This is a genomic window from Streptomyces sp. NPDC047028 (genome assembly GCF_040644095.1).
Taxonomy (GTDB): domain Bacteria; phylum Actinomycetota; class Actinomycetes; order Streptomycetales; family Streptomycetaceae; genus Streptomyces.
In genome coordinates, this window is record NZ_JBEYVS010000008.1 from 167,802 (window position 1) to 217,322 (window position 49,521).

At 72.5% G+C, this 49,521-nt stretch carries 53 protein-coding genes (1 of these 53 cut by a window edge); 28 read left to right on the forward strand and 25 right to left on the reverse strand.

Annotation, left to right across the window (positions count from 1 at the left end; genetic code table 11):
- The 5 genes from ABZ854_RS10360 to amaP form a co-directional block, all read left to right on the forward strand.
- Positions 1-465 carry the 3' portion of an Asp23/Gls24 family envelope stress response protein gene (locus tag ABZ854_RS10360; protein WP_361207241.1) on the forward strand. 9 nt of this gene lie to the left of the window's left edge, so only the last 465 of its 474 coding nucleotides appear in the window; the start codon falls outside the window, past its left edge; its stop codon occupies positions 463-465.
- Positions 466-528: 63 nt separating this feature from the next.
- Positions 529-723 carry a hypothetical protein gene (locus ABZ854_RS10365; protein WP_361207243.1) on the forward strand — a complete coding sequence of 65 codons (195 nt, stop codon included), beginning with the start codon at positions 529-531 and terminating at the stop codon, positions 721-723.
- Positions 720-1,103 (forward strand): hypothetical protein, encoded by a 384-nt coding sequence (locus ABZ854_RS10370; RefSeq protein ID WP_361207246.1) that lies wholly within the window; start codon positions 720-722, stop codon positions 1,101-1,103. Before ABZ854_RS10365 ends, ABZ854_RS10370 begins: the two co-directional genes overlap by 4 nt.
- Complete coding sequence (locus tag ABZ854_RS10375; RefSeq protein WP_361207249.1) at positions 1,100-1,729, forward strand: DUF6286 domain-containing protein; 630 nt, start codon at positions 1,100-1,102, stop codon at positions 1,727-1,729. The genes ABZ854_RS10370 and ABZ854_RS10375 overlap by 4 nt, the downstream gene beginning before the upstream one ends.
- Positions 1,730-1,733: 4 nt before the next feature.
- Positions 1,734-2,318, forward strand: a complete 585-nt coding sequence (gene amaP / locus ABZ854_RS10380; RefSeq protein WP_361207252.1) for an alkaline shock response membrane anchor protein AmaP — start codon at positions 1,734-1,736, stop codon at positions 2,316-2,318.
- Between the two features lie 40 nt (positions 2,319-2,358).
- Here amaP and ABZ854_RS10385 read toward each other — a convergent pair whose 3' ends face one another.
- From ABZ854_RS10385 to ABZ854_RS10425, 9 genes are all read right to left on the reverse strand, one after another.
- A complete protein-coding gene (locus tag ABZ854_RS10385; protein ID WP_361207255.1) occupies positions 2,359-3,114 on the reverse strand; it encodes an SDR family oxidoreductase in 756 nt (251 codons plus the stop codon).
- A 5-nt stretch (positions 3,115-3,119) separates the two neighbouring features.
- Positions 3,120-4,916, reverse strand: coding sequence for a glycoside hydrolase family 15 protein (locus tag ABZ854_RS10390; RefSeq protein ID WP_361207258.1), 1,797 nt, complete (start codon positions 4,914-4,916; stop codon positions 3,120-3,122).
- Positions 4,917-4,987: 71 nt separating this feature from the next.
- Entirely contained in the window at positions 4,988-5,275 is a 288-nt protein-coding gene (locus ABZ854_RS10395) for a hypothetical protein (RefSeq protein ID WP_361207261.1), read from the reverse strand.
- Positions 5,272-5,826, reverse strand: coding sequence for a SigE family RNA polymerase sigma factor (locus tag ABZ854_RS10400; RefSeq protein WP_361207396.1), 555 nt, complete (start codon positions 5,824-5,826; stop codon positions 5,272-5,274). The genes ABZ854_RS10395 and ABZ854_RS10400 overlap by 4 nt, the downstream gene beginning before the upstream one ends.
- 8 nt (positions 5,827-5,834) lie before the next feature.
- A complete protein-coding gene (locus tag ABZ854_RS10405) occupies positions 5,835-7,376 on the reverse strand; it encodes a sodium:solute symporter (protein ID WP_361207264.1) in 1,542 nt (513 codons plus the stop codon).
- A gap of 431 nt (positions 7,377-7,807) precedes the next feature.
- Positions 7,808-8,659 (reverse strand): SURF1 family protein, encoded by an 852-nt coding sequence (locus tag ABZ854_RS10410; protein ID WP_361207267.1) that lies wholly within the window; start codon positions 8,657-8,659, stop codon positions 7,808-7,810.
- Between the two features lie 16 nt (positions 8,660-8,675).
- The gene (locus tag ABZ854_RS10415; RefSeq protein ID WP_129309854.1) at positions 8,676-8,909 is read right to left on the reverse strand and encodes a hypothetical protein; all 234 of its coding nucleotides are present in this window, start codon (positions 8,907-8,909) and stop codon (positions 8,676-8,678) included.
- Between the two features lie 97 nt (positions 8,910-9,006).
- Positions 9,007-9,993 carry a DEDDh family exonuclease gene (locus ABZ854_RS10420; protein ID WP_361207270.1) on the reverse strand — a complete coding sequence of 329 codons (987 nt, stop codon included), beginning with the start codon at positions 9,991-9,993 and terminating at the stop codon, positions 9,007-9,009.
- A 152-nt stretch (positions 9,994-10,145) separates the two neighbouring features.
- The gene (locus ABZ854_RS10425) at positions 10,146-10,772 is read right to left on the reverse strand and encodes a TetR family transcriptional regulator (protein ID WP_361207273.1); all 627 of its coding nucleotides are present in this window, start codon (positions 10,770-10,772) and stop codon (positions 10,146-10,148) included.
- Between the two features lie 126 nt (positions 10,773-10,898).
- On the opposite strand from ABZ854_RS10425, the gene ABZ854_RS10430 reads away from it, so the two are divergent.
- The 6 genes from ABZ854_RS10430 (at position 10,899) to ABZ854_RS10455 (ending at position 17,157) form a co-directional block, all read left to right on the forward strand.
- Entirely contained in the window at positions 10,899-11,720 is an 822-nt protein-coding gene (locus ABZ854_RS10430) for an acetoacetate decarboxylase family protein (RefSeq protein WP_361207276.1), read from the forward strand.
- Positions 11,720-12,604, forward strand: a complete 885-nt coding sequence (locus tag ABZ854_RS10435) for an SDR family NAD(P)-dependent oxidoreductase (protein ID WP_361207279.1) — start codon at positions 11,720-11,722, stop codon at positions 12,602-12,604. The genes ABZ854_RS10430 and ABZ854_RS10435 overlap by 1 nt, the downstream gene beginning before the upstream one ends.
- Positions 12,605-12,644: 40 nt before the next feature.
- A complete protein-coding gene (locus ABZ854_RS10440; protein ID WP_361207282.1) occupies positions 12,645-13,943 on the forward strand; it encodes an amidohydrolase family protein in 1,299 nt (432 codons plus the stop codon).
- 83 nt (positions 13,944-14,026) lie between these two features.
- Positions 14,027-15,232 (forward strand): amidohydrolase family protein, encoded by a 1,206-nt coding sequence (locus ABZ854_RS10445; RefSeq protein ID WP_361207399.1) that lies wholly within the window; start codon positions 14,027-14,029, stop codon positions 15,230-15,232.
- Positions 15,233-15,256: 24 nt separating this feature from the next.
- The gene (locus tag ABZ854_RS10450; RefSeq protein ID WP_361207285.1) at positions 15,257-15,967 is read left to right on the forward strand and encodes a VIT family protein; all 711 of its coding nucleotides are present in this window, start codon (positions 15,257-15,259) and stop codon (positions 15,965-15,967) included.
- A gap of 125 nt (positions 15,968-16,092) precedes the next feature.
- Complete coding sequence (locus ABZ854_RS10455) at positions 16,093-17,157, forward strand: zinc-dependent alcohol dehydrogenase family protein (protein ID WP_361207288.1); 1,065 nt, start codon at positions 16,093-16,095, stop codon at positions 17,155-17,157.
- Between the two features lie 18 nt (positions 17,158-17,175).
- Here the strand turns inward: ABZ854_RS10455 and ABZ854_RS10460 are convergent, their stop codons facing one another.
- Positions 17,176-18,555 (reverse strand): CoA transferase, encoded by a 1,380-nt coding sequence (locus ABZ854_RS10460; RefSeq protein ID WP_361207291.1) that lies wholly within the window; start codon positions 18,553-18,555, stop codon positions 17,176-17,178.
- Between the two features lie 202 nt (positions 18,556-18,757).
- On the opposite strand from ABZ854_RS10460, the gene moaA reads away from it, so the two are divergent.
- The gene (gene moaA, locus ABZ854_RS10465; RefSeq protein ID WP_361207294.1) at positions 18,758-19,747 is read left to right on the forward strand and encodes a GTP 3',8-cyclase MoaA; all 990 of its coding nucleotides are present in this window, start codon (positions 18,758-18,760) and stop codon (positions 19,745-19,747) included.
- A gap of 56 nt (positions 19,748-19,803) precedes the next feature.
- Here the strand turns inward: moaA and ABZ854_RS10470 are convergent, their stop codons facing one another.
- The gene (locus ABZ854_RS10470) at positions 19,804-20,022 is read right to left on the reverse strand and encodes a hypothetical protein (RefSeq protein ID WP_361207297.1); all 219 of its coding nucleotides are present in this window, start codon (positions 20,020-20,022) and stop codon (positions 19,804-19,806) included.
- Between the two features lie 194 nt (positions 20,023-20,216).
- Complete coding sequence (locus tag ABZ854_RS10475; protein WP_361207300.1) at positions 20,217-20,588, reverse strand: DUF3099 domain-containing protein; 372 nt, start codon at positions 20,586-20,588, stop codon at positions 20,217-20,219.
- 244 nt (positions 20,589-20,832) lie between these two features.
- Between ABZ854_RS10475 and ABZ854_RS10480 the strand changes: the two genes are divergently transcribed.
- Positions 20,833-21,120 (forward strand): GlsB/YeaQ/YmgE family stress response membrane protein, encoded by a 288-nt coding sequence (locus ABZ854_RS10480; protein ID WP_361207303.1) that lies wholly within the window; start codon positions 20,833-20,835, stop codon positions 21,118-21,120.
- A 76-nt stretch (positions 21,121-21,196) separates the two neighbouring features.
- Here the strand turns inward: ABZ854_RS10480 and tyrS are convergent, their stop codons facing one another.
- The 3 genes from tyrS to ABZ854_RS10495 are packed head-to-tail and all read right to left on the reverse strand — an operon-like array spanning position 21,197 to position 25,436.
- Positions 21,197-22,465: a tyrosine--tRNA ligase gene (gene tyrS, locus ABZ854_RS10485; protein WP_361207306.1), complete on the reverse strand. Its 1,269-nt coding sequence runs from the start codon at positions 22,463-22,465 to the stop codon at positions 21,197-21,199.
- A gap of 56 nt (positions 22,466-22,521) precedes the next feature.
- Positions 22,522-23,916 (reverse strand): TldD/PmbA family protein, encoded by a 1,395-nt coding sequence (locus tag ABZ854_RS10490; RefSeq protein ID WP_361207309.1) that lies wholly within the window; start codon positions 23,914-23,916, stop codon positions 22,522-22,524.
- Positions 23,913-25,436 (reverse strand): TldD/PmbA family protein, encoded by a 1,524-nt coding sequence (locus tag ABZ854_RS10495; RefSeq protein WP_361207312.1) that lies wholly within the window; start codon positions 25,434-25,436, stop codon positions 23,913-23,915. Before ABZ854_RS10495 ends, ABZ854_RS10490 begins: the two co-directional genes overlap by 4 nt.
- Before the next feature lie 249 nt (positions 25,437-25,685).
- Here ABZ854_RS10495 and fabG point away from each other — a divergent pair, with 249 nt between their 5' ends.
- From fabG to ABZ854_RS10510, 3 genes are all read left to right on the forward strand, one after another.
- Positions 25,686-26,390 (forward strand): 3-oxoacyl-[acyl-carrier-protein] reductase, encoded by a 705-nt coding sequence (fabG, locus tag ABZ854_RS10500; RefSeq protein ID WP_361207315.1) that lies wholly within the window; start codon positions 25,686-25,688, stop codon positions 26,388-26,390.
- 5 nt (positions 26,391-26,395) lie between these two features.
- The gene (gene fabI / locus ABZ854_RS10505) at positions 26,396-27,163 is read left to right on the forward strand and encodes an enoyl-ACP reductase FabI (RefSeq protein ID WP_129309869.1); all 768 of its coding nucleotides are present in this window, start codon (positions 26,396-26,398) and stop codon (positions 27,161-27,163) included.
- A gap of 174 nt (positions 27,164-27,337) precedes the next feature.
- Entirely contained in the window at positions 27,338-27,688 is a 351-nt protein-coding gene (locus tag ABZ854_RS10510; protein ID WP_361207318.1) for a hypothetical protein, read from the forward strand.
- A 112-nt stretch (positions 27,689-27,800) separates the two neighbouring features.
- Here the strand turns inward: ABZ854_RS10510 and ABZ854_RS10515 are convergent, their stop codons facing one another.
- The gene (locus ABZ854_RS10515; RefSeq protein ID WP_361207321.1) at positions 27,801-28,511 is read right to left on the reverse strand and encodes a FadR/GntR family transcriptional regulator; all 711 of its coding nucleotides are present in this window, start codon (positions 28,509-28,511) and stop codon (positions 27,801-27,803) included.
- A gap of 70 nt (positions 28,512-28,581) precedes the next feature.
- Between ABZ854_RS10515 and ABZ854_RS10520 the strand changes: the two genes are divergently transcribed.
- The 4 genes from ABZ854_RS10520 to ABZ854_RS10535 all read left to right on the forward strand — a co-directional run bounded on the left by ABZ854_RS10520 (position 28,582) and on the right by ABZ854_RS10535 (position 31,150).
- Positions 28,582-29,973 (forward strand): MFS transporter, encoded by a 1,392-nt coding sequence (locus tag ABZ854_RS10520; RefSeq protein WP_361207324.1) that lies wholly within the window; start codon positions 28,582-28,584, stop codon positions 29,971-29,973.
- 75 nt (positions 29,974-30,048) lie between these two features.
- A complete protein-coding gene (locus tag ABZ854_RS10525; RefSeq protein WP_361207327.1) occupies positions 30,049-30,165 on the forward strand; it encodes an SGM_5486 family transporter-associated protein in 117 nt (38 codons plus the stop codon).
- A 181-nt stretch (positions 30,166-30,346) separates the two neighbouring features.
- Positions 30,347-30,553 carry a hypothetical protein gene (locus tag ABZ854_RS10530; RefSeq protein WP_361207402.1) on the forward strand — a complete coding sequence of 69 codons (207 nt, stop codon included), beginning with the start codon at positions 30,347-30,349 and terminating at the stop codon, positions 30,551-30,553.
- A gap of 78 nt (positions 30,554-30,631) precedes the next feature.
- Positions 30,632-31,150, forward strand: a complete 519-nt coding sequence (locus tag ABZ854_RS10535; protein WP_361207330.1) for a histidine phosphatase family protein — start codon at positions 30,632-30,634, stop codon at positions 31,148-31,150.
- A 78-nt stretch (positions 31,151-31,228) separates the two neighbouring features.
- On the opposite strand, the gene serB is transcribed toward ABZ854_RS10535, so the two are convergent.
- Both serB and ABZ854_RS10545 read right to left on the reverse strand, forming a co-directional pair.
- Positions 31,229-32,449: a phosphoserine phosphatase SerB gene (gene serB / locus ABZ854_RS10540; protein WP_361207333.1), complete on the reverse strand. Its 1,221-nt coding sequence runs from the start codon at positions 32,447-32,449 to the stop codon at positions 31,229-31,231.
- 222 nt (positions 32,450-32,671) lie between these two features.
- Positions 32,672-34,414 carry a streptophobe family protein gene (locus tag ABZ854_RS10545; RefSeq protein ID WP_361207404.1) on the reverse strand — a complete coding sequence of 581 codons (1,743 nt, stop codon included), beginning with the start codon at positions 34,412-34,414 and terminating at the stop codon, positions 32,672-32,674.
- Between the two features lie 406 nt (positions 34,415-34,820).
- Between ABZ854_RS10545 and ABZ854_RS10550 the strand changes: the two genes are divergently transcribed.
- Positions 34,821-37,376, forward strand: coding sequence for an FHA domain-containing protein (locus ABZ854_RS10550; protein WP_361207336.1), 2,556 nt, complete (start codon positions 34,821-34,823; stop codon positions 37,374-37,376).
- A gap of 94 nt (positions 37,377-37,470) precedes the next feature.
- Here the strand turns inward: ABZ854_RS10550 and ABZ854_RS10555 are convergent, their stop codons facing one another.
- The 3 genes from ABZ854_RS10555 to ABZ854_RS10565 form a co-directional block, all read right to left on the reverse strand.
- Complete coding sequence (locus tag ABZ854_RS10555; RefSeq protein WP_361207339.1) at positions 37,471-38,247, reverse strand: transglycosylase SLT domain-containing protein; 777 nt, start codon at positions 38,245-38,247, stop codon at positions 37,471-37,473.
- A gap of 299 nt (positions 38,248-38,546) precedes the next feature.
- The gene (locus ABZ854_RS10560) at positions 38,547-39,632 is read right to left on the reverse strand and encodes an S-adenosylmethionine:tRNA ribosyltransferase-isomerase (RefSeq protein ID WP_361207342.1); all 1,086 of its coding nucleotides are present in this window, start codon (positions 39,630-39,632) and stop codon (positions 38,547-38,549) included.
- A complete protein-coding gene (locus ABZ854_RS10565; protein WP_361207346.1) occupies positions 39,629-40,327 on the reverse strand; it encodes an SDR family oxidoreductase in 699 nt (232 codons plus the stop codon). The genes ABZ854_RS10560 and ABZ854_RS10565 overlap by 4 nt, the downstream gene beginning before the upstream one ends.
- Positions 40,328-40,556: 229 nt before the next feature.
- Between ABZ854_RS10565 and ABZ854_RS10570 the strand changes: the two genes are divergently transcribed.
- The 3 genes from ABZ854_RS10570 (at position 40,557) to ABZ854_RS10580 (ending at position 42,730) form a co-directional block, all read left to right on the forward strand.
- A complete protein-coding gene (locus ABZ854_RS10570; protein WP_361207349.1) occupies positions 40,557-41,735 on the forward strand; it encodes a GAF domain-containing sensor histidine kinase in 1,179 nt (392 codons plus the stop codon).
- Positions 41,728-42,369 (forward strand): response regulator transcription factor, encoded by a 642-nt coding sequence (locus ABZ854_RS10575; protein ID WP_361207352.1) that lies wholly within the window; start codon positions 41,728-41,730, stop codon positions 42,367-42,369. Before ABZ854_RS10570 ends, ABZ854_RS10575 begins: the two co-directional genes overlap by 8 nt.
- Before the next feature lie 115 nt (positions 42,370-42,484).
- Positions 42,485-42,730, forward strand: a complete 246-nt coding sequence (locus tag ABZ854_RS10580) for a chaplin (protein ID WP_361207355.1) — start codon at positions 42,485-42,487, stop codon at positions 42,728-42,730.
- Between the two features lie 167 nt (positions 42,731-42,897).
- Here the strand turns inward: ABZ854_RS10580 and ABZ854_RS10585 are convergent, their stop codons facing one another.
- Complete coding sequence (locus ABZ854_RS10585; RefSeq protein WP_361207357.1) at positions 42,898-43,689, reverse strand: hypothetical protein; 792 nt, start codon at positions 43,687-43,689, stop codon at positions 42,898-42,900.
- Positions 43,690-43,839: 150 nt separating this feature from the next.
- Here ABZ854_RS10585 and ABZ854_RS10590 point away from each other — a divergent pair, with 150 nt between their 5' ends.
- The 3 genes from ABZ854_RS10590 to ABZ854_RS10600 all read left to right on the forward strand — a co-directional run bounded on the left by ABZ854_RS10590 (position 43,840) and on the right by ABZ854_RS10600 (position 46,245).
- On the forward strand, positions 43,840-44,631 hold the full coding sequence (locus ABZ854_RS10590; RefSeq protein WP_129309883.1) for an ABC transporter ATP-binding protein: 792 nt from the start codon (positions 43,840-43,842) through the stop codon (positions 44,629-44,631).
- A 54-nt stretch (positions 44,632-44,685) separates the two neighbouring features.
- The gene (locus ABZ854_RS10595; RefSeq protein ID WP_361207361.1) at positions 44,686-45,117 is read left to right on the forward strand and encodes an NfeD family protein; all 432 of its coding nucleotides are present in this window, start codon (positions 44,686-44,688) and stop codon (positions 45,115-45,117) included.
- 150 nt (positions 45,118-45,267) lie between these two features.
- Positions 45,268-46,245 (forward strand): SPFH domain-containing protein, encoded by a 978-nt coding sequence (locus tag ABZ854_RS10600; RefSeq protein ID WP_361207364.1) that lies wholly within the window; start codon positions 45,268-45,270, stop codon positions 46,243-46,245.
- Between the two features lie 135 nt (positions 46,246-46,380).
- Here ABZ854_RS10600 and ABZ854_RS10605 read toward each other — a convergent pair whose 3' ends face one another.
- From ABZ854_RS10605 to ABZ854_RS10615, 3 genes are all read right to left on the reverse strand, one after another.
- The gene (locus ABZ854_RS10605) at positions 46,381-46,887 is read right to left on the reverse strand and encodes an HNH endonuclease (RefSeq protein ID WP_361207367.1); all 507 of its coding nucleotides are present in this window, start codon (positions 46,885-46,887) and stop codon (positions 46,381-46,383) included.
- Between the two features lie 171 nt (positions 46,888-47,058).
- A complete protein-coding gene (locus ABZ854_RS10610; protein ID WP_361207370.1) occupies positions 47,059-47,598 on the reverse strand; it encodes a YbhB/YbcL family Raf kinase inhibitor-like protein in 540 nt (179 codons plus the stop codon).
- Between the two features lie 40 nt (positions 47,599-47,638).
- On the reverse strand, positions 47,639-48,421 hold the full coding sequence (locus ABZ854_RS10615; protein WP_361207373.1) for a sporulation protein: 783 nt from the start codon (positions 48,419-48,421) through the stop codon (positions 47,639-47,641).
- 101 nt (positions 48,422-48,522) lie between these two features.
- Between ABZ854_RS10615 and ABZ854_RS10620 the strand changes: the two genes are divergently transcribed.
- The gene (locus ABZ854_RS10620) at positions 48,523-49,173 is read left to right on the forward strand and encodes a DNA-3-methyladenine glycosylase (protein WP_361207376.1); all 651 of its coding nucleotides are present in this window, start codon (positions 48,523-48,525) and stop codon (positions 49,171-49,173) included.
- The last annotated feature ends 348 nt before the right edge of the window (positions 49,174-49,521 follow it).

Here is a 49,521-nt window from a genome sequence, read left to right on the forward strand (position 1 = left end):
ATGACGACGAACCCGGACGGTGGCGGCGAAGCCGGGGTGTCCACCCGCAAGGCGCCACGGCGCGGCGGCGGCGACCCCGGCCTCAGGGGGCGTACCACCATCGCCGACGGAGTCGTGGAGAAGATCGCCGGCCTGGCCGCCCGCGATGTGGTCGGCGTCCACGCCCTGGGCAGCGGACTGGCGCGGACCTTCGGGGCCGTACGGGACCGGGTGCCGGGCGGGTCGAAGTCGGTGACCCGGGGCGTGAAGGCCGAGGTCGGCGAGGTGCAGACCGCGCTCGACCTGGAGATCGTCGTGGACTACGGCGTGTCGATCGCCGACGTCGCCCGCGCCGTCCGGGAGAACGTGATCGACGCGGTGGAGCGGATGACCGGACTCGAGGTCGTCGAGGTCAACATCGCGGTGAGCGACGTCAAACTGCCGGACGAAGAGGACGAGGAACCGGAGCCGCCCCGCATCCAGTGAGGCGGGTGTCCGCCCCCGGAAAGGCCCTGACCACGCACGCCTGACCCATTCGAGGAGCGCCGCATGAGTACCGCCGTGATCGGCATGTTCGCCGGGATGGCACTGGGCTTCGCCGGCTGGTTCGGGGGCTTCGGGGCCTTCCTGGTGGTGGCGGCGCTCGGCGCCGTCGGATTCGTGGCGGGCCGGTTCCTGGAGGGCGAGCTGGAACTCGGCGATTTCTTCCGCATGCGTGACGACCGGCGCGACCGGCGGCGATGACACCGGTGAGCGCCCAGGCCGGCGCGGCACGCAGCCCCGCGGACCGTGTGGCACCGGGCGAGCGTGGCGCGACCCGGATCGCCGACCGGGTCGTGGCCAAGATCGCCGGCCAGGCCGCCCGGGAGGCGCTGGCACCGCTCCCGGCGGACGCCACCGGGCCGTACGCCAACGTCGTCCTCCACCACGACACCGCGCGCGTCCGGGTCCACCTCGAACTCGGCTATCCCTGTGACATCGGTGCCTGCTGCGCCGCCGTGCGCCGCCGGGTCGTCGAACGGGTGCGGGAGCTGGTCCGGATGGACGTGCCTGAGGTGGCCGTCCAGGTGGAGCGGCTGCACCTGGTGCCCGCGCCGGACGCCGACCGGGGGAGGGCGCGATGAGCGAGCCCCCCGGGCCCGGGACGGACGCCGACCGGCCCACCGGCCTGGAGAAGGCGCCCGGCACCCCGGAACCCGCGCTCCGCGGCAGCGGCCGGTTCTGGTCGGCGCGGCGGTTGCCCGCCGGGATCGTCGCCCTGGCCGTCCTGGTCGTGGCCGGTGCCTTCCTGTACGACATCGCCGCCGTGCGCGCCCACCGGCCGGCGATGCGCTGGCGCCGCGCCCTCGCCCGGCAGCTCGCCGAGCGGCCCCTGGACGACACCTGGGTGCTGGTCGGCGCCGGTGTCGCCGCCGCGCTCGGCCTGTGGCTGGTCGTCCTCGCGGTCACCCCGGGACTGCGGGACCTGCTGCCGATGCGCCGCCCGCACCCCGACGTCCGGGCCGCGCTCCGGCGCGACGCGGCCGCCCTGGTGCTGCGCGACCGTGCCCTGGAGGTGCCCGGCGTCCGCGCCGTGCGCGTCCGGATGGGGCGCGGGAAGGCCGACGTGCGGGCCGTCTCGCACTTCCGCGACCTGGACGACGTACACGCCGATCTGGACACCTCGCTCGCCGACGCCGCACGGGCCCTCGGCCTGGACCGGCCCCCGGCGCTGTCCGTGCGCGTCGCACGGCCCGGACGGAAGGGGTGAGACCGTGCGCAGGGGCGTCGTCAACCGTGTGCTGACCGGGATCACGGGCCTGCTGCTGCTCGTGGTGGGCGGGACGGTGCTGGCCGTGGGCCTGGGCGCAACCGTGCCGTCCTGGTGGCCGTACACAAGCTCGCACGACGTGCTGCTGACCCGGGCCGAACGGACCCGCTGGCGGGACGCCGGCTGGTGGTGGCCGGCCGTCCTCGGAGCCCTGGCCGTCCTCGTCCTGCTGGCCCTGTGGTGGCTGACCGCGCTGCTGCGCCGGCGCCGGCCGGCCGAGATCACCGTCGACACCGCTGACGGCGACGTCGCCCGGCTGCGGACCAGGGCGCTGGAGTCGGCCCTGGCCGCGGAGGCCGGCCGGCAGGACGGCGTGGCCCACGCCGAGGTCCTGCTGACCCGCGGCCGCCGGGGCGCACCTGCGGCCCGGGCCGGGCTCCGGCTGGACCCCGACGCGGACCCGGCCACCGCGCTGACGGACTTCACGACCGGAGCCCTGGCGCACGCCCGCACGTCGACGGGGCTGCCCGCCCTCCCGGCGGAAGTGCGCCTGACCGGCGTCCGGCACCGCCCGGAGAGGGTCAGCTGAGGGAGCCGGGCCCCACGGGCGGTCGTGAACGGGCGGGCCCTCAGAACCCGTGCCGCATGCCGCCGTCCACGGGCAGCATGATCCCGGTCAGGTAGGAGGCCGCGGGGGAGAGCAGGAACGCCGCGGTACGACCGAACTCCTCCGGAGTGCCGTAGCGGCGCAGCGGGATGCGGGACTCGTTGGCGGCCCGGGTGGCCTCCGGGTCCGCGGACAGTCCGTCCAGCTCGCGCACGCGGTCGGTGTCGATGCGGGACGGCAGCAGCCCGACCACGCGGATGCCGCGCGGCCCCAGCTCGTCGGCGATCGACTTCGCGAACCCGGCGAGACCGGGCCGCAGTCCGTTGGACACGGTCAGCGCGGGGATCGGCTCGTGCACCGAGGCGGACAGCACGAACCCGATGACACCGCCCGCCTCCAACTCGTCCGCGGCCCTGCGGGCGAGCCGGACCGCGCCGAGGAACACGGACTCGAAGGCGTCGCGCCACTGCTCGTCGGTGTTGTCGGCGACGAAGCCGGGCGGCGGCCCGCCGACGCTGATGAGCACGCCGTGGAAGCCGCCGAAGTGCTCCCGCGCGGCCGCGACGAGCCGCTCGGGCGCCCCCGCGTCGGAGTTGTCGACGGCCACGCCCACCGCGTCCGGCCCGAGTTCGGCGGCGGCGTCGGCGACCCGCTTCTCGTCCCGGCCGGTGATCACGACCTTCGCCCCGTCGGCGACCAGCTCCCGCGCGGCGGCGTTGCCCAGCCCCCGGGTGGCACCCGTGACGACGTACACCCGGTCCTTCAGTCCAAGATCCATGGCCCCTATCCTGCCTCCCCGCCCCCGCCGCCGAACAGGGCGAGGGCGGTGTTCACCAGGGCGATGTGGCTGAACGCCTGCGGGAAGTTGCCCACCTGGCACCCGCCCACCGGGTCGTACTCCTCCGCCAGCAGCCCGACGTCGTTGACGAGCCCGGCGAGCCGGTCGAACAGCTCGCGCGCCTCCTCCGTACGGCCCGTCAGGTGCAGGGCGTCGGCGAGCCAGAACGAGCAGGCGAGGAAGGCGCCCTCGCCGCTCGGCAGGCCGTCCACGACCGGTCCGCCGGGGTCCGTGTCGTAGCGGCGCAGGAAGCCGCCGTGGCCGAGGTCGGCGCGGATCGCGTCGACCGTGCCGGCGACGCGGGGATCGTCGGGCGGCAGGAAGCCGACGCGGGGGATCAGCAACAGGGCGGCGTCCAGTCCGGCCGAGCCGTAGTACTGGGTGAAGGTGTTGCGTGCGGCGTCGTAGCCCTTCTCACACACCTCCCGGTGCACCTCGTCGCGCAGCGTGCGCCAGCCCTCCAGGTCACCCCGCAGCTCCGGGTAGCGCTCCAGGGTGCGAACGGCGCGGTCGGCGGCCACCCACACCATCACCTTGGAGTGCACGAAGTGACGCCGGCCGCCGCGTACCTCCCACAGCCCCTCGTCGGGCTGCCGCCACGCCTTCTCCAGGAACCCCAGGAGCGCGCGCTGCAGGGACCACATGTGCGCCTTGGTGGGCAGCCCGGAGGCGCGGGCCAGCCACAGGGAGTCCATCACCTCCCCGTACACGTCGAGCTGGAGCTGGTCGACGGCGCCGTTGCCGGTCCGTACCGGCGTCGAGCCGGCGAACCCGGTCAGCCAGGGCAACTCGGTCTCCGGGAGCCGCCGTTCGCCCGCCACGCCGTACATGATCTGCAGGTCGGCCGGGTCGCCCGCGACGGCGCGCAGCAGCCAGTCGCGCCACGCCTCGGCCTCGTCCTGGTAGCCGGCGGCCAACAGGGCGTTGAGGGTCAGGGTGGAGTCGCGCAGCCAGCAGTAGCGGTAGTCCCAGTTGCGCACGCCGCCCGGCTTCTCCGGCAGCGAGGTGGTGGGGGCGGCGACGATCCCGCCGGTCGGGGCGTAGGTGAGGGCCTTCAGGGTGATCAAGGAACGCACGACGGCGTCCCGGTAAGGGCCGTCGTAGCGGCAGCGCGCGGCCCAGCGCCGCCAGTCCGCGACGCTGGTGCGCACCGCCTCGTACGGGTCGATGAGCGGGGGCCGGGGTTCGTGCGAGGGGTGCCAGGTGAGCACGAACGCGACCTGTTCGCCCGCTTCGACGGTGAACTCCGCGTGCGTGCCGAAGTCCTCGCCCCAGGTGCGCACGGCCGGTTCGGACCGCAGCCACACGGAGTCCGGTCCGGCGACGGCGACCCGGTGGCCGTCGGAGCGGCGCATCCAGGGGACGACCGAGCCGTAGTCGAAGCGCAGCCGCAGCGTGCTGACGACGGTGACGCGCCCGCTGACCCCCTCCACGACGCGTACGACGTCGGGCGCGCGCTCCCGCTGGGGCATCAGGTCGGTGACGCGCACCGTGCCCTCGCCGGTCTCCCACTCGGTGTCGAGGACCAGCGTGTCGCTCCGGTAGGCGCGGCGGGTGCAGGTGTCCGCCCCCTTGGGGGCGATCCGCCAGTGGCCGTTGTCCTCGTCGCCCAGGATCCTGGCGAAGCACGCGGCGGAGTCGAACCGGGGCAGGCACAGCCAGTCGATCGAGCCGTCCCTGCCGACCAGGGCCGCGGTCTGTTCGTCACCGATGAGGGCGTAGTCCTCGATGCGCGCGTTCACGGGGTGCGGCTTCCCGGAGTGGGAGGGGGCCAATCAGGTGGTGGGCCGGGGGAGTGACCGGTGGCCGGCGGTCACCTCGGGGCGCCGAGTGCGGGTGCGGACACCGTCGCCCCCGGTCCGGAGAAGACCACACCCGGACCGGACGGTGCCCGGTTGAGCACCCACAGGCCGATCAGGACCGCCACGGCGAAGACGACCGCGACGAGGACGGCGAGGACGAGACGGCGGCGGCGTTCGCGGCGCAGCCACTCCCCGCGGGCCGTGCGGTAGGCGTCGGGGGCGGCGTGCACCCCGCCGGCCAGCGCGGCGAGCGCGTCCGCGAGGTCCCGCTCGGTGCGGTCAGGGCCGGTGTCGTTCATCGCCGGGCCTCCATCGCCTGGGTCAGGGCGGCGATGCCGCGTGAGGTGTGGGTCTTGACCGAGCCGCAGGAGATGCCCATCGCCGCGGCGATCTCGCTCTCCTTCAGGCCGAGCCAGTGCCGCAGCACCAGCGCCTCGCGCTGCCGGGCGGGCAGCTGCTGCAGCGCGCCGATCAGCACGCGCTGGTCGTCGTGGAGCAGCGCGGTGCTCTCGGCGGAGGCCACCGGCTCGTGCACCGGCTGCTCCTCGTGCCGGCGGGCCACCTGGAGGTGGCGTATCCGCATCCGGGTCAGGTTGCAGACGGTGGAGCGCAGGTAGGCCTCGGCGGCCTCGGTGTCCCTCAGGCGCCGCCACTTGCGGTAGATCTGGTAGTACGCCTCGGCGACCACGTTCTCCGGGTCGTCGGCGCCGAGCAGCACGGCGAGCCGCAGCATCGAGGTGTAGTGCCGCTCGAACAACCGGGCGACACCGGCCTCGCGCTCCACGTCGGCCGGGTCGGCGGCCGCGGGGGCCAGGGATGCCGGCGCGGGCGTGCCGGCGCCGGGTCTCAGGTGCTGTCTCACGGGTTGTTCGCTCCCGTCTCGGGGCGCCGCCGGACGGTCAGGCGCGCGGGCAGGTCGGTCAGATCGGCGCCGCGCGGGACGCCCAGCCGGGCCAGGACCGGGGTCGTGGCCATGGCGACGAGCAGGTTGAGCGCCAGGGCGAGGAGCCCCGCGTAGACGGCGGGCGCCCCGCTGCCCAGCGGCACGATCGGCGAGAAGCCCTGCCGGACCACCAGGAACGTGCCGACCAGCATGCCCGCTCCCCAGCCGGCCAGCAGCGCCCGCGGATGCAGCCACCGGGTGTAGAGGCCGACCGCCACCGCCGGGAAGATCTGCAGGATCCACACCCCGCCGAGCAGTTGCAGGTTGATCGCGTCCTGGTCGCGGAGCCCGAACACGAACGCCACCGCGCCCACCTTCGCGGTCAGCGACACCGTCTTGGCGATGCGCACCTGCCGTTTGGGCGTGGCCGTCGGGTGCACGTACTCGACGTAGACGTTGCGTACGAAGCTGGTGGCGGCCGCGATCGACATCACCGCGGCCGGCACCAGCGCGCCGACGGTGATCGCACCGAACACCAGTCCGGCCAGCGGCCCGGGCATCAGCCGGTCCACCAGCATCGGTACGGCCGCCTCCGCGTTGCCCTTCGGCGCCCGAACCCCGGCCGCGAGGGCCGCGATGCCGAGGAAGCCGAACATCGCGAGCAGCCCGATCCAGGCGGGCAGCGCCACGGTCGTCCGGCGCAGGGTCCGCGGGCCGTCCGCGGCGAAGCCGACGGTCAGCACGTGCGGGTACATCAGCAGGGCGAGCGCGGAGCCGAGCGCGAGCGTGGCGTACGCCGGCTGCTGCGCGGGGGTGAGCAGCAGCGCGGGCCCGCCCAGACGGCCCGCCGCCCCGTCGAACACGCCGCCCGGGCCGTGGAACCGCTCCAGGACCAGCCAGGTCACGGCCGTGAGGGAGACGAAGACGGCCACGGCCTTCAGCGCCGAGATGACGGTGGGCGCCCGCAGCCCGTGCCGGTACGTCGCCACCGCGAGCCCCGCGAACAGCGCCACCATCACCAGGTCCCCGGTCGCGCCCCGCGGGTACACGCCCCCGGCCGCCAGCACGGCCCGGATGCCGAGCAGTTGCAGCGCCAGGTACGGCATCGTCGCCAGGATCCCGGTCAGCGCGACGACCAGGGCGAGGGGCGGGGAGCCGTACCGGCCGCGCACGAAGTCGGCGACGGTGATGTAGCCGTGTCGGCGGGCCACCGTCCACAGCCGGCCCAGCAGCACGAAGGCGAGCGGGCACATGATCACCGTGTACGGCACGGCGAAGAAGGCGGGCGCGCCGTTGCCGTAGGCCAGGCCGGGGATGGCGGTGAAGGTGTAGGCGGTGAACATCGTGCCGCCCAGCAGCAGCCAGATCCAGCCCTTGCCCAGGCTGCGGTCGGCCAGCGCCCAGCCCTCCAGGGACGGCAGCCGGTCGCTCGGGCGCAGCCGGCGCGCGGTCACGGCGAGCAGCGACGCCCCGCCGATCACGGCGAGGAAGGTCGCCGCGGTGGCGCCGTCGGCCATGGGTCACCGTCCCTGGTTGTGCCCTCCCCGGAGAGTTGCGCGGGGGCCGCGTCCGGAGGACAGGAAGCCGGCGGGTGCTCGCGGCGTGCGCCGCGGCCCGGTCCCCGGCGGGGCGCAACTCTTCCACAGACCGGCGGCCGGGGGGAGGGGAGCGCAGGTCACGGCACAGTGGGGTCGCGGCCGGCTACGGTGCGTCGTGGGTGAGGGGACGGCTCTGGCGCGGTCGGCGAGCCCGTGCGGGGCGGGCTGAGGGGGGCCGGCCGGCGGTCAGGCCGCGGTCCCGCAGACCGTGGCTCGTCCGGCCGTGGCCCCTCCGGCCGTCGCCCGTTCGATCGGGGACGGTCGACCGTGGCTCGTCCGGCCGTGGCTCGCCCGACCATGGACGGTCTGACCCTGGCCCGTCCGAGCGCGGCCCCTCAGATTGTGGCCCCTCAGACCGTGGCCTTGTCCGTCTCCGTCGGCCCTGCCGCCGTGTCCTCGGGCGTCTTCTGGGCCGCCTTCTCCTCGCGGTCGCGGATCTCGCGACGGAGCAGGAACCACCAGCCGACCGGTACCGCCGCGGCGAACAGCCACCACTGGAGCATGTACGCGTAGTTCAGCGGGGCGTCCTCGCTGCCGGGGTCGGAGATCTGCTCCGGGGAGCCGCCCTTGGGCTCCGGCGCGATCTGCTCGACGTAGCCGCCCAGCACGCGTGCGTGCAGCCGCCGGGCTTCCTCCGCGCTGTTGATCAGCATGATCTGCCGGTCGGGGAGGCCCTGGACGTTCTTGATGCCGCTCGCCGCGGTTGTCTCGTCGGCCATCAGCCGGCCCTTGATCGTGGTCCGCCCGGCGGGCGGCGCCGGGATCTTCGGGAACGCGGTCTGCGCGCCGTTCGCGGGGATCCAGCCCCGGTTGACGAGCAGCACCTTGCCGTCGTCGAGGACGAACGGGGTCAGCACGTGGAAGCCGACCTGGTCGTCTGAGTTGGTGCGGCGCCGGACCACCTCTTCGTGGGCGGTGTCGAAGGTGCCCGTCGCGGTGACCGTCCGGTACTTGTCGGTGCGGGTCACGGCGTGGCCGGGGGAGGACAGCTCCTCGACCGGGGCCGGCTTGGCGTGCAGCGCCGAGGAGACCAGGTTGTTGCGTGCGGTGCGCTCGTCGTACCGGTGCCCCTGCCAGAAGCCGAGCCTGATCATCGTCGGGATCAGCGCGATCGCGACGAGGGTGAGGATCACCCACTGGCGGCTCAGCAGGAAGCGGTAACGGTGCACCCCACGACGGTACCTCCGGGCCGTGGGGCGCATGCGCGCGGGTACCGGGTCACACCCGGTCCACGACCCCCGTCTTCCCGTCGGCCCGGGCGCAGTGCGCGCCGCAGTACCAGGTGCCGTCCGCCTCCACTCCCTGGCCGATGATCTGCACCCGGCAGTGCTCGCAGATGGGGGCCATGCGGTGGATCGCACAGGAGAAGCAGTCGAAGACGTGCACCGCCCCCTGCGCGTGCACCTCGAACGTCATTCCGTAGTCGTTGCCGCAAACTTCGCATTTCGCCATGCGCCACAGGGTGAGCCGTCATCGGTGCCCGGGCGAGCGGGCGCCGGGCGAGTCGCGCGGCAATCACCCGTCCGTACGGTCGACCGCCTTCGTGCCGTCAGCCGTCGGCGGGCTCGACGTCCCTCAGGAGCTGCCCGAAGGCCGCCTCGTCCACGATCGGGGTGCCGTACTGCCGGGCCTTGACGGTTTTGGAGGTGCCCGCCCCGGGGTCGTTGGTGACGAGCAGGCTGGTCAGCCGGGACAGGCTCGTCGCCACGTGCAGCCCGGCCTCGACAGCGCGGTCCTCCAGCAGCTCCCGGTCGACGGAGGTGTCTCCGGAGAACGCCACCCGCATGCCCTGTTTGAGTCGTTTGCCCTCTTCGTAGCGGCCCGGGTTGGGGTGGGGGCAGGCCGGGCGCTTCCGGGACGGCCGCCAACTACCCGGTCGGTAGCCGCCGTAGCCCCCGCTCGCCTGGTGGCCGATCCGGGGCGTTTCCGACCACTCCGTCAGTGGCAGGCACTCCAGCAGCGGCAGCCGTACGCCGCTCGCCGCCGCGCTGCGCAGGCTGGGCCGGAACGCCTCCGCCAGCACCCGCGCGTCGTCCAGCGCGTGGTGTGCCCGCTGCTGGACGACCCCGAAGTGCGCCGCCAGCGACTCCAGCTTGTGGTTGGGCAGCGGCAGCCCCAGCTCCTTGGAGAGCGCGATGGTGCACAGCCGCTGCCGCACCGGCGCCTGGCTCTTCGCGCGCGCGTACTCCCGCGCGATCATCTGCCAGTCGAAGACCGCGTTGTGCGCGACGAGGACCCGGCCGTCGAGCCGGGCGGAGAACTCCTCGGCGATGTCCGGGAACAGCGGCGCGCCTTCGAGCGCCTCACTCGTCAGACCGTGTATCCACACGGGTCCCGGATCGCGCTCCGGGTTGACCAGCGTGTACCAGTGGTCCTCCACCTCGCCGCGCGCGTCCAGCCGGTAGACGGCCGCCGAGATGATCCTGTCGTCCCGGGCCAGGCCGGTGGTCTCCACGTCAACGACCGCGTATCCCTGGGGATACGCGGTCGGCCACTGGGTGGGGGAGGACACTGCGGTCGCACGGTCTTCGAGCATGGTCACTGAGGATACGGGCCACGACTGACAGCCCCGCCCCCCAGGTACCGGCCGGGCGTGAACTGTCGTACACCTGGACGCCTTTCAGGGGCGCACGCGCGCGTGTGTGCGGTCCACCCCCGGCTCCGCGCGCGTGGGCACGTACCCGCCGGTCATTGTCCGTCCCCTGCGAGCAGCCCCCGCACCAGGGCCCGTACCGACGTCACGAACAGCCGGTCCGCCGCCGGTGGCCGGGACAGCGCACGGGCCAGGGCCGGGTCGTCCCCGGCGGCCTCGGCGCGCCACAGCTCCTCGCCCCCGGGATGCTGCGCCGGGGCGCGCTCGCGGTTGCGCTCGACCAGCACATGGCCGACGACCTGGAACTGCACGGCCCGCACGAACTCGGCCGCCCGCCCGCCGCGCAGCCCCGCCGCGTGTGCCTCGCGCACCAGGGCCTGCTGGGCGGGCAGGAACATGCGGTCGGTCAGACCGCGTTCGTGCACCAGCGCCACCAGGTGCGGGTGGTCGCGCAACTGCCGGCGCAGCGCCCGTGCGACGGACACGACCCGCTGTTCCGGTGTCCGCCCGTGCGGGCGGATCTCGCCGAGGTCGGCCACCGTGCGCTCCACCAGGGCGTCGAGCAGCGCCTCGCGGCCCCCGACATGCCAGTAGATCGACGTGACGGCGGTGCCCAGCCCGGCGGCCAGCCTGCGCATGGTGAGGGCGTCCGGACCCTGCCGCTTCACCAGCTCCGCGGCGGCCGCCAGCACCTCCTCGCGGGACAGTGCGCCTCTCGCCATGTTCCCTCCCCCTCGCACCTTTTCGTGCGGCCGTATTTACCCGGCACGGACTCTGCTGTAACTGTGTTACAGGTGACGGCTCGTCAGGTGCGGCGGCGGGCCCTCGGGAGAAGGGCGGTACGGCGTATGGCACGCGTACGGTACGGCGCACGGACCGAGCAGGAGACAGCCACCACCCGCACCGCGAGCGCGCGGCTCCCCGACATCTGGTCCACCGGTGTCGTGGCCGTCTGGGAGACCGACCCGGACGCGGTCGCGGCGGTGCTCCCACCCCCGCTCAAGCCCACTGCGCGCCCCCTCGCGCGCGTGAACATCAGCAAGGTCGACCTGCCCGGATACCCGCTGGGCGCGGGCTCCTTCGCGGTCGCCGCCGCCCACGGCGCGGTCGACGGCTGGTACCCGCTGGTCATGCCGATGACCCACGAGCGCGCCCTCACCGGTGGCCGCGAGGTCTTCGGCGAGCCCAAGAAACTCGGCGAGGTGACGCTCGACCGCGACGGGTCCGGCCTGCGCGCAGCGCTGGGCCGCCACGGCATCGACTTCGTGGAGGTGCGGGGCACCGTCGACGGCGACCTGCCCCTGCCGGAGCCGTCCCGCAAGACCGACTTCTACTTCAAGTTCCTGCCCGCCGTCGACGGGTCCGGCTTCGACGGCGACCCCCTGCTGGTGCACTGCGTCCGCCACGAGAGGACACGCCGGCTGCAACGGGTCACCGGCGAGGTCGTACTGCGCGAGTCCCCGTACGACCCCGTGGCCGACCTCCCGGTGCTGCGCCTGCTGGACGTCACCCTCGGCGAGAAGACCAGCGACCAGAGCGGCCGGGTCGTCGAACGCGCCGACGCGCGTGCCCTGCTGCCGTACGTCCACCAGCGCTACGACGACCCCCTCCAGATCCTCGACGCGCCCCCGGAGCAGGCCTGTGAGGCGCCTTGGGAAGGGAGTCACTGATGGACCTCCACGCGGGACAGGTGGCCGTCGTCACCGGAGCGGCGAGCGGCATCGGCCTCGCCATGGCCCGGCGGTTCGCCGCCGAGGGACTGAAGGTCGTCCTCACCGACGTCGAGGAGACCGCCCTGGACAAGGCCGCCGCTGACCTGCGCGCGACGGGCGCCGACGTGCACGCGCGCGTGGTCGACGTCGGCGTGCGCGAAGAGGTCCTCGCTCTCGCCGAGTCGGCGTACGACACCTACGGCGCCGTGCACCTGCTGTGCAACAACGCCGGGGTCGGCTCCGGCGCCGAGGGCCGCATGTGGGAGCACGAGCCGAACGACTGGCAGTGGGCTTTCAACGTCAACGTGTGGGGCGTCTTCCACGGCGTCCAGGCGTTCGTGCCACGGATGATCAAGTCGGGTCAACCCGGTCATGTCGTCAACACGTCCTCCGGTGACGGCGGCATCGCCCCGCTGCCCACCGCCTCCGTGTACGCCGTCACCAAGGCGGCCGTCGTCACCCTGACCGAGTCGCTCTACGCCCACCTCAGGGCGGAGCACGCGCGCGTGGGCGCCTCCGTGCTCTTCCCTGGCCCGCACATGCTGCGCACCGGCCTGTGGGAGTCGCACCGCAACCGGCCCGCCCGCTACGCCAAGCAGCGGCCCCGCAGGACCCCGTACCGCAGCCTCGGCCAGTGGGAGGCCGCCATGCGCGAGGCCGGCCAGGAGGTCCGCTTCACGCCCGTCGAGGACGTCGCCGAACTGGTCGTGTCCGGCGTCCGCGCCGACCGCTTCTGGCTGCTGCCCGAGAGCGAGCACAGCGACGCCCAGATCCGCGCGCGGGCCCGGTCGATGCTGGACCGCGCGAACCCGTCGTACCTCGAAAGCTTCATTCTCGACTGACTCGACCGACCCGACCGACTCGACTGACCGGGAGGCTGCCATGGCCGGCCAGGACCCGTACCTGATCATCTCCTCCGACTGCCACGCCGGGCTGCCCACCGAGCGGTACCGGCCCTACCTGGAGTCCCGCTTCCACCGGGACTTCGACGAGTTCCTCGCCGGCCGCGACCTGCGCCGCGAGGAGATGACCCGGCTCGGCATCCGCAACGAGGCGTTCGCGGACCAGTGGTTCCAGGACAACGAGGAGGGCCTGCGCGGCGGCTGGGACAGCGCGCAGCGCCTGAAGGAGCTGGACGGCGACGGGGTGGCCGCCGAGGTCGTCTTCCCCGACGCCGACGCGGTGGACAGCCGGACGGCGGCTCCCTTCGGCGTGGGCCTCGGCCTGTCCGGCGACCACGACCCCGAGCTGGGCATGGCCGGCGCCCGCGCCCACAACCGCTGGCTCGCGGAGTTCGTCTCCGAACACCCCGAACGGCACTGCGGAGTCGCCCTGCTGCCCGTCACCGCCGAGACCGGCGCCGTCGTCGCCGAGATCCACCGGGCCCGGGAGTCCGGCCTAGGCGCGCTGATGATCCCGGCCATGTGGGCCGGCAAGGAGCCGTACCACGACCGCCGTTACGACCCCGTGTGGGCGGCGGCCGCCGAGTGCGGGATGCCCGTGCTCACCCACTCCGGCGCGGCCCCGAGGGACGAGTACGGCGACCACCTCGGCATCTACGTCAGCGAGGTGACCTGGTGGCCCGCCCGCCCCCTGTGGTTCCTCCTCTGGTCGGGCGTGTTCGAACGCCACCCCGGACTGCGGTTCGGGGTCGCCGAGTCGGGCTGCTGGTGGCTGCCGAACCTGCTGTGGTTCATGGACCGCCTCTACCTCGGCGCGCACGGCGGCAAGAAGCTCTCCCCGTTCCAGGAGCTGAAACGGGCACCGCACGAGTACCTCGACCGGCAGGTGTTCGTCTGCGCCACCAACACCAAGCGGCGCGAACTCGCCCAGCGCTACGAGATCGGCGTCGACAACATTTTGTGGGGCAGCGACTTCCCGCACCCGGAGGGCACCTGGCCCGACACGCGCGCGTGGCTGCGGCGCACCTTCCACGACATCCCGGTCGCCGAGACCCGCCGCATGCTGGGCCTGGCCGCGGCCGAGGCGTTCGGCTTCGACGTCGGCAGGCTGGCCCCGCTGGCCCACCGCATCGGCCCGACCCCCGCCGACCTCGGCCAGAGCGCCGACCAGACGGCCGTGGAAGCCTCCTGGGCCCGCTCCCGCGAGGCGGGCCGGCACTGGCTCACCGGCCACGACTTCCCCGTGCTGGGGCCCGGGCCCACGGAGGGGGACCGGTGAGCACCGACGACCGGAACGGCGACGACCGGTACACCCACGACCGACATGCCCACGGCCGACACACCGACGACCGGTACACCGTCATCTCCGCCGACTGCCACGCCGGCGCCGACCTGCTCGACTACCGGCCCTACCTGGAGCGCCGCTTCCACGACGACTTCGACGCCTGGGCGGCCACGTACGTCAACCCCTACGAGGACCTGCTCGCCGACTCCGCCGACCGGAACTGGGACTCCGGGCGGCGTCTCGCGGAGCTGGAGGCGGACGGGATCGTCGCCGAGGTCGTCTTCCCGAACACCATCCCGCCGTTCTTCCCGTCCGGCTCGCTCATGGCCCCCGCCCCCACCGCCGGGGAGTTCGAGCGGCGCTGGGCGGGCCTGCGCGCCCACAACCGCTGGCTCGCGGACTTCTGCGCCGCCGCGCCGGGCCGCCGGGCGGGCGTGTTCCAGATCCTCCTGAACGACGTCGAGGAGGCCGTCGCGGAGATCCGCCGGTGCGTGGCGGCCGGCCTGACGGGCGGTCTGCTGCTGCCCGGCACCCCACCCGGTTCCGGCCTTCCCGAGCTGCACGCGCGCGTGTACGACCCGATCTGGGCGGTCTGCGCCGAGCTGGGCGTCCCCGTCAACCACCACGCCGGGTCCGCCTCCCCGCCGCTCGGCGACGAACCGGCCGCCCGCGCGGTCTTCATGGTCGAGACGACCTGGTTCTCCCACCGCGCCCTGTGGCACCTCGTCTTCGGTGGTGCCTTCCGCCGCCACCCCAGCCTGCGGCTGGTCCTCACCGAGCAGGGCTCCGGCTGGATCCCCGGGGTGCTCGACATGCTGGACTACTACCACGGGCGGCTGGTCGCCTCCGCCTCCCGGGCGGACACCGCCGAGGCCAAGTTCGGCGTCGGGCTCGCCGAGGGCATGGGCGGCCCGCCCTCCCGGGTGTGGCGGGACAACTGCTTCGTCGGCGCCAGCTTCATGCGCCCGCACGAGGTCCCGCTGCGCCACCGCATCGGCATCGACAAGATCATGTGGGGCAGCGACTACCCGCACGACGAGGGCACCCACCCCCACACCCGCGAAGCCCTCCGCTTCTCCTGCGCAGGCGTCCCGCGCGCGGAGCTGGCGGCCATGCTCGGCGGCAACGCGGCCCGCGTCTACGGCTTCGACCTCGGCCTCCTCGACGCCGTCGCCGCCAAGGTCGGCCCCACGGCCGCCGAGATCGCCGAGCCGCTCGACGAACCGCCCCCCGGCGCGACCAGCCCGGTCTTCGCCCGAGGAGCGTCGGTACGCGTCTGGTGACACGCGGGGTGCCATCCTCCGTCTGTGACCGAACCGACCCACCAGGAGAACCACGGGGGCGCGCTCGCCGCCCGGCTGAACTGGCTGCGGGCCGCCGTGCTCGGCGCGAACGACGGCATCGTCTCCACCGCGGGCATCGTCGTCGGCGTGGCCGGCGCCACCGACGACCGCGCGGCCCTGCTCACCGCCGGCCTCGCCGGACTGCTCGCCGGGTCGATGTCCATGGCGGCCGGCGAATACGTCTCCGTGTCCACGCAGCGCGACTCCGAGCTGGCCGCGCTGGCCGTGGAACGCCGGGAGCTGAGGGAGCAGCCGGAGGCCGAACTGCGGGAACTCACCGAACTGCTCCGCGCGCGCGGACTGTCCCGGGAAGTGGCCCGCGAGGCCGCCGAGCAGCTCACCGCGCGGGACGCGCTGCGCGCCCACGCCAGTGTGGAGCTGGGCATCGACCCCGACGAGCTGACCAACCCCTGGCACGCGGCCTGGGCCAGCTTCCTGGCCTTCACGGTGGGCGCCCTGCTGCCCCTGCTGGCCATCGTCCTGCCGTCCGCCCACTGGCGGCTGCTCGTCACCGTGGTCTCCGTGCTCGCCGCGCTCGTCATCACCGGATGGACAAGCGCCCGGCTCGGCGCGGCGGCCCCGCGCCGTGCGGTCCTGCGCAACGCCCTGGGCGGCGCGCTCGCCATGGCCGTCACCTACGTCGCGGGCAGCCTGCTGGGAGCGGCCGGGGTGTAGCCCCGCAGGTCCGGGGGTGCCCCGTGCGTCGCGGCCCCGGACCGGGGCGGCGTACGGTGAGGTGCGCCCGACCACCCCCAGGGCGCACCGCACCACTTCGCACGAGCACGAGAAGGACCCTCGCCATGCGCGCCACCACCATCCACGCCCCGTACGACATGCGCGTGGAGGACGTCCCCGACCCGGTGGTGCAGCTGCCCACCGACGCCGTGGTGCGCGTGCTGCGCGCCTGCGTCTGCGGAAGCGACCTGTGGGCCTACCGCGGTGAGGCGGCCCGGCAGCCGGGTCAGCGCATCGGGCACGAGTTTCTCGGGATCGTCGAGGAGACCGGCTCGGAGGTGGGCACCGTCCGCGCCGGGGACCTGGTCGTGGCGCCCTTCATGTGGTCCGACGGCGTCTGCGACTACTGCCGCGAGGGCCTGACGACGTCGTGCGAGCACGGCGGTTTCTGGGGCTCCGTCGGATACGACGGCGGCCAGGGCGAGGCGGTGCGCGTGCCGTTCGCCGACGGAACCCTCGTCCGGCTGCCCAAGGAGGCCGCCTCCGACGACCACCTGCTGTCCGCGCTGCTGACCCTCTCCGACGTCCTCGGCACCGGCCACCACGCGGCGCTCGGCGCGGGCGTCCGCCCCGGTGCCACGGTCGCCGTCGTCGGGGACGGCGCCGTCGGCCTGTGCGCCGTGCTGGCCGCCAAGCGGCTCGGCGCCGAGCGGATCATCGCCCTGGGCCGGCACGCGGTCCGGACCGACATCGCGCGCCGCTTCGGCGCCACCGACGTGGTCGCCGAGCGCGGGGAGGCGGCCGTCGAGGCCGTCCGCGCCCTGACCCGGGGCCAGGGCGCGCACGCGGTCGTCGAGGCGGTCGGCACCGAGCAGTCGATGCGTACGGCCGTCGAGATCACCCGCGACGGCGGCGCCATCGGCTTCGTCGGCGTACCGCACGGCAGCGGCACCGGCCTGGACCTCGGCGTGATGTTCGACCGGAACATCGCCCTGCGCGGCGGCGTCGCCCCCGTCCGCGCCTACATCCCCGAGCTGCTGCCCGACGTCCTGTCCGGCACGATCGACCCCTCCCCGGTGTTCGACATGACTGTCGGCATCGAGGACGTGCCCGAGGGCTACAAGGCCATGGACGAGCGGACGGCGCTCAAGGTGCTGGTGACGAACGGCGCGCATCCCACCCGGGGCTGAGCCGACGGGCGTACTGAATCAACGTTGATTCCAGCGGGCCGGGTCCGAGCCCCACGGCACCGGCGGGCGCGCCCAGTCCGCAGGCCCGCCGGCGAAGGACACGGGTGGCAGGGCATGCCGCAGCTTGCCCAGGGCGCCGGCCGTCTCCGCCACCCAGGCGTCCGGACCCTCGTACGGGGTGCCCGGGACGGGATCCGGCCGGAGTCCGCCGGTCAGCCACTGCGCGGTGCGGGCGAGGGCCAGCCGGACCGTCCGGCCCCCGCCGTCGTACGACTGCTCGGTCAGCGCCCGCAGTACGGCCGCCGCCAGCAGATATCCGGTGCCGTGGTCCAGCGCCTGGGCGGGCAGGGCGCCGGGCCGGCCGTCCGCGCCCTCGGTCGCGGCGATGCCCGTCGCGACCTGCACGAGGCTGTCGAAGCCGCGCCGCCCGGCCCACGGCCCGTACGCGCCCCACGCCGACACCTGCGCGACGACCAGTCCCGGCCGCCGCTCGGCCAGCGCCTCCGGGGAGAGGCCGAACCGGTCCAGGGCGCCCGGCCGGTACCCGGTGACCACGACGTCCGCCGAGGCCAGCAGCTCCTCGAAGGTCGCCCGGTCGGTGCTCAGATCGAGGAGCGCCGAGCGCTTGCCGAAGCCGGTGTCGGCGTGCTGGTCGGCGAGTTCGGGCAGCGTCGGAGCGTCCAGGCGGAGCACGTCGGCGCCCAGCAGGGCCAGCGTGCGGGTGGCGACCGGGCCGGCGAGGACCCGGGTCAGGTCCAGGACCCGCAGCCCGGCGGCCGGCAGCAGCGGGGTCGTGGCCGGGAGCGGCGGGAGCGTACGCGCGCGTGCCGGGGCCGTCCGTTCCCGCTCGACCAGCGGCCGCGCGGCCACGGCAGTGGCCTGCGCGTGCCCGTCCCACTCCTCCGGGGTGCGCAGGGCCACGGCGAGCCCGCCGGCGCCGTACACCGCCTCCTCGACTTCCAGGGCGGGCCGTCCGCCGATCCGGTCGGCCACATCGTCCACCGAGGCGTCCTCCGCCAGGTCCAGCGCGCCGAGCAACCGGGCCCGGTGGTGGGGGTAGTTGGCGTGAGTGCGGACCCAGCCGTCGGCGGCCGGCCAGAACCGGGACAGCGGAGCGAAGGAGACCGGCGTCCGCCCGTCGATCCGCACCAGCCGTTCACTGTGGAAGGCGGCGGCGACCGCCCCGTCGTCGACGCGGACCTCCGGCACCTCGGCGAGCCCGGCCCGGCGCGCCCCCAGTTCGGCGGCGGCCAGCGCGCACGCCCCGACGCAGGAACGGGCCAGTTCCCGTGCGGGCAGGTGTGCGGCGAGGGCGCCCTCCCGCGGCACGGTGGTGACCCGCGCGAGTAGGGCCGGGTCACCACCGAGAGCGGACCATGCGCTCGTGATTCCAGTCATGACTTCACTATGCATGATTGATGCAATCAACATTGATTCAATCAATATAACGTGCCGGATCGTAGGGTCCTACGACGAGGCCGTCCCCCACCTCGTCGGATCGGGCCGCCCTCGATGTCACTGGTCTCACGTAGGCTCACAGGTGACGGAGACCACCTGCGTGGCGGAAAATGGAGTGATCCGGAAGAGGGAGGGGGCCGACGTGCTCATCGACACCTATGGCCGAGTGGCCACCGACCTGCGGGTCTCACTGACCGACCGGTGCAACCTGCGCTGCACGTACTGCATGCCCGAAGAGGGCCTGCAGTGGCTGGCCAAGCCCGACCTGCTCACGGACGACGAGATCGTCCGCCTCATCGACATCGCGGTCCGCCTGCTCGGCATCGAGGAGGTCCGCTTCACCGGCGGCGAGCCCCTGCTCCGCCCCGGCCTCGTCGGCATCGTCGAGCGCGTCGCGGCCCTCGCCCCGCGCCCCCAGATGTCCCTCACCACCAACGGCATCGGCCTGCGCCGCACCGCGACCGCCCTCAAGGCGGCGGGCCTGGACCGGGTCAACGTCTCCCTGGACACCCTCCGCCCGGACGTCTTCAAGGCCCTCACCCGCCGTGACCGTCACAAGGACGTCCTCGAAGGTCTCCAGGCCGCCCGCGAGGCCGGCCTCACCCCGGTCAAGGTCAACACCGTCCTGATGCCCGGCCTGAACGAGGACGAGGCCCCCGACCTGCTGGCCTGGGCCCTGGAGCACGACTACGAGCTGCGCTTCATCGAGCAGATGCCCCTGGACGCCCAGCACGGCTGGAAGCGCGAGGGCATGGTCACCGCCGGCGACATCCTCACCTCCCTGCGCACCCGCTTCGACCTCACCCCCGAGGGCGCGGACGAGCGCGGCTCGGCCCCGGCGGAGCGCTGGCTGGTCGACGGCGGACCCTACCGGGTGGGCGTGATCGCCTCGGTCACCCGCCCGTTCTGCGCGGCCTGCGACCGCACCCGCCTCACGGCCGACGGCCAGGTCCGCACCTGCCTGTTCGCGACCGAGGAGACCGACCTGCGCGCGGCCCTGCGCTCCGACGCCCCGGACGAGGAGATCGCCCGCATCTGGCGCCTGGCGATGTGGGGCAAGAAGGCCGGTGCCGGCCTCGACGACCCGTCCTTCGTCCAGCCGGACCGCCCGATGTCGGCGATCGGCGGCTAGCGGCCACGGTCTGATCCGCGGTCTGATCCGCGAAGGGGCCCACGAGCCGAAGAGACCTACGAGTCCTCGCGCTCCTGCCACTCCTCGAACCGGACCACGTCCTTCAGGAACCCCCGCACCCCCAGGAACTGCGAGAGGTGCTCGCGGTGTTCCTCGCAGGCGAGCCACGTCTTGCGCCGCTCCGGCGTATGGATCTTCGGGTTGTTCCACGCCAGCACCCACACGGCGGCGCTGCGGCAGCCCTTGGCGGAGCAGATGGGGGTCTCGTCACTCACTGGTGTACTGGCTTTCCGTCTCACCGAGCCCCGTACACAAGGCGACGCCGAGCAGCCACGGGGGGAGCTGCCCGGCGTCGGTCCGTCGCTCCGACGGGGGATGCGGAGCGCGTACGCAGTATGTCACGGGTGACCCGTCGCCCGGCACTGGAACTGCATGATTGATCTGAGCTTTTCTTGAGCTTGACGGGGGATCACGTTCCGCTTTCCCGGCCCGGAGCGTCCTCCTGCGCGGCCTGCGCCGGCTCCTCCTCCGCGCGCGGAGCCGTGATCATCGGCTTGAACGGCACGGTGACGAAGGTCGACGGCAGCGACGGCGGCCGCTCCCGCCCCGCGTTCGCGATGACCACCGCGATGTAGGGCAGAACCGCGCCGAGCACCAGGGCCACGATCGCGACGTACCGCTCCACGTTCCAGAGCGTCGCCGCGAGGATCACCGCGACGGTCCGGACCGACATCGAGATGACGTAACGCCGCTGCCGACCCCGTACGTCCTCGGCCAGCCCGGTCCGGGCACCGGTGATCCGGAACACCCCGGGACCGCCGTCGCGCTGCTTCCGCGTCACTGCTCCACCATCCGCCCGCATCGGACTCTCCCCCCAGGCCCGCACCGCCACCCGCTCCGGCGGGGACCCGGCTCGGACACCTTCCACGGTACGCCGCGGCCGGTCCGTCGACGAGACCGGGTCGCCCCCTGCCTGCGGCAACGCCGGGCCCGCTCCCGCATACGGGGGAACCCGACGTGCGCCGTCCGGGGGGCGCACCCAGACTGGCCGTAATGCTCACGTCGAGCCGTACGAGGAGGCAGCCATGGGCTGGTTGTGGGCGATCATCGTGGGATTCGTGCTGGGCATCATCGCCAAGGCGGTCATCCCCGGCAAGCAGCACAGCCCCCTCTGGCTGACCACCATCTGCGGCATCCTCGGCGCCATCGTCGGCAACGCCGTCGCCCGCGCCGCCGGCGTGGAGGCGACCCCGGGAATCGACTGGAGCCGGCACATCTTCCAGCTGGTCGCGGCCATCATCATCGTGGGCGTGGTCGACATGCTCTACATGGCCACACTGGGCAAGCACAAGCGGGAGCGGCAGCGGGCCTGAGGGACGGACGGACACGGCGAAGGGCGGCTCCCCGCGCGGGAAGCCGCCCTTCACTGTGTTTGTGTGTGCTTGTGGCTCAGGCGGAGCCGACCTCGACCGCCGCCAGGTTCTTCTTGCCGCGCCGCAGCACCAGCCACCGCCCGTGCAGGAGGTCCTCCTTCGCCGGGACGGCGTCCTCGGCGGCGACCTTCACGTTGTTCACGTAGGCACCGCCCTCCTTGACCGTCCGCCGCGCGGCGGACTTGCTGGCCACCAGGCCGACCTCGGCGAACAGGTCCACCACCGGGGCCGGCTCGGCGACCCGGATGTGCGGCACCTCGGCCAGCGCGGCGGCCAGCGTCCGCTCGTCCAGCTCCGCCAGCTCGCCCTGGCCGAAGAGGGCCCTGGACGCGGCCATCACGGAGGCCGTCTGGTCGGCGCCGTGCACCAGCGTGGTCAGCTCCTCGGCGAGGGCCCGCTGCGCGGCGCGCGCCTGCGGACGCTCCTGGGTCTGGCGCTCCAGGTCCTCCAGTTCCTCGCGGGACTTGAAGGACAGGATCCGCATGTAGGTGGAGATGTCCCGGTCGTCCGTGTTCAGCCAGAACTGGTAGAACGCGTACGGCGTCGTCATCTCCGGGTCGAGCCAGAGGGCGGTGCCCTCGGACTTGCTGAACTTGGCGCCGTCCGCGCGCGTCATCAGCGGTGTCGCCATCGCGTGCACGTTGGCGTGCGGCTCCAGCCTGTGGATCAGGTCCAGCCCGGCGGTGAGGTTCCCCCACTGGTCGCTGCCGCCCTGCTGGAGCGTGCAGCCGTGGCGCCGGTACAGCTGGAGGAAGTCCATGCCCTGCAGCAGCTGGTAGCTGAACTCGGTGTAGCTGATGCCCGCGTCGGAGTTGAGCCGCCGCGAGACCGAGTCTTTCGTCAGCATCTTGTTGACGCGGAAGTGCTTGCCGACGTCCCGCAGGAACTCGATCGCGGAGAGGTTCGCCGTCCAGTCGAGGTTGTTCACCATCACCGCGGCGTTCTCGCCCTCGAAGGACAGGAACGGCTCGATCTGGCGGCGCATCTTCTCGACCCAGCCGGCGACCGTCTCCGGGTCGTTCAGCGTGCGCTCGGCGGTGGGGCGGGGGTCGCCGATCAGACCCGTCGCGCCGCCCACCAGCGCCAGCGGCCGGTGCCCGGCGAGCTGGAGCCGGCGCACGGTCAGCACCTGGACCAGGTGACCGACGTGCAGGGACGGCGCGGTCGGATCGAACCCGCAATAGAACGTGACAGGGCCGTCCGTGAACGCCTTGCGCAATGCGTCCTCGTCCGTGGAGAGGGCCAGGAGCCCGCGCCACTTCAGCTCGTCGACGATGTCCGTCACGGTTCTCGTGTCTCCTCGGTGATCTTCGGGCAGTCGGGTGACAGCCGTCTACGAGGTTATACGCCCTGGCTGACAGAGCTCATGTTGAAATCGGGGATCCGCAGCGCGGGCATCGCGGCCCGCGTGAACCAGTCGCTCCACTCGCGCGGCAGCGTCTTCTCCGTCCGCCCCGCCTCCGTGGCCCGGCCCAGCAGGTCCACCGGCGACTCGTTGAACCGGAAGTTGTTCACCTGCCCGGTCACCTCGCCGTTCTCCACGAGGTAGACGCCGTCCCGGGTCAGCCCGGTCAGCAGCAGCGTCGCCGGGTCGACCTCGCGGATGTACCACAGGCAGGTCAGCAGCAGCCCGCGCTCGGTACCGGCGACCATCTCCTGGAGCGAGCGGTCCGTCCCGCCGTCCAGGATCAGGTTCCCCAGCGCCGGGGCGACCGGCAGCCCGGTCAGCGCGGCACTGTGCCGGCTGGTCGTCAGATGCCGGAGCACGCCCTCGTCGATCCACTTGGTGGCGCGTACGGGCAGCCCGTTGTCGAACACCGACTGGTCGCCGTCGGAGGAGTGGGCGACCGCGAACGACGGGCACTCCAGACCGGGCTCGGCCGGGTCGCTGCGCAGGGTCAGCGGCAGCTCGGAGAGCCGGTCGCCCACGCGCGTACCCCCACCGGGCTTGGAGAACACCGTGCGCCCCTCGGCCGCGTCCCGGCCCGACGCCGACCACAGCTGGTAGATCAGCAGGTCCGCCACCGCGGTCGGCGGCAGCAGCGTCTCGTAGCGGCCCGCGGGCAGCTCCAGGCGCCGCTCGGCCCACCCCAGGCGTACGGCCAGTTCGGCGTCCATCGCCCCCGGGTCGACGTCCTTGAAGTCCCGCGTGGAGCTGCCGGCCCACGCCGAGCGCGTCCGGTCCGGGGACTTGGCGTTCATCTCCAGCGTGCCGGTCGGCTGGTCGTGCCGCAGCCGCAATCCGGTGGACGTGCCCACGTACGTCGACACCAACTCGTGGTTGGCGAAGCCGTACAGCTCCCGGCCGCCCGCACGCGCGCGTGCGAACGCCTCGCCGAGGGCCGGGGCGAAGTCCGCGAACACGGCCGACGACGTCTCGGCGGGCACGTCCGCGAAGTCCGGCGACTCGGGCACGCCCGACACCAGCGGCCGTGCGTCCTCGGCCGCTCCGGCCCCGCGCGCGGCGGCCTCCGCGGCCCGCACCAGCGGCTCCAGCTCCTCCGCGGTCACCGCGGACCGGGACACCACACCGGAGGCGGTGCCCTCCTTCCCGTCCACCGTGGCGATCACCGTGAGCGTGCGGCCGCGGGTCACGCCGTTCGTCGTCAGCGCGTTGCCCGCCCAGCGCAGGTTGGCGGTCGACTCCTCGTCGGCGATGACGACGCAGCCGTCGGCGGTGGACAGCTCCAGGGCCCGCTCGACGATCTCGTGCGGCTTGTTGCTGCTGGCGCTCATCGACCGGCCTCCTGCGTGGTGTTCAAGATGTTGACGCCCTTGAAGAGGGCGGAGGGGCACCCGTGCGACACCGCCGCGACCTGCCCCGGTTGGGCCTTGCCGCAGTTGAAGGCGCCGCCCAGGACGTACGTCTGCGGACCGCCGACGGCGGCCATCGAGCCCCAGAAGTCGGTGGTCGTGGCCTGGTAGGCGACGTCCTTCAGCTGACCGGTGATCCGGCCGTTCTCGATCCGGAAGAAGCGCTGCCCGGTGAACTGGAAGTTGTACCGCTGCATGTCGATCGACCAGGACCGGTCCCCGACCACGTAGATGCCCCGGTCGACACCCCCGATGAGGTCCTCCGTGGACAGCCCCGCCGGATCGGGTGCCAGCGAGACGTTGGCCATGCGCTGCACCGGCACGTGCCCGGGGGAGTCGGCGTACGCGCACCCGTTGGACCGCTCGAAACCGGTCAGCTTCGCGATCCGGCGGTCCAGCTGGTAGCCCACCAGCGTGCCGTCCTTCACCAGGTCCCAGGACTGCGCCTCGACGCCCTCGTCGTCGTAGCCGACGGTCGCGAGGCCGTGCTCGGCGGTCCGGTCACCGGTCACGTTCATCAGCTCGGAGCCGTACTTGAGCCTGCCCAGCTGGTCGAAGGTGGCGAAGGACGTGCCGGCGTAGGCGGCCTCGTAGCCGAGGGCCCGGTCCAGCTCGGTGGCGTGCCCGATGGACTCGTGGATCGTCAGCCACAGGTTGGACGGGTCGACGACCAGGTCGTACAGCCCCGGCTCCACGCTCGGCGCCCGCATCTTCTCCGCCAGCAGCTCCGGGATCCGCTCCAGCTCGGCGTCCCAGTCCCAGCCGGTGCCGGTCAGGTACTCCCAGCCGCGGCCGACGGGCGGCGCGATCGTGCGCATCGAGTCGAACTCCCCGCTCGACTCGTCCACCGACACCGCCGTCAGCTGCGGATGCAGCCGCACCCGCTGCTGCGTCGTCACCGTCCCGGCCGTGTCGGCGTAGAACTTGTTCTCGTGCACGGTGAGCAGCGAGGCGTCCACGTGGTTCACGCCGTTCGCCGCGAGCAGCCGCGCGCTCCAGTCGGCCAGCAGCGCGGCCTTCTCCTCGTCCGGCACGGAGAACGGGTCGATCTCGTACGACGAGACCCACGTCCGTTCGGCGTGCACGGGCTCGCCGGCCAGCTCCACCCTCTCGTCCGACCCGGCCGCCCTGATCACCTGGGCGGAGAGCTTCGCCATCGCCACCGCCTGCGAGGCGACCTTCGCCGCGGCGGCCAGGCTCAGGTCCACACCGGACGCGAAACCCCACGTCCCGCCGTGCACGACCCGCACCGCGTACCCCAGATCGGTGGTGTCCGACGACCCGGCCGGCTTGGCGTCCCTGAGCCGCCAGGACGCGCTGCGCACCCGCTCGAACCGGAAGTCGGCGTGCTCCGCCCCGAGCGCACGCGCGCGTGCCAGCGCGGCGTCGGCCAGGGACCGTAGCGGAAGCGCCGTGAAGGCTTCGTCGATCGTATGAGGCACCGAGGTCTCCCTGCTGTCGTGTCCTGTCGGGTCCGATCATGTCGCGGGACCGGCCCGGCGGACCACAGGTTTGGGTGTGCCACCGGCTCTTTCTGTAGGGACCCGACAGTGACGCCCGCGAGCCACTGTCGGTGCCCGCTTGCCCTCCGCGGTGGCGCTACCGATAGGTTTTCGATGAAGCCGCCTGCCATCGAAGGTGTCCGGGCGGGTTGTGGGACCGCTTCAGACCGCTATCGAAAGGGTGATCCGTTGAGCCGCTCGGTTCTCGTCACCGGAGGAAACCGGGGCATCGGCCTCGCCATCGCCCGCGCGTTCGCCGACGCCGGCGACAAGGTCGCGATCACCTACCGCTCGGGCGAGCCGCCGGCCGGCTTCCTGGCGGTCAGGTGCGACATCACCGACCCGGAGCAGGTGGAGCAGGCCTACAAGGAGATCGAGGACCAGCACGGCCCGGTCGAGGTCCTCGTCGCCAACGCCGGCGTCACCAAGGACCAGCTGCTGATGCGCATGTCCGAGGAGGACTTCACCTCGGTCATCGACACCAACCTCACCGGAACCTTCCGGGTCGTCAAGCGCGCCAACCGCGGCATGCTGCGCGCCAAGAAGGGCCGGGTCGTCCTGATCTCCTCCGTGGTCGGCCTGCTGGGCTCGGCCGGGCAGGCGAACTACGCCGCCTCCAAGGCCGCCCTGGTCGGCTTCGCGCGCTCCCTCGCCCGTGAGCTGGGCTCGCGCAACATCACCTTCAACGTCGTCGCGCCCGGTTTCGTCGACACCGACATGACCAAAGCGCTCAGCGAGAAGCAGCGCGAGGGCATCGTGGCCCAGGTGCCGCTGGGCCGGTACGCGCAGCCGGAGGAGATCGCCGCCACGGTGCGGTTCCTCGCCTCGGACGACGCCTCGTACATCACTGGAGCCGTCATTCCCGTTGACGGCGGACTGGGAATGGGTCACTGATCACCATGAGCGGAATTCTCGAGGGCAAGCGCATCCTGGTCACGGGTGTGCTGATGGAGTCCTCCATCGCCTTCCACGTCGCCAAGCTGGCCCAGGAGCAGGGCGCCGAGATCATCCTGACCGCCTTCCCGCGGCCGACGCTGACCGAGCGCATCGCCAAGAAGCTGCCGAAGCCCGCCAAGGTCATCGAGCTGGACGTGACGAACGAGGAGCACCTCGGGCGCCTGGCCGACGTCGTCGGCGAGGAGCTGGGCGGCCTGGACGGCATCGTCCACTCCATCGGCTTCGCCCCGCAGGACGCGCTCGGCGGCAACTTCCTGAACACGCCGTTCGAGTCGGTCTCCACCGCCATGCACGTCTCGGCGTTCTCCCTGAAGTCGCTGACCACCGCGTGCCTCCCGCTGATGCAGAACGGCGGCTCGGTCGTCGGCCTCACCTTCGACGCCCAGTACGCCTGGCCGCAGTACGACTGGATGGGCCCGGCCAAGGCCGCCCTGGAGGCCACCAGCCGCTACATGGCCCGTGACCTCGGCAAGCAGAACATCCGCTGCAACCTCATCTCGGCCGGCCCGATCGGCTCCATGGCCGCCAAGTCCATCCCGGGCTTCAGCGACCTGGCCGCCGTGTGGGACACCCGCTCCCCGCTGGAGTGGGACCTGAAGGACCCCGAGCCGGCCGGCCGCGGTGTCGTCGCCCTGCTCAGCGACTGGTTCCCGAAGACCACCGGCGAGATCATCCACGTCGACGGCGGTCTGCACGCCATCGGCGCCTGAGCACCGCGCCCGACCCCACGGCTGAGGCCCGCACCCCCCGGGGTGCGGGCCTCAGCCCGTTCCGGGCGTCACCCGAACGGCTCACCGGCCAGGCGCGTCACGTCTCCGAGGCCGCACGCTGGAACCGCGTTCACCTCGCGCAATCCCTCGCAGCCCGGCCGAGGAGGTCCCCTTGTGCGCCTGTCCCGCAGCCTGGCCCCGGTGACCCTGGCCGCAGCCCTCCTGCTGTCCCCGCCGTACGGCGCGGCCTCCCACGCGCGCGCGAGCGACGGAAAGCCGCACGCGCCGGACCTCTTCGGTTCCGCCTGCCGTACGACCGTGCACGGCTCCCACGTGGTCGCCTACTGCCACAACCCCTATGTCGACACCGACCGCGTGAGTCTGCACATCGAGTGCGCCCGCTGGTGGGACATCGACACCGACGGCGCCGCCGTGGACGCCGGACCCGCCATGACCGTACGGCTGACCGGGCGCTGCTGGGCCGACGTCGGCTCGGCGTGGGTCAGCCACCAGAAGGTGAGCTGATCCGGCCGGACGGTCACCCGTAGGCCGGCTCGGACCGGCCGGACGGTCACCCGTAGGCCGGCTCGGACCGGCCGGACGGTCACCCGTAGGCCGGCTCGGACCGGCCGGACGGTCACCCGTAGGCCGGCTTGGACCGGCCGGACGGTCGGCCGAACCGGTCCGGACGGCACAGGAACGGGTAGCTCGCCGCCTCCGTGGCCGCCGACTGCGCGTCGCCCGCGCGGATCGCGTCCACCAGCCGGCCGTGGTCCATGTGCGCGTGCGGGCTCATGTCCGCGCCGACGTCCGCGCGCAGCCAGTCCCGCAGGACCTCGCCCAGGTCGGCGTACATCGCCATCATGACGTCGTTGTGGGACGCGGCCACCACGGCCAGGTGGAACGTCGCGTCGGCCGCCACGAAGACCTCCGCCTCGCCCGTCTCCCACGCCTCCTCACGCCGGACGAGCAGCGCGTCCAGCTGCTTGAGGTCCTTCTCGGTGCGCCGCTCGGCGGCCAGCTTCGCCGCCGCCGACTCCAGCGTGGAGCGCAGTTCGGCGATGTGCCGCGGGTCGGCGCCGGCGAACCGGCGGTGCATCACCCCGGCCAGTTCGCTCGTCGCCACGACATAGGTGCCGGAGCCCTGGCGGATGTCCAGCAAGCCGTTGTGCGCGAGGGCCCGGACGGCCTCTCTGACCGTGTTGCGGGCGACGCCCAGCTGCTCGACGAGCTCCGGCTCGGTCGGGATGCGCGAGCCGACCGGCCACTCGCCGGACGCGATCTGATTGCGCAGTTCGGCGATGACCTGCTCGGACAACGCTGAACGACGCGGGTGGCTCAGAGGCATGGCACACCTTCGCACGACGGGCCCGGGATCCGCCGCCCCGGGAATGGACAACCAATCATCCCATGATTCTATGATGGGTCGCATGGCTAGTGAGGAAACCCGGACCACGGACAGCAGGACGGCCACCGGGCCGGACACCCGGCCGGACGGCGGGACGGTCCGGCCGGGCGGCGGGACCGTCCGGCCTGAAAGGCCCGCGGGCCCGCGCGGCCCGGCCGCGGCACCGGGCCGCCCACGCGCGTGGGTGGCCCGCCTGATCGTCGTCGGCATCGTGCTGTCCGCGCTGAACCTCCGCCCCGCCATCACCAGCCTCGGCGCGCTCCTGGAGGAGGTCCGCGACGGGCTCGGCATGAGCGGCAGCGTGGCCGGCGTGCTCACCTCCGTGCCACCGCTGTGTTTCGCCGTCTTCGGCGTCATGGCCCCACGCCTCGCCCGACGCTTCGGTCTCGCCGCCGTGGTCTGCGCCGGCATGGCCGCCATCACCGCCGGCCTGCTGATACGGCCGTACACCGGGAACACGGCCGGATTCCTGGCCGGCAGCGCGCTCGCCCTGATGGGCATAGCCGTCAGCAACGTGCTGATGCCGGTCATCGTCAAGCGCTGGTTCCCCGACCGGGTCGGCTCCATGACCGGCCTGTACTCGATGGCCCTCGCCCTCGGCACCTCCCTCGCCGCCGCGGTCACCGTGCCGATGACGGACGCGCTGGGCGGCAGCTGGCAGTCCGGTCTCACCGTGTGGGCCGTGATCGCGGCCGTCGCCGTACTGCCGTGGCTCCCGCTGGTACGGGACCGGGGCGCCACCCCCGTCGGCCCGGCACCCCGGGTGGACGCCGAGCCGTACGCCGAAGCCGGTCCCGAGCGGACGCCCGCGCTGCGGATCACCCGCAGCCGCACCGCCTGGGCGCTCGCCGTGTTCTTCGGGCTCCAGGCCACCGCCGCCTACATCACGATGGGCTGGATGGCGCAGATCTTCCGGGACGCCGGTGTCCCCGCCGGTACGGCGGGCCTGCTGCTCGCGGTCACCATGGTCATGGGCGTGCCCCTCGCCTTCGTCATACCTAGGCTCGCCACCCGCCTGCCCCACCAGGGGCCGATCGTCCTGGCCCTCGGCGTCTGCGGCCTCGCCGGATACGCCGGCCTGTATCTGGCGCCGGCCGCCGGCGCCTGGGCCTGGGCCCTGCTCCTCGGCGTCTCCAACTGCGCCTTCCCGCTGGCGCTGACGATGGTCGGCATGCGGGCCCGGACCGGCGCGGGCGTCGCCCAGCTGTCCGCGTTCGCGCAGAGCACCGGCTACCTGATCTCCATCCCCGGCCCCCTCCTGGTGGGCGTCCTCTACCAGCAGAGCGGCGGCTGGGGCGTGCCGATCGCCCTGATGGCGGCGCTGATGCTGCCCCAGATGGCGGTGGGCTTCCTCGCGGGCCGCGACCGCACGGTCGAGGACGAGGCGGCGGCCGCGCGCTGACGGCCGCACCGGACCGGACGACACGCGGCGGACCCCGGCGGGCCGGGCCCGGGCGAGAGGTGGGAGACTGGCCGCATGCCAGTGCTCGATCCAAACCCGCAGAACAGCCAGAAGAAGCTGCTGCTCGTCTTCGGCACGTTCTTCGCGATCTTCGCCGTCATCGCCGTCATCGCGACCCTCGCCTCCCCCTGACCGGCTGCTGAGTGCCCTCCCGACCGGCCATGGTGGGGCTGGCCCCACCATCCCCTAGGGGGTGAGGGTCAGGGTCAAGTGGGTGGATCTCCGGATGGGTTGGCGACCCCGGATTCCGTAACTTCGAAGTGTGGCCGCGGCAGACGGCCACACGGACCACTCGAAGACCACGGAGGCGACCATGCCGGCCCGTACGCACACCCTGCCCCACCCGGCGACCACGGGCGGCGTCGACACCCGGCTGCGCTGGTGGGCACTCGCCCTGCCCGCGCTCGCCTTCATCGCGCTCCTCGCGCTGATACTGAACCCCGCGGACGCGCACGCGGCGAGCGGGGACCCGGCGATCGCCCATCTCTTCGAGCGCGTGCAGTTGCTGTTCACGCGCTGAGGCGACGCCTCCGGGCGCGGTGAATCCCCATGTCAACTCCCTGCGCCGCATGGCCTGTTTCATGCGAAGCTGGATTCCATGAGCGTCGCAGAACCCCGCAGGATCGTCCTTTTCCGGCATGCGAAAGCCGACTGGCCCGAGGTGTCCGACCATGAGCGCCCGCTCGCCGAGCGAGGCCGCATGGACGCCGCGGTCGCCGGACGAAAGCTGACCGACACCGGCATCACCTTCGACCTGGCCCTGTGCTCCACCGCGACCCGGACCCGCGAGACCTGGAAGCTCGCCGTCCATGAACTCACCCACCGGCCGAAGACCGTCTACGAGGAGCGGGTCTACGAGGCCTCGCCGGGCGAGCTGATCGCCGTGCTCAACGAGATCCCCGACGACGTGCGGACGGCAATCCTGATCGGCCACAACCCGGGCGTCCACGGCCTGGCCGAGATCCTCGCCGGCACGGCCGAGGACGACGCCCGCGAGCGCATGAACCGCCGCGGCTTCCCCGCCGCCGGCTTCGCGCTGCTGACCTTCGACGGCACCTGGAAGGGCCTCGAACCGGGCACGGCCACCCTCGCGGACTACTGGGCGCCCTCCGAGTGAGGCGACCCGGCCGCCTACGGCCGAGGGCCCGGTACCTGGTCGGTACCGGGCCCTCGGCCGTACGTGGTCGCGGGAGGCTCAGCCCTCGCTGTGCGTGTCGGCCGCCTCGACCTCCTCGCGGGTGATCCCCAGCAGATACAGGACCGTGTCGAGGAAGGGGACGTTCACCGCCGTGTGCGCCGCCTGGCGGACCACCGGCTTGGCGTTGAAGGCGACGCCCAGGCCGGCCGCGTTCAGCATGTCCAGGTCGTTGGCGCCGTCGCCGATCGCCACGGTCTGCGACAGCGGCACCCCGGCCTCCGCCGCGAACCGGCGCAGCAGCCGCGCCTTGCCCGCCCTGTCCACGATCTCCCCGGTGACCCGGCCGGTCAGCCGGCCGTCGACGATCTCCAGTGTGTTGGCCTGCGCGAAGTCCAGCCCCAGACGCTCCTTCAGGTCGTCCGTGACCTGGGTGAAACCACCGGAGACGACTCCCACTTGGAAACCGAGGCGCTTCAGGGTACGGATCAGCGTACGGGCGCCCGGCGTCAGCCTGACCTCGCTGCGCACCTTGTCCACCACCGAGGCGTCCAGCCCCCGCAGCAGCGCCACACGCGCGTGCAGCGACTGCTCGAAGTCCAGCTCACCGCGCATCGCCGCCGCCGTCACCTCGGCGACCTTGTCCTCGCAGCCCGCGTGCGCGGCGAACAGCTCGATGACCTCGTCCTGGATGAGCGTGGAGTCCACGTCCATGACCACCAGCCGCTGGGCACGCCGGTGCAGGCCGGCCGCGACGACCGCGACATCGACACCCAGTGCCGCCGCCTCCGACACCAGGGCCGTGCGTAGCGGCTCCGTCTCCACGCCGGAAACGGCGAACTCCACCGCGGTCACCGGGTACTTGGCCAGCCGGAAGATACGGTCGATGTTGCCGCCGGCCTTCGCGATCCTGGCCGCTATGGCCGCCGTGGACTCGGCGGTCAGCGGATGTCCGAGGACGGTCACCAGGGAGCGGCCGAGACCACGGGGACGGTTGTCGCCGTGCCCGGAGATGATCTCCGCCTCCATCTTCACCGACTCGGCCCAGCTGTGCACGGTGGCCCTGAGGTCGCCCTCCAGACCGGCCGGCGGCTGCGTGACCAGCGCGCACAGCACCAGGCGGCCCCGGGTGACGACCTGCTCGATGTCGACGACGTCGACCAGGTAGGCGGCGAGGGTGTCGAAGAGGCCGGCCGTGATGCCCGGCCGGTCCTTGCCGAAGATCTTGACGAGGAGAGTGGGTTCCTCGGAGGTCTGCGAAGCGGTCTGCGAAGCGCTCATGGTGTCACCACCGTATCCGGCACGCCGTGCCGCGCGCCGACGCGGTCCGCCTGCCGGACACAGAACAACAGCCGTCCACCCCGACTGTCCCACGCCGGCCCCCGGCCCTCCACCGCCCGGGCACGACCCGGCCCGGCCCCCGGTCCCACGACCCGGGCACGGCCCGTTCCGCCCCGCTTGCACCGCCGGGGCACGGGCCCGCTCCGCCTGGCGCCAGGTGGCTCAGTGACCGTGTCCCTTCGGCGGGTCCGGTGGCGCGGGTGAGGGTGGCGGGGGAGGCGGCGGCCAGGTGTCGGGGGACCTCGGCGAGCGACGGCCACGGTCGGTTCCGGGGCCCTTCCGGGGTGGGCGTGGCGGCGACGGGGCGGCGCCGAGCGGACCGGCCACGGTGGGGGCACCGGACAGGTCGTCACCGGGCGGCGGCGAGCCCGAGCCGGGCCGCGCGTCCTCCGGCTCCTCCGGCTGTCGGAGGTACGGATTCGTGCCGGGGTCGGGCGGCCGGTACGGCGAACGCGGTCGGTACGGGCCGTCCCCGGCGTGCTCGACCGGGCCCCGCGTGGCCCCGCCCGCCGCCTTGTCCGCCGTGCCCTCGACGGCCCCTGCCCCGGCCGCCGCCCGTGTCCCCGTGACCCCGCACGCCCGGGCCAAAACCGCCCCCGCGGCCCCCGCCCCCGCACCCCACGCCGCCCCCAGGAGCAGCGCCGTCCCGAGGTGCCCGTGGAGGTCGATACCCGCCCCGAACGCGTCGAGGCCCAGCACGGACAGCGAGGCGTTCGCCGTCACGTCGGTCAGCAGGGCGAGCAGCGGCAGCGCAAGCGCCGTCGTGAGCGCCAGCCGTACGGCGCACTGCCTCACGAAGCGCGCCCCACCGGGACTCCCGGCGCGCGGCTCGCCCGGCACCGGGGTCCGTACCGCCGTCAGCACCCCCGCCAGCAGCATCAGCAGGGCCGCCGCCACCGCAAGCAGCCAGACGCGCCCGTCCAGATCCGCCAGTCGGCTGAGGGTCAGGGGCCGGTCGGAGCGGGGGGTCAGGAGCTGGTCCAAGGGGTGGGGGAGAAGGGTGGCGAGGGCGCCGGTCGCCCTGCCGGTCCAGGGGACGAACAGGCCCAGCGCGACGCCGACCCAGACGCCGTTCGGGGCGCCGAGGAGGGCCGCGCCGGCGATCCGCCGGGGGTGGTCGTCACCGATCGCGGCATACGCGGCCGCCGCGAGCCCCGCCACGACGGCCACGAGCTGCACGGTGACCAGCGCGGAGACAGCGGGCCGCACCACCCGGTGCACCACACCCCAGCCGCGTGGCAGGGGCGTTCGGCGTGAGGCGAGCAGCGCGATCAGCAGAACCCCGGCGGACCAGGCGAGACCGCCGAGCAGGGTGGCCGCGGTGTCCACGGTGAACCCGACCGCCGCCCTGGCGTGGATCAGGTCGCCGATCCGGTCCGGCAGCAGTCCGCCGATGTCCCCGAGGCCGCCGAGCCCCGGGATGCTGATCCCGTCGCCCTTGCCGCCCCCGGCGCCGGGCAGCCTGCCGAGGCCGAGGGCCGCGCCGTCCAGGGTGATGACGTCGTGGCCGGCCCAGGCGAGACCGCCCAGCATCGCCACGAAGAGCGCGACCACCGTGCCCGCGCGTGCGAGGAGTTCGGTGGGGGCGATCACAACTCCGGCCGTGCGCAGGGACCGTAGGAAGAACCACGACATCAGCAGCGCGCCCGCCAGGCTCACCCCGAGTGGCGTGATCTCGACGGCGGTGTGGGCCTGGGCGCCTTTCAGCCCGAAGGCGGACACATCGCCCGACGGGGAGACCGAACCACCCGCCCCCAGCACCACAACGGCCGCCGTCATGGGGCCCAGTGAGCCGGCCGAGTCCGCCCGCAGCAGGTGCAGACCGAGCGCGGCCGTCCCTCCCATGCCGATCAACGCCCAACTCACGGCGGCGATCGCGGACATCAGGATGTCCGCCCAGGGCAGTCCGGCACCGGGCCCCGCGGCACCGGGCCCCGCGGCACCGGGCCCCGCGGCACCGGGCCCCGCGGCACCCGGCAGCCCGGCACCCGGTCGCGCGGACCCGCCACCGCGCGGGCCGTTCGCGCGACCGGCGACGGGAACGTGACGCCAGGACCTGGCAGCGCTCATGGCAGACCCCCCGATCCGCGGCGCGGTACCGGCGCCGCGCTTGTCCCCCTCGCGGGGGAATACCACTCTCCGGCCGGGTTTCAACCCCGTCAACGGCGCGTATCGAAGCGTGCGCCGGGCTTCTTCACAAGGCCCGGCTTTCGGTCATGGGCCGGAGCCTGAAATAGTTCCCCACGATGTTCGACATCCCTAGACTCCCTGCGATGGGGGAAACTCGGGGGACAACTCAGTGGGGCATGGAGTGCCGGAACTCGTACTGGAATCAAACGGACGGACCTGGACGCTCGATGCGTCCAGGCCCTACACCCTCGGCCGCGATCCGCAGGGTGACATCGTCTTCGACGACGCCAGGGTGTCCTGGCGCCACGCCACGGTCAGTTTCAACGGCCGCAGTTGGGTCGTCGAGGACCACGGCAGCACCAACGGAACGTTCGTGGGGGGCCAGCGGATCCACCAGCTGGAGGTCGGCCCCGGAGCGGCCGTGTACCTCGGCAACGCGACCGACGGGCCGTGCCTGAACCTGTCCGGTGCCGCCGCGCCCGCGCAAGCGAAGCCGCAGGCGGCGCCGTACGCGGCCCAGGGCGCGGGCGCCGGCTGGTCCCAGGCGCCGCAGCAGGCCCCGCAGCAGCCCGCGGCACCGCAGCAGGCCCCGCAGGCCGGGTGGCAGCAGCCCCAGCAGCCGGCGGCGTTCCCGCAGCAGCAGGGCGGCCCGGCCGAGCAGTTCGCGCAGAAGACGCCCGGTGGTGGCGCGGGGGCGCCGCCGGTCTACGGAGACCGCAGCCCGACGACCTTCCACCAGTTCTCCGTCGGCCGCGTGATGCGTATCGGCCGTGCCCTGGAGAACGAGCTGGTCGTCTCCGACCTGCAGGTCTCCCGGAACCACGCCGAGTTCCACTCGACGCCCGACGGCCGCTTCGAGATCCGCGACCTCGGCTCGCACAACGGCACGTACGTCAACGGCCAGCCGATCGCCAAGGGCGGTACGGCGCTCCTCGGCCCGACCGACATCGTCGGCGTCGGCCACTCCACCTTCCGCATCGTCGGCGACCGGCTCGAGGAGTTCGTCGACACCGGTGAGGTCTCCTTCTCGGCCCGCCACCTGACCGTCACGGTCGACGGCGGCAAGCAGATCCTCAAGGACGTCTCCTTCGGCGTCCCGGAGAAGTCGCTGATCGCCGTCATCGGCCCCTCCGGCTCCGGAAAGTCGACCCTCCTCAAGGCGCTCACCGGCTACCGGCCCGCCAACCAGGGCGAGGTGCTGTACGACAACCGCAACCTGTACAAGCAGTTCGCCGAGCTGCGCCAGCGCATCGGTCTGGTCCCGCAGGACGACATCCTGCACAAGGAGCTGACCGTCAAGAAGGCCCTGAAGTACGCGGCCAAGCTGCGCTTCCCGGCCGACACCACGGCGCAGGAGCGCGACGCCCGCATCGACGAGGTGCTGCGCGAGCTGAAGCTCGACATCCACAAGGACAAGAAGGTCACCTCCCTGTCCGGTGGCCAGCGCAAGCGTGTGTCGGTGGCCCTGGAGCTGCTCACCAAGCCGTCGCTGATCTTCCTGGACGAGCCCACCTCGGGCCTCGACCCGGGCATGGACCGCGACGTCATGCAGCTGCTGCGCGGTCTCGCCGACGACGGCCGTACGGTCCTCGTGGTCACCCACTCGGTGGCCGAGCTGGCGATCTGCGACAAGCTGCTGGTGATGGCCCCCGGCGGCTCGGTCGCCTACTTCGGTCCGCCGGAGGAGGCGCTGAACTTCTTCGGCTACGACACCTGGGCCGACGTCTTCTCCGCCTTCGAGAACTACCGCGACTACGACTGGGCGGGCCGCTGGAAGGGCTCGCAGCACTACCAGATGTACGCCGCGGACATCGACGCCGTGGCCCCGCAGTCCGTACACATGCCTCCGCCGCAGGCCATCAAGCCGCCCAAGCCGCAGGCGTGGGGCTCCCAGTTGATGACGTTGATCCGGCGCTACGTGTCCGTCATCGCGTCGGACAAGGGCTTCCTCGCCCTGACGGTGATCCTGCCGGCCGTACTGGGTGCGGTCAGCCTGTTGATCGATCATGACAAGGGCCTGCTGGTCAACCCGGTCAACCCCAGGACCGGCGTCCACATCCCGAACGGCACGGCGACCACGGTCCTGCTGATCCTCGCGGTCGGCGCGTGCTTTGCGGGCGCCGCCAACTCCGTACGTGAGCTGATCAAGGAACGGGTGATCTACGAACGGGAACGGGCGACCGGCCTGTCCCGGTCCGCGTACCTGATGTCCAAGGTCGTCGTCCTGGGTGCCGTCACCGTGCTCCAGGGCCTGATGGTCGGCCTGATCGGCTTCTCCAGCCGCGAGGTGCCCGGCAAGGGCCTCGTCCTGGGCAGTTCGACGCTGTTCGAGCTGTGCCTGCCGATCATGGCGCTCGGCTTCACGTCGATGATGTTCGGCCTGGTGATCTCCTCGCTGGTGAAGACGGCCGAGAAGACCATGCCGCTGCTGGTCATGTTCGCGATCATCCAGGTCGTGTTCACCGGCTGTCTCTTCACCCTGCACGGCACGCTCGGCGTCAACGAGTTCTCGTACCTGATGCCGTCCCGCTGGGCGGTGGCCGCGGCCGGCTCCACGCTGGACTTCAACAACATCGCCCCGAACACCGACGACCCGACCAGCACGGATCCGCTGTGGGACCACCAGGCCTCGGCCTGGGGCATGGACATGGTGGCGCTGATCGCCCTCGGTGTGGTCTGCGGCTTCTTCGTGGCCCGCTTCCTGCGCCGGCACGAGCCCGAGGTCATGCGCAAGTAGGCGACCGCCCCGCTGGGCGTGAGGACAGGCCGAAGGGCGGCACCCGGTCACCGGGTGCCGCCCTTCGGCGTGCGTTCAGAGGTCCGCGCCTGCCTCAGTACGCGCTGTTGACGTTGTCGATCGAGCCGTACCGGTGCGCCGCGTAGTTGGCGGCGGCGGTGATGTTGGCGACCGGGTCGTAGATGTTCCACGAGGTGCCGGCGACGTGGTACGCCGTGAAGGTCGGCGGGATGACCTGCAGCAGACCCTTCGAGGGGATGCCGTTGATCGCGTTGACGTCCCAGTCGTTGATGGCCATGGGGTTGCCCGAGGACTCTCGCATGATGTTGCGGTGCAGGCCGCTGTAGCTGCCCGGGATGCCCTTGGCGTGCATGATGTCCAGCGAGTGCCGGATCCAGCCGTCCAGGTTGTTCGCGTACGTCTTCGCGGCGACCGTCTCCATCTGCGGGCGCTGCGCGGACCGGTTCGCGGCCTGCTTGGCGGCGCGCTCCTGCGCGGCCTTCTTCGCGGCGGCCCGCTTGGCGGCGGCCGCGTCGGCCGCCTTCTTCTTCGCGGCGGCCTCGGCCTCGGCCTTCTTCTTGGCGGCGGCCTGGTCGGCGGCCTTCTTCTTCGCCGCGAAGGTGTCGAGCTTGACCTTGGAGCTGGTGAGCTGGTCGGCGACCGTGCCCTTGACGTCCTTGATGTCCTTGGCCTGGCCGTAGGCGACCTGGGAGGCGGCGGTCGGCTCGCCGGTGGCCACAGTGTCGGCGCTGCTCGGCACGGCCGAGAAGGCGAGGGCGGCGGCGCCGAGCGTGCTCACACCGGCGATGGCGATCTTGTGCTGCCTGGTCAGCGTGCGACTGAGACGGCGATCGAGGATGTTCTTGGGCATAGCTGATGGACCTCTTCGAGTAGCGCGGAGGTCGCTCCTGCGTCCGCCGGGGGAATCGGCTCCTCCCACACGAACGCCGCGGGGGTGAACCCACGGCGCTGAGCGACGGGAGCAATTCTTAGCGGCCGCAAAATGCCCAGGCAAAGGTGTGACGTACGAAGCCCGATAGTGGATCAGGGATAGGCAAAACGGGACAGACTGGACCGTCTGTCCCGTTCATGCGGGAGGGGTTGTCTCCTATGCCCGGTCGTACGTGATGTGCGCCCTATGTGCGGGCTCACATCGAGCACGTAACAGTCTCACCCGGAGTTGCCCCCGCAACGCTCTGCGTGAGGGCTCTCCTCCGGAAGGATGAGATGCACGTCGCCGAACTCGTGCCACAGATAGAGCCCGCGCAGCGCCTCCTCGTAACTCCGGTCGACCGCCGCCTGCCCCGCCACCGCCCTCAGCATCAGCAGATGCGAGGCCTCCGGCTCGTGCAGCCCGGTCAGCAGCCCGTCGACCACGCGTACCCCGCGCTCCGGGGTGACAACCAGATCCGTCCACCCCGCGGCCGCCCGCACCAGCCCGTCCGGGCCCACCGCCGATTCCACGGCCCGCACGGCCGTCGTACCGACCGCCACCACCCGGCGCCCCGACGCCCGCGCCGCGTTGATCAGCCGCGCCGACGCCTCGGGCACCGAGAACCGCTCCGGGTACGGCGGCTCGTGCGCCTCCGCCGACGCCACCCCCGTGTGCAGCGTGACCGGCGCGAACTGCACTCCCCGGCTCACCAGCTCCGCCACCAGCCGCGCCGTGAACGGCCGCGCCGCACTCGGCATCTCCGCACTCCCCGCGCCGTCCGGCGCCGGCAGCGCGAACACCGTCTGGTACACCGACAGCGGCTGATCCCGGTCCGTATAGGAGTAGCGGATCGGACGCCCGTGCTCCCGCAGCACCCGCAGGACGTCCGCCCCCGACACCCGCGCCCACCACAGCCGGTCCCCGCGCGCGCTCAGCGGCTCCTCCAGCACCAGCCGCGCCCCGTCGGGCAACGCCACAACGGTCCCCGCGCGCGAGCCCGCACGCACGCGCGTGGTGCCCCGCCCGTCCGGCTCACGCAGCTCGACCGCCCACCGGCCGTCGTCCCCGCGCGTGGAGAAGTGCACCACCACGCGCGCGTGCCCGGCCAGCCCGTCCACCGCCGCCGCCAGCGTCACCGAGGTGTTCACCACCAGCAGGTCCCCGGCCCGCAGCAGCCCCGGCAGCTCCGCGAACACGTGGTGCGCCACCTCGGTACCGCGCGACACCAGCAGCCGTACGGCATCCCGGTCCAGACCTGGACCGCGCTGCTCGGCCGGCACCCGCGCGGACAGCTCCTCCGGCACCCTCACCGCCGTACTCATCGCCCCTCCACCAGAGCCGGCGCCGCATACCGCCCGCTCGCCGGCCGCTCGTCCAGCAGCCGCAGGAACGCCGGAACGACACCGGAGGGAGCCGGACGCGGGTCGTCGTCGTCCGGTACGGCGGCCGCGTACAGATCGGTCGCCATGTCCCCGGGGTCCACCGCCCACACCCGCAGCCCCGGCTCCTCGGCGCCCAGCACCGCCGCCAGCTGGTCCAGCGCCGACTTCGAGGCGCCGTAACCGCCCCACGTCTCGTACGCCTCGGCCGCCGCGTCCGAGCTGACCGTGACGACCGCGCCCGCGGGCGACTCCCGCAGCAGCGGCAGCGCCTGCTGGACCAGGCCCAGCGCCGCCACCACGTTCACCTCCAGCGCCCGCCGCAGCCCCGCCACCGGCAGCTCCGCCAGCCGCACCAGCGGCTCGGCGCCCAGCGCGCTCGCGTTGTTCACCAGCAGATCGACCCCGCCCAGCCCCCGCGCGGCCGCCACCAGCGCCGACCGGTGCCCGGCGTCCGTGACGTCCCCGGCCAGCGCCTCCACCCGCCCGCGGCCCCGACCGGCGACCGCCTCCGCCGCCTCCTTGAGGGCGTCGGCGCCCCGGGCATCGAGCACCAGGTCCCAGCCGCGCGCGGCCAGCCCCTCGGCGAGCGCCCGCCCCAGCCCCTTCGAGGCCCCCGTGATGATCGCTACCGGCATGACAACCGTCCCCTCGTCGCTCCCCGCCCGCGTCGGGCGGGTGATCCCAACGTAGGAACGGCGGCCCCCGCACCGCCTCGGACGCGGGCCGCAAACCGGAGGGTCCCTTCGACGTACGCCGCCCGCCCGGGGCCGGGCGACCTACCCCCACGGCCCTAGGCCCTGAGGACCAGCCCCGCCGTCCCCCTGTCCGATCCGGCCTGTCACACCCCGCCGGTACCGTGAGGTCATGAGTCAAGGCCCCCGGTCCGGCCTCGCCGCGGTCAGCGCCGCGCTGCTGGCCATGAGCAGACACCTGGAGGTGCGCGACGTCCTGAAGACGATCGTCGCCTCCGCCCGCGAGCTGCTCGACGCGCAGTACGCCGCGCTGGGCGTCCCGGACGACCACGGCGGCTTCGCCCAGTTCGTCGTCGACGGCGTCAGCGACGCCCAGTGGAAGGCCATCGGCCCGCTGCCCCGGCGGCACGGCATCCTCGCCGCGATGCTCGACGAGGCCCGGCCGCAGCGTCTCGCCGACGTGCGCAAGGACGCCCGCTTCGAGGGCTGGCCCTCCGCCCACCCCGACCTCGTCGATTTCCTGGGCCTGCCCATCCGCGACGGCGACGAGGTCATCGGAGCCCTGTTCCTGGCCAACAAGCTGCGTCCTGTGGGGCAACACCCCCCACACCCCCCGTGCCCGAAGCCCGAGGGCAGCTGCGGTTTCACCGAGGACGACGAGGAACTCCTCTCCATCCTCGCCCAGCACGCCGCGATCGCCCTCACCAACGCCCGCCTCTACGAACGCAGCCGCGAACTGACCATCGCCGAGGAACGCTCCCGCCTCGCCCACGAGCTGCACGACGCCGTCAGCCAGAAGCTGTTCTCCCTGCGCCTGACCGCCCAGGCCGCCGCCGCGCTGGTCGACCGCGACCCCGCCCGTGCCAAGGGCGAGCTGCACCAGGTCGCCGCGCTCGCCGCCGAGGCCACCGAAGAACTGCGCGCCGCCGTCGTCGAGCTGCGCCCCGCCGCCCTCGACGAGGACGGCCTGATCGCCACCCTGCGCACCCAGACCCAGGTCCTCGACCGCGCCCACACCGCGCGCGTGACCTTCTCCACCACCGGCTTCCGCGCCCTGCCCGCCGCCCAGGAGGAGGCCCTGCTGCGCGTCGCCCAGGAAGCCCTGCACAACGCCCTGCGGCACGCCGGCGCCGACCAGGTCCACGTCAGCGTGGACCGGCGCGGCGGCGGAGCCGTCCTGCGCGTCACCGACGACGGCGGCGGCTTCGAACCGAAGACGGTCCGGCGCGCCGGACGCCACCTCGGCCTGGTCTCCATGCGGGACCGGGCGAGCGGGGTCGGCGGCAGGCTCACCGTGGAATCGGCGCCCGGCAAGGGCACCACGATCGAGATGGAGGTACCCGGTGGCTGACGCGATCAGGGTGCTGCTCGTCGACGACCACCAGGTCGTCCGCCGGGGACTGCGCACCTTCCTGGAGGTACAGGACGACATCGAGGTCGTCGGCGAGGCCGCCGACGGCACCGAGGGGGTCGAGCGCGCCGAGGAACTCCGGCCCGACGTCGTCCTCATGGACGTCAAGATGCCGGGCATGGACGGCATCGACGCCCTGCGCCGGCTCCGCGAGCTCGACAACCCCGCGCGCGTGCTGATCGTCACCAGCTTCACCGAGCAGCGCACGGTCGTCCCCGCGCTGCGGGCCGGCGCCGCCGGGTACGTGTACAAGGACGTGGACCCCGACGCCCTGGCCGGCGCCATCCGCTCCGTGCACGCCGGGCACATCCTGCTCCAGTCCGAGGTCGCGGGCGCCCTGCTGTCCCAGGAGGAGAACAACTCCGGTCAGGGGCGGGGGAGTTCCCTCACCGACCGGGAGCGCGAGGTGCTCGGGCTGATAGCCGACGGGCGCTCCAACCGGGAGATCGCCCGCGCGCTCGTGCTGTCCGAGAAGACCGTCAAGACGCACGTGTCGAACATCCTGATGAAGCTCGACCTGGCGGACCGTACCCAGGCGGCGCTTTGGGCCGTACGTCACGGTGTGACGGGCTGAGATTCATACCGTCGTGGGAATGTCACCCGGATGGCGCATCCTCCGGCGATCTCCGCCGTTCTCCAGTGCGTGCCGCGGCGCACCTGCCGCGGTGAACACCTAGGAGGGGCTGAAAGTGAAGAACCTGAAGAAGGCGGCGGCCGTGACGCTGGTGGCGGGGGGCCTGATGGCCGCCGGTGCGGGAATGGCGTCCGCCGCGGGCGGCGCCTGGGCCGACGGCGCGGCCCAGGGCTCTCCCGGTGTCGCCTCCGGCAACCTCGTCCAGGTCCCGGTGCACGTCCCGGTGAACGCCGTGGGCAACAGCGTGAGCGTCATCGGCGCGCTGAACCCCGCCTTCGGCAACCTGGGCCTCAACCACTGACACGCACCGGCCGCAGGCCTCCCGCTCCACGGGAGGCCTGCGGCCGCGTCGTGGCTTACGCAGCTGCGGGCAGGCGTTGCCGCAAGGGGCGGCACGGGTGGGCGCAACGGCACCCTGCCGGCGCCGGTAAGCGTGACCCACCCTGCCCAGCCACAGCTCACGACACCTTACGAACGCCGCTCCCGTTCCTCCACAACGGAGTTGTACGCCGCTACCTGCGCCCGCCGAGCCGTCCGCTCCACCGGCCGCAGCGCCTCCGCCCGAGCGGCCATCTCCGCGGAGCTGACCGCACCCCCGTGCCCATTCCCGTACGCCAGGGACACCAGCAGCCCCACCCGCTGAGCCAGCTCCAACACCCGCACCGCACGCGGCGGATACCCGGGCGCCAGCACCTCCTCCCCCCGCCCCCGCTCGGCCCGCGCCCGATACGCGTCGATCGCCGCCTCCGCCACCGGCCCCGACCCGGCGACATCCAGCTTCGACAGCACCTCGGTCGCCTCCCGCAGGGCCTCCGCCAGCTCCCGCTCCGCCTCGCCCAGCGACGGCACGTCCGCGGGCGGCGCCTCCCGCACCGGCAGACAGTGCCACACCACCTCGACGTGCACATCACCCTCGGGCCCGGCCTCGTACACCTCAGGCACCATCCCGAACGCGGCCCCGAAGCAGACCACCGCCTCCTCCGCCTCCAGCGCCCGCGCATTGAACGGCGGTGGCCCGCTCAACCCCAGCGGATGCCCCGGCGCCGGCAACGCGACCCGCAGCCCCGTCGCCCCCAGCGCCCGCAGCCGGCCCAGCGCCAGCGACATCCCGACCTGGGCGGACTCACCGGGCAGCCCCTCCACCCGGTGCACCGCGTCCTCACCCACAATGGCGAGCACGGCGTCATCCGGAGAGACAAGTCCGGCCAAAAGGGCGTTTCCCCAAGCGGCAAGGCGTCCTGAACGCGGTTCCGAGAGCATGCCCCCACCCTAAGGACCGGACCGATGGATGGGAGCCGCGCACGCGTGGCGTAGATTTCATAAGGGCTGCGCCCACCGGCGCGGCGGACCGAGCCACAGGCGTACGCGACAGCCGAGACCGGCCACACTGCAAGGGGAGACAACGCGCTCATGAGCGATGTTCTGGAGCTTCAGGACGTATCCGTGGTCCGCGAGGGCCGGGCTCTGGTGGACCAGGTCTCCTGGTCGGTGAAGGAGGGCGAGCGCTGGGTCATCCTCGGCCCCAACGGCGCCGGCAAGACCACCCTCCTGAACGTCGCCTCCAGCTACCTCTTCCCCAGCAAGGGCACCGCCACCATCCTCGGCGACACCCTCGGCAAGGTCGACGTCTTCGAGTTGCGCCCGCGCATCGGCGTGGCCGGCGTCGCCATGTCCGAGAAGCTCCCCAAGCGCCAGACCGTCCTGCAGACCGTGCTCACCGCCGCCTACGGCATGACCGCCGGCTGGCAGGAGGAGTACGAGGACGTCGACGAGCAGCGGGCCCGCGCCTTCCTCGACCGCCTCGGCATGAGCGACTACCTCGACCGCCGCTTCGGCACCCTCTCCGAGGGCGAGCGCAAGCGCACCCTCATCGCCCGCGCCCTCATGACCGACCCCGAACTGCTCCTCCTCGACGAGCCCGCCGCCGGCCTCGACCTCGGCGGCCGCGAGGACCTGGTCCGCCGCCTCGGGCGGCTCGCCCGCGACCCGATCGCCCCCTCCATGATCATGGTCACCCACCATGTCGAGGAGATCGCCCCCGGCTTCACCCACGTCCTCATGATCCGTCAGGGCAAGGTCCTCGCCGCCGGCCCGATCGAGCTGGAACTCACCTCCCGCAACCTCTCCCTCTGCTTCGGCCTCCCGCTCGTCGTCGAGCAGGTCGGCGAGCGCTGGACCGCGCAGGGCCTCCCGATGGCCTGACGCCCGCGCCCACGCGCCCTGTCGGCCGTCAACCCGCGGACCTACCATGGCCGTGTGAACGGCATCGACGCATGGGTGTGGTGGCTCGTCGGCGCGGCGGCGCTCGGCATCCCCCTCGTGGTCACCGCGATGCCCGAGTTCGGCATGCTCGCCGCCGGTGCCGTCGCCGCCGCGATCGCCGCGGGTCTCGGCTTCGACGCCGTGATCCAGGTGCTGACCTTCGTCGTCGTCTCGGTCGCCCTCATCGCCGTCGTCCGGCCCATCGCCGTACGGCACGGCGCGCAGCGCCCCCGACTCGCCACCGGAGTGGACGCGTTGAAGGGCAGACAGGCCGTCGTACTGGAACGCGTCGACGCCTCGGGCGGCCGTATCAAACTCGCCGGGGAAGTCTGGTCGGCCCGCGCCCTCGACACCGGCCGCGCCTACGACGTCGGGCAGGAAGTGGACGTCGTGGACATCGAGGGGGCCACCGCGATCGTCATCTGAGCCATCCGGAGACGGCCGGAGTCATCCGAGTCATCTCGCCCATCTGACCCACGAGTTGCACGACGGTCTGTCAGACTCGACCAGCAAGATCTTCAACAGCCATAAGATCTGCCGAAGGCGCCGAAGCGGAGAAGGGTACGGGGAGCGACGATGGAACCGGTCATCATCGTCTTGATCATCCTGGTGGTGTTGGTCTTCATCGCCCTGATCAAGACCATCCAAGTCATCCCACAGGCGAGCGCCGCCATCGTCGAGCGCTTCGGCCGCTACACGCGGACGCTGAACGCGGGCCTGAACATCGTGGTCCCGTTCATCGACACCATCCGCAACCGCATCGACCTGCGCGAACAAGTCGTGCCGTTCCCGCCGCAGCCGGTGATCACCCAGGACAACCTGGTCGTCAACATCGACACCGTCATCTACTACCAGGTGACCGACGCCCGGGCCGCCACCTACGAGGTCGCCAGCTACATCCAGGCCATCGAGCAGCTCACCGTCACCACGCTCCGCAACATCATCGGCGGCATGGACCTCGAACGCACCCTGACCTCCCGCGAGGAGATCAACGCGGCCCTGCGCGGCGTCCTCGACGAGGCCACCGGCAAGTGGGGCATCCGCGTCAACCGCGTGGAACTGAAGGCCATCGAACCCCCGACCTCCATCCAGGACTCGATGGAGAAGCAGATGCGCGCCGACCGTGACAAGCGCGCCGCCATCCTCACCGCGGAGGGCACCCGCCAGGCGGCGATCCTCACCGCCGAGGGCGAGAAGCAATCCCAGATCCTGCGCGCCGAGGGTGAGGCCAAGGCCGCGGCCCTGCGCGCCGAGGGTGAAGCCCAGGCCGTGCGCACGGTGTTCGAGGCGATCCACGCCGGCGACCCCGACCAGAAGCTCCTGTCCTACCAGTACCTCCAGATGCTCCCCAAGATCGCCGAGGGCGACGCCAACAAGCTCTGGATCGTCCCCAGCGAAATCGGCGACGCCCTCAAGGGCCTCTCCGGAGCTATGGGCAACTTCGGCCCCCTGGGGGGCGGCGGCCAGGGCGGCAACGGCGGCAACAATCCCACGGTCCCGCCCCAGAACACCGGCACGACCCCCCAGCGCTACGAAAAGCCGGGCATCGACTAGGGGCGACCACTCAACGCAGGTTCCCACAGCGCCCCGCAAGGGGCGCGGGGCCGTATCGACATTGCGGCTCCGCCGCGTGGGCGCGACAAGCCACAACGGACCCGCGTCCGACGACGAACAGAACCAGGCAGGCGCCTACGCCGCTTCCCCAACCAACCATCCAGGCAAGGCCCCGAACTCCTCGGCCCCCAGCGACAGCAACATCGCATTGGCAGGCGTAGGCTCGAACGGCGCCCGCAACAACGCCATCCCCGCCTCCTCCGGAGTCCGGTCCGCCTTCCGGTGGTTGTCCTCCGCGCACGCCGCCACCGTGTTCAGCCACGTGTCCCGGCCGCCCTGCGCCCGCGGTACCACATGGTCCACCGTCGTGGCCCGGCGCCCGCAGTACGCGCACCGGTGCCGGTCCCGGACCAGCACACCCCGCCTCGACCACGGCGCTTGTCTTCGGAACGGCACCCGTACATATCTGCACAGCCTGATCACCTGGGGCGCGGGTATGTCGAGATCGGCACCGCGCATCCGCAGCTCGGGGTGGGCCTGCTCGACGACCGCCTTGTCCTGCAGCACCAGCACGACGGCACGGTTCAGAGTGACCGTCGACAGCGGTTCGAAGCTCGCGTTGAGGACCAACGTGTCACGCATCCAGCCCACCTCCCATGTGCACCTGCCCACCCCAGGCGGGCTTGGATCAACTCTGGACGGGCGCGCCGAGATGGACAACGCAATAAAAAAATGCCCGCCTCTGATCACTTCCAGGACCAGAGGCGGGCAAACGTTCTATGAACGTCCGATGTTCGACGGGGCCGGGTCGGCTCAGCCCTCACCCGGATTCTCGTACTCACCGATCAGCTGGGCGCGTCCGATCGTGTGGAACCGCAGGTTGAAGCCGACGGCGGCCGGAGAGGCGTCCGAGTCCGGACCGAGCTTCTCCTGGTCCACCGCGTACACCGTGAAGACGTACCGGTGCGGACCGTCCCCGGGCGGCGGAGCAGCCCCGCCGAACTCCTTCGACCCGAAGTCGCTCCGCGCGTGTACGGCACCCTCGGGCAGCCCCTCGAACTTGCCGCTGCCCGCACCGGCCGGCAGCTCGGTCACCGAGGCCGGGATGTCGAACAGGACCCAGTGCCAGAACCCGCTGCCCGTCGGCGCGTCGGGGTCGTAGCAGGTCACGGCAAAGCTCTTGGTCCCGGGCGGGAAGCCCTCCCACCGCAGCTGCGGCGAGGTGTTGCCCTCCGCGTGGACCTGGGCGCTCCCCAGCGTCGCGCCCTCCTCGACGTCCGTGCTCGTCACCGTGAACGACGGCACGGGCGGGTGGAAGTCGTGGGGGAGCGGCCGCCGCTTGAGCTCGGTCACCTCGGTACCTCCTGATCGATTCCGTTCGGTGGAACCGAGCCTAGAACCAGTTGCGCCTGCTGCCGACCTCGGACAGCCACTGGTTGAGGTATGCCGCCCAGTCGGTCCCCTGGAAGTCGTGCAGACCCACCTGGAAGGAGCGGTAGGTGTCCGAGCCCTCGCTGAACAGGCCGGGCTTCTTGTCCATCTCCAGGACGACGTCCATGGCGTGCTCGTCGGCGACGAAGCTCAGCTCGACCTGGTTCAGGCCCCGGTACTGCGACGGCGGGTAGAACTCGATCTCCTGGTAGAACGGCAGCCGCTGACGCGTGCCCCGGATGTGCCCGCGCTCCATGTCCGCGTTCTTGAAACGGAAGCCCAGCTGGATGAAGGCGTCGAGGATCGCCTGCTGCGCCGGCAGCGGGTGCACGTTGATCGGGTCCAGGTCGGTGGAGTCGAGCGCGCGGGCGATCTCCAGCTCGGTGGTCACGCCGATGTGCATCCCGCGCAGGGACTGCCCGTCGATCATCGTGACCGGCGTCTCCCAGGGGATCTCCAGCCCGAACGGCACCGCGTGCACGGCCCCCGACTGCAGCTCGAAGGCACCGCCGAGGCGCACCTTCGTGAACTCGATGTTCTGCTTGTACTCCTCGTCGCCGCTCTCCACCTCGACCCGCGCCTGCAGGCCGACGGACAGCGCCTCGATGTCCTGGTTCACGGACCCGCCCTGGATCCGGACCTCGCCCTGGACCACCCCGCCCGGGACGACGTTGACCTCGGTCAGCACGGTCTCGACCGAGGCACCGCCGGCACCGAGGCTCGCGAGCAGCTTCTTGAACGCCATTGACTCTCCCTTTACGAATGGACCCTCGCCCCGTACAAACGCGATCCAGCCGCCACCGGTTCCGCCCTTGCGCTGACCCGTCTGGACTACCCTCGGACGGCATGATCGCGCCCCCGGACCGTACGCCACTGCCCCGAGAGTTCTTCGACCGCCCCGTTCTGGAGGTCGCCCCCGACCTCCTCGGCCGCGTCCTGGTCCGGACGACCCCGGACGGCCCGATCGCCGTACGCCTGACAGAGGTGGAGGCGTACGACGGCCCCAACGATCCCGGCTCCCACGCGTACCGCGGCCAGACGCCCCGCAACGCCGTGATGTTCGGCCCGCCCGGACATGTGTACGTCTACTTCACCTACGGCATGTGGCACTGTATGAACCTCGTCTGCGGCCCCGAGGGCCGGGCGAGCGCGGTCCTGCTCCGGGCCGGGGAGGTGATCGAGGGCGTCGAGCCCGCCCGCAAAGGCCGGCTCTCGGCCCGTAACGACAAGGAACTGGCCAAGGGCCCGGCCCGGCTGGCCACGGCCCTGGGCATCGACCGGGCCCTGGACGGCACCGACGCGTGCGCCGCGGACGAGACACCCCTGAGGATGCTGACCGGCACGGCCGTACCCCGCGACCAGGTACGCAACGGTCCTCGCACCGGCGTCGCCGGCGAGGGCGGTGACGGGGAGATCCACCCGTGGCGGTTCTGGATCGCCAACGACCCGACGGTGAGCCCGTATCGGGCGCACGTGCCCAGGCGCCGCCGAAGTTGACGCGGCCTTGCGAGGTGCGTAATGTAGCCCGAGCCGCTGAACCGGGTACGGCGATCGCCAGCAGCCGGAGCGGCCAACCCACTACCTAGCTACCACCCCCCACCGGGGTCGTTTTCGGCGCGCCCGCGTGCCCGAATTCGAACTCGTGAGACTCGATTATGAGTTGCCGAGGGAATCGGCTAACGTAGTGAATGTCGAAAGGGCGACGGCGAAAGCCGAAAACCCCCAGGCAAATCCCGCCGACCGGGAATCGGACGCCGAAAGGATCTGATAGAGTCGGAAACGCAAGACCGAAGGGAAGCGCCCGGAGGAAAGCCCGAGAGGGTGAGTACAAAGGAAGCGACCGTT

Excerpts from the sequence above, each read along its gene's own strand:
- ABZ854_RS10530 (WP_361207402.1), top strand. The coding sequence starts at position 30,347 with ATGCCGGCCCGTACGCACACCCTGCCCCACCCGGCGACCACGGGCGGC.
- ABZ854_RS10605 (WP_361207367.1), bottom strand. The coding sequence starts at position 46,887 with ATGCGTGACACGTTGGTCCTCAACGCGAGCTTCGAACCGCTGTCGACG.
- ABZ854_RS10425 (WP_361207273.1), bottom strand. The coding sequence starts at position 10,772 with ATGGCGAGAGGCGCACTGTCCCGCGAGGAGGTGCTGGCGGCCGCCGCG.
- ABZ854_RS10615 (WP_361207373.1), bottom strand. The coding sequence starts at position 48,421 with ATGGCGTTCAAGAAGCTGCTCGCGAGCCTCGGTGCCGGCGGTGCCTCG.
- ABZ854_RS10420 (WP_361207270.1), bottom strand. The coding sequence starts at position 9,993 with ATGCTCGAAGACCGTGCGACCGCAGTGTCCTCCCCCACCCAGTGGCCG.
- ABZ854_RS10430 (WP_361207276.1), top strand. The coding sequence starts at position 10,899 with ATGGCACGCGTACGGTACGGCGCACGGACCGAGCAGGAGACAGCCACC.
- serB (WP_361207333.1), bottom strand. The coding sequence starts at position 32,449 with ATGAGCGCTTCGCAGACCGCTTCGCAGACCTCCGAGGAACCCACTCTC.
- ABZ854_RS10435 (WP_361207279.1), top strand. The coding sequence starts at position 11,720 with ATGGACCTCCACGCGGGACAGGTGGCCGTCGTCACCGGAGCGGCGAGC.
- ABZ854_RS10370 (WP_361207246.1), top strand. The coding sequence starts at position 720 with ATGACACCGGTGAGCGCCCAGGCCGGCGCGGCACGCAGCCCCGCGGAC.
- ABZ854_RS10515 (WP_361207321.1), bottom strand. The coding sequence starts at position 28,511 with ATGCCTCTGAGCCACCCGCGTCGTTCAGCGTTGTCCGAGCAGGTCATC.
- ABZ854_RS10570 (WP_361207349.1), top strand. The coding sequence starts at position 40,557 with ATGAGTCAAGGCCCCCGGTCCGGCCTCGCCGCGGTCAGCGCCGCGCTG.
- ABZ854_RS10375 (WP_361207249.1), top strand. The coding sequence starts at position 1,100 with ATGAGCGAGCCCCCCGGGCCCGGGACGGACGCCGACCGGCCCACCGGC.
- ABZ854_RS10405 (WP_361207264.1), bottom strand. The coding sequence starts at position 7,376 with ATGGCCGACGGCGCCACCGCGGCGACCTTCCTCGCCGTGATCGGCGGG.
- ABZ854_RS10590 (WP_129309883.1), top strand. The coding sequence starts at position 43,840 with ATGAGCGATGTTCTGGAGCTTCAGGACGTATCCGTGGTCCGCGAGGGC.
- ABZ854_RS10395 (WP_361207261.1), bottom strand. The coding sequence starts at position 5,275 with ATGAACGACACCGGCCCTGACCGCACCGAGCGGGACCTCGCGGACGCG.
- ABZ854_RS10480 (WP_361207303.1), top strand. The coding sequence starts at position 20,833 with ATGGGCTGGTTGTGGGCGATCATCGTGGGATTCGTGCTGGGCATCATC.
- ABZ854_RS10620 (WP_361207376.1), top strand. The coding sequence starts at position 48,523 with ATGATCGCGCCCCCGGACCGTACGCCACTGCCCCGAGAGTTCTTCGAC.
- ABZ854_RS10585 (WP_361207357.1), bottom strand. The coding sequence starts at position 43,689 with ATGCTCTCGGAACCGCGTTCAGGACGCCTTGCCGCTTGGGGAAACGCC.
- ABZ854_RS10440 (WP_361207282.1), top strand. The coding sequence starts at position 12,645 with ATGGCCGGCCAGGACCCGTACCTGATCATCTCCTCCGACTGCCACGCC.
- ABZ854_RS10535 (WP_361207330.1), top strand. The coding sequence starts at position 30,632 with ATGAGCGTCGCAGAACCCCGCAGGATCGTCCTTTTCCGGCATGCGAAA.
- ABZ854_RS10365 (WP_361207243.1), top strand. The coding sequence starts at position 529 with ATGAGTACCGCCGTGATCGGCATGTTCGCCGGGATGGCACTGGGCTTC.
- ABZ854_RS10385 (WP_361207255.1), bottom strand. The coding sequence starts at position 3,114 with ATGGATCTTGGACTGAAGGACCGGGTGTACGTCGTCACGGGTGCCACC.
- ABZ854_RS10525 (WP_361207327.1), top strand. The coding sequence starts at position 30,049 with ATGCCAGTGCTCGATCCAAACCCGCAGAACAGCCAGAAGAAGCTGCTG.
- ABZ854_RS10455 (WP_361207288.1), top strand. The coding sequence starts at position 16,093 with ATGCGCGCCACCACCATCCACGCCCCGTACGACATGCGCGTGGAGGAC.
- ABZ854_RS10600 (WP_361207364.1), top strand. The coding sequence starts at position 45,268 with ATGGAACCGGTCATCATCGTCTTGATCATCCTGGTGGTGTTGGTCTTC.
- ABZ854_RS10410 (WP_361207267.1), bottom strand. The coding sequence starts at position 8,659 with ATGCGCCCCACGGCCCGGAGGTACCGTCGTGGGGTGCACCGTTACCGC.
- ABZ854_RS10520 (WP_361207324.1), top strand. The coding sequence starts at position 28,582 with ATGATGGGTCGCATGGCTAGTGAGGAAACCCGGACCACGGACAGCAGG.
- fabI (WP_129309869.1), top strand. The coding sequence starts at position 26,396 with ATGAGCGGAATTCTCGAGGGCAAGCGCATCCTGGTCACGGGTGTGCTG.
- ABZ854_RS10560 (WP_361207342.1), bottom strand. The coding sequence starts at position 39,632 with ATGAGTACGGCGGTGAGGGTGCCGGAGGAGCTGTCCGCGCGGGTGCCG.
- ABZ854_RS10415 (WP_129309854.1), bottom strand. The coding sequence starts at position 8,909 with ATGGCGAAATGCGAAGTTTGCGGCAACGACTACGGAATGACGTTCGAG.
- ABZ854_RS10460 (WP_361207291.1), bottom strand. The coding sequence starts at position 18,555 with ATGACTGGAATCACGAGCGCATGGTCCGCTCTCGGTGGTGACCCGGCC.
- ABZ854_RS10565 (WP_361207346.1), bottom strand. The coding sequence starts at position 40,327 with ATGCCGGTAGCGATCATCACGGGGGCCTCGAAGGGGCTGGGGCGGGCG.
- ABZ854_RS10490 (WP_361207309.1), bottom strand. The coding sequence starts at position 23,916 with ATGAGCGCCAGCAGCAACAAGCCGCACGAGATCGTCGAGCGGGCCCTG.
- ABZ854_RS10555 (WP_361207339.1), bottom strand. The coding sequence starts at position 38,247 with ATGCCCAAGAACATCCTCGATCGCCGTCTCAGTCGCACGCTGACCAGG.